Raw genomic sequence first — 43,991 nt, 5'->3', positions numbered from 1 at the left:
GCGGTCGGCTCCTCCGCCGGCGTCGCGGACTCCACCGCCGGCGTCGCCGGCGACGCCTCGCCGCCGCCCTCCGCGCCCTCCTCGCTCTCGGCGCCCTCCTCGTCCTCGGCGGCCGGCGCGCCGGCACGCTGGTCGAGCAGGTAGTAGTCGATCACCTGGCGCGCGATCGGCGCCGCCGACTGGGCGCCGAAGCCGCCGTTCTCGACCAGCACCGCGAGCGCGATCTTCGGATTCTCGGCCGGGGCGTAAGCGACGAACCAGGAGTGGTCGCGCAGGCGCTCGCGCACGCGGCCCTCGACGTAGCGCTGGCCGCGCAGCGAGAACACCTGGGCGGTGCCGGTCTTGCCGCCGACCGTGTAAGGCGCCCCCTTGAACGCGCGCTTGCCGGTGCCCGTGCGGTTGACGTCGACCATCGCGTCGAGCACCGCCCTCAGGTGCGCATCCCGCAGCGGAATCTGGCGCAGGGGCTCCGGTTCGACCGCACGCCGCTCGCCGGTGCGCGAATCGACCACGTACTTGACCACATGCGGGCGGTACAGACGGCCCCGGCTGACCAGCGCGGCGAGCGCGTTGGCGAGTTGCAGCGGCGTGTAGGCGTTGTAGCCCTGGCCGATGCCCACCGAGATCGTCTCGCCGCCGAACCAGCGCTGCTGCTCGGCCTTCTTGAAGCGCTTGCGCTTCCACTCCGGCGAGGGCAGCACGCCGGTGGCCTCCCCGGGCAGGTCGATGCCGGTGCGCTCGCCGAAGCCGAAGGGGGCCATGAAGCCGGCGATGCCCTCGATGCCGAGGTCGTTGGCGAGCTGGTAGTAATAGGTGTTGCACGACACCACGATCGACTTGTGCAGGTCCACCATGCCGTGGCCGCCGATCTTGTCGTCCATGAAACGGTGGCCGCCGGAGTTGAAGTAGCCGACGTCGTGGATCGCCTGCCGCGCGGTGCGCTTGCCGGTCTCGAGGCCGGCGAGCGCCATGAAGGGTTTGAAGGTGGAGCCGGGCGGATAGGTGGAATAGATCGCGCGGTGCAGCATCGGGTGGTCGGGCGAATCGTTGAGCGCCTTCCAGTCCTGGGTCGAGATGCCGTCGACGAAGAGGTTGGGGTCGTAGGTCGGCATCGACGCCAGCGCGAGCACGCCGCCGGTCGAGGGCTCGATCGCCACCAGGGCGCCGCGGCGATCACCGAAGGCCTTCTCGGCCACCTTCTGCAGTTCGATGTCGAGGGTCAGCTCGAGATCGTTGCCCGACGTCGCCGGAGTGTGCGACAGCGCGCGCACCGCGCGCCCGCCGGCGTTGACCTCGACCTGCTCGAAGCCGGTGGTGCCGTGCAACTCGTGCTCGTAGGACTGCTCCAGGCCGGCCTTGCCCATGTGCTGGCTGCCGCGGTAGTTGGCCGCGTTGCCGGCCTCCTCGATGCGCTCGACGTCGCGCTCGGTGATGCGGCCGATGTAGCCGATCACATGCGATGCGGTAGTTCCCTGCGGGTAGTCGCGCAGCAGGCGGGCCTTCACGTCGACGCCGGGCAGGCGGTAGCGCTGCGAGACCACGCGTGCGACCTCCTCGTCGGTGAGCCGGCTGCGCAGCGGCACGCTCTCGAAGTTGCGGCTCTCCTCGTAGAGCTTGCGGAAACGGCGGCGGTCGCGTCCGTCGATCGGCAGCAGGCTGGCGAGCTCGTCGAGCGTGGCGTCGAGGTCGCGCACCTGCGAGGGGGTGATCTCGAGCGTGTAGGTGGCGTAGTTGCGCGCCAGCACCACGCCCTTGCGATCGACGATGGTGCCGCGGTGCGGCACCACCGGCAGCAACGCGATGCGGTTGTCCTCGGCGCGGGTGAGGAAGTAGTCGTGGCGCTTGACCTGCAGGTGGTGGAAGCGCGCCGCGAGCAGACCGAAACAGACGAGCACGAACACCGCCGCCACCACGACGCGAAGCCGGAAGCGGGCCAGTTCGACCGCGGGCGCACGAAACTCGGTCATCGCCCGCCCGCCTCAGATCGGGCGATTGTCATCGCGCTCGTCCGGCTGGTACTGCGGCAGCAGCAGCAGGAAGGACAGCGGCGTCCACAGCAGCGCGCTGCCGAAGCTCGACAGGAAATACGCCCACCCGGGGAACTCCGCCCCCGCCACCAGGCGCACCAGCGCCATGATCGCCTGCGCCAGCAGCAGCAGGGGCAACACGTGCAGCGCCTGCTGCCAGGCGGGGAACCACAGCACGCGGCGGGCGAGCGCGTTGGCCAGATAAGCCAGCACGACATAGGCGAGCGCGTGCTGCCCCATCGCCGCGCCGAGGCCGACGTCCATCAGCAGGCCGAAGGCGAAACCCGCGCCCATGCCGATCGCGAGCGGCTCGCGCACGCACCAGAAGGCCAACGCCAGCGCTACCCAGTCGGGCAGGCCGGGCGTGCGTCCGGTGGGGATGTACTCCAGGCCGAGCGCGACGAACAGGCTCAGGTAGACGAACCACAGCTTGACCGGCTGCAGGATGCGGCTGGAACGGTTGGTGGGGTGCATGGTTCAGCGCCCTCCCGCGGGTTCGGGCGGCGGTGGAGGCGGCGGATACGCGGCGCGCCCGATCACCAGCACCTGCACGCTGCGCTCGATCGCCGCCAGCGGCTCGCATTCGATGCGCGCGAAGGCGTCCTGGTCGCGATCGACCCGGGTCACCGTCGCCACCGGCAGGCCGGGCACGAAGATGCCGTCGAGGCCCGAGGTGACGAGGCGGTCGCCGGGCTGGATATCGACCTCGGCGAGTACGTGGCGCATCTCCAGCATGCCGCGGCCGACGCCGTAGAGCACGCCGCGCACGCCGTTGCGCACCACGCTGACCGGAATCGACTGGTTGCGGTCGGTGAGCAGGGTGACTTCGGACTGGACCGGATGGACGCGGGTGACTTGGCCGATCACGCCGTTGGCGTCGAGCACCGCGAGACCGGCCTCGACACCCTGCTGGGTGCCGCGGTCGAGGATCACCTTGCGCGCGAAGGGGTCGGGCGCGTTGTAGAGGATGTCGGCGGCGATGCTCTTCGTCTGCACGCGCTGCGACATCTGCAGCAGCTCGCGCAGATGCAGGTTCTCCTGCTCGAGCTGCTCGAAGCGCAGCAGGCGTTCGCCGGCGCCGAGCTGGTGGCGGCGCAACTCTGCGTTCTCGAGCTGCACATCGACCAGGGTGCCGAAATAGCGCGAGGCGTTGCGCACCACGTCGGCCGGCGTCGACGCCGCCATCTGCAGCGGGTAGGTGACCACGGACAGCGCGTTGCGCAGCACCTCGAGATAGCGGAAGCGCAGGTCGGCCACGAGCAGCACGAGGCACAGCGCGACGAACACGAACAGGCGCGCCAAGGGTGCCGGGCCGCGCCGGAAGATGGGAGGGGGCTGATGGCCGACGAGAGACATCCGCTACGAACCAGGGCCGTCGGGTGGAGAGGAGAAACGCGCCCCGGCGCGCGCACCGGGGCCGGAGAGCGTCACTCGGACGTGAAGATGGAGGCGAGCTTGTCCATCTTGTCGAGCGCCATGCCGCAGCCGCGCGCGACGCAGGTCAGCGGTTCCTCGGCCACGACCACCGGCAGGCCGGTCTCTTCCATCAGCAGGCGGTCGAGATCGCGCACCAGGGCGCCACCGCCGGTGAGCATCATGCCGCGCTCGGCGATGTCGGCGCCGAGCTCGGGCGGCGTCTGCTCGAGGCCGATCTTGACCGCGGAGACGATCTGGTTGAGCGGCTCGGTGAGCGCCTCGAGGATCTCGTTGGACGAGATCGTGAAGCTGCGCGGGATGCCCTCGGCCAGGTTGCGGCCCTTGACCTCCATTTCGCGCACCTCGGAACCGGGGAAGGCGGAACCGATCTGCTTCTTGATCTTCTCGGCGGTGGTTTCGCCGATCAGCATGCCGTAGTTGCGGCGGATGTAATTGACGATGGACTCGTCGAACTTGTCGCCGCCGACACGGATGCTGCCGGAGTACACGATGCCGCCGAGCGAGATGACACCGACTTCGGTGGTGCCGCCGCCGATGTCGACCACCATCGAGCCGGTCGCGTCCGACACCGGCAGGCCGGCGCCGATCGCCGCGGCCATGGGTTCTTCGATGAGGAAGACCTGCGAGGCGCCGGCCGCCAGGGCCGCATCGCGGATCGCGCGGCGCTCGACCTGGGTCGAGCCGCAAGGCACGCAGATGATGATGCGCGGGGACGGCGAAAGCAGGCGGGAGTCGTGCACCTTCTTGATGAACTGCTTGATCATCTGTTCGGTAACGACGAAGTCGGCGATCACGCCGTCCTTCATCGGCCGGATGGCGGTGATGTTGCCCGGCGTCTTGCCGAGCATCTGCTTGGCCTGGTGGCCGACCGCCTGGATGGAGCGCTTGGCGTTGGGCCCCCCCTCGGTACGGATCGCCACCACCGAGGGTTCGTCCAGCACGATGCCCTTGCCGCGCACGTAGATCAGGGTATTGGCCGTGCCGAGGTCGATCGCGAGATCGTTGGAGAAATAGGAGCGCAGGAAACCGAACATGAAGCCTTCCGAAACCGGTGGAGTGGTCGAGCCGCGCGCAGTCGGCGCCCTGGGCGCGCTGCAACACGAAAACCCCGCCCGCTACCGCGAAGCGGTGTAGCCCCGGGCGGGGCAAAGACGATTATGATAACCTACAAACCTTTGTGGATTCAGCAGGTTTTGTTACGCCATGTCGCTCTCCAATGACCAGGTCGGGCACATCGCCCGCCTCGCGCGCATCGCGCTTTCCGACACCGAACTCGAAGCCACGCGCGCCAAGCTCGACGGAATCTTCGGCCTCATCGAGCAGATGCAGGCGGTCGACACCACCGGCGTGGAGCCGATGAGCCACCCGCAGGAGTTTCCCACCCGCCTGCGTCCCGACGTCGTCACCGAGACCGACCGCCGCGACGCCTTCCAGAAGGTCGCGCCGCAAACCGAGGCCGGCCTCTACCTGGTGCCGAAAGTCATCGAATGATCCGCTCCGCGGCCACCGTTCCCGTCGCTGCGCCCGCGCCCGTCCGCCCGGAGCGCGCCGCTGCGCCAACCTGCCCGACCGTAAAATGATCAACGCTTCCCTCCCGGAACTGCGCCGCGCGCTCGACGCCCGGCAGATCTCCGCCGTCGAACTCGCGGGCCTGTTCCTCGACCGCATCGACGCGCTCAACCCCGCGCTCAACGCCTTCATCACCGTCGACCGCGAAGGCGCGCTCGCCGCCGCGCGCGCGGCCGACGCGCGCATCGCCGCCGGCAGCGCCGGGCCGCTCACCGGCATCCCGCTCGCGCACAAGGACGTGTTCTGCACCGAGGGCGTGCTCACCACCTGCGGCTCGAAGATGCTGGCCAACTTCGTCAGCCCCTACGACGCCCACGTGGTGAGCCTGCTCGAGGCCGCCGGCGCGGTAAGCCTGGGCAAGGCCAACATGGACGAGTTCGCCATGGGCTCGTCGAACGAGAGCTCGTACTTCGGCGCGGTGAAGAACCCGTGGAACCTCGGCCGCATCCCCGGCGGCTCGTCCGGCGGCTCGGCCGCCGCGGTGGCGGCGCGCCTGGCGCCGATCGCCACCGGCACCGACACCGGCGGCTCGGTGCGCCAGCCCGCAGCCTACTGCGGCATCACCGGCATCAAGCCCACCTACGGCCTGGTGAGCCGCTACGGCATGATCGCCTACGCCTCCTCGCTCGACCAGGGCGGCGCCTTCGGCGCCAGCGCCGAGGACTGCGCGCTGCTGCTCGGGGCGATGACCGGCTTCGACGCGCGCGACTCCACCAGCCTGGAGCGCCCGACCGAGGACTACGCCGCCGCGCTCGCCGGCCCCGCTTGCGCCCGCCCGCTCGAAGGCCTGCGCATCGGCCTGCCGCGCGAGTTCTTCGCCGAGGGCATGTCCGACGACGTACGCGCCGCGGTCGAGGCGGCGGTCGAGCAGTACCGCGTGCTCGGCGCCACCACGGTCGAGGTCTCGCTGCCCAACGCGAAGCTGGCGATCCCGGCCTACTACGTGATCGCGCCGGCGGAATGCTCGAGCAACCTCAGTCGCTTCGATGGCGTGCGCTACGGCCACCGCGCCGCCGACTACGGCGACCTCGCCGACATGTACGCGAAGAGCCGCGCCGAGGGCTTCGGCGCCGAAGTCAAGCGCCGCATCCTGGTCGGCACCTACGTGCTCTCGCACGGCTACTACGATGCCTACTACCTGCAGGCGCAGCGCCTGCGCCGCCTGATCGCGCAGGACTTCCAGGCCGCGCTGCAACACTGCGACCTGATCGCCGGACCGACCACGCCGACCACGGCCTGGACGCTCGGCGAGAAGGCCGACGACCCGGTGCAGATGTACCTGTCCGACATCTACACCATCGCGGTGAACCTCGCCGGCCTGCCCGGACTGTCGCACCCGGTGGGCTTCGGCGCCGACGGCCTGCCGGTGGGCCTGCAGCTGATCGGCGACTATTTCGCCGAATCCCGCCTGCTGCACGCCGCACACCGCTTCCAGCACGCCACCGACTGGCACGCGCGCCGGCCGGCGTGCGCCGCGTGAGTTCCACGCAGTGAGCGCCCTGTCCCGCCCGACGCTGCGCCCGCTCCACGGCCGCCTCGCCGCACTGGCGGCGGCGGTGCTGCTGTCGGCCTGCGCGTTGCCGGTGCTGCCGCCTTCCGACGCGCCGATCAGCGACGAGGTGCTGGCCAGTCCGAGCTCGGCCGGCAAGCACCTGCGCCCGATGCCGTGGCGGCCGCTCGACGTGCGCGCCGACTGCCGCTTCCGCGACGAGGCCGGCTACACCACGCGCATCACGCTCGACATCGCGCAGTCCAAGGTCAACGCCTTCAACGCCGACGTCGACATCCCGCGCCGCGGCAGTTGCAGCTTCCACGGCCCATTCACGCAGACGCGCGAGAAGCCGAGCGTGCAGCTGCGCGCGCCCGACGGCTGCACGGTGGACATCTTCGAGCAGGGCAAGGCCGTCACCGTCGGCTTCGCCAACTGCGCCAGCCGCTGCACCCGCGGCGCCTCCGATTACCTGTGGCCGATCCTCGTCGATCGGACCAACGGCCAGTGCCACTGACCCCGGTGGCCGGCTGCACGCAACACGAGAACACACCATGAGCCGATCCGATTGGGAAGTCGTCATCGGGCTGGAAGTCCACGCCCAGCTCGACACCGCCAGCAAGATCTTTTCCGGCGCCAGCACCGCCTTCGGCGCCGAGCCCAACCGCCAGGCGAGCGCGGTGGACATCGCGCTCCCCGGCGTGCTGCCGGTGCTCAACCGCGGCGCGGTCGAGCGCGCGATCCGCTTCGGGCTGGCGATCGGCGCCCACGTGGCGGAAAAGAGCGTGTTCGCGCGCAAGAACTACTTCTACCCCGACCTCCCCAAGGGCTACCAGATCAGCCAGATGGACCTGCCGGTGGTAGTCGGCGGCACGATCACCATCCGCGTCGGCGAGGGCGAGTCGGCGTATGAGAAGACCGTGCGCCTGACCCGCGCCCACCTCGAGGAAGACGCGGGCAAGAGCCTGCACGAGGACTTCCACGGCATGACCGGCATCGACCTCAACCGCGCCGGCACGCCGCTGCTCGAGATCGTCTCCGAGCCCGACATGCGCTCGTCCGCCGAGGCCGTGGCCTATGCGCGCACGCTGCACGCGCTGGTGCGCTGGATCGACATCTGCGACGGCAACATGCAGGAAGGCTCGTTCCGCTGCGACGCCAACGTCTCGGTGCGCAGGAAGGGCGCGACCGAGTTCGGCACCCGGCGCGAGATCAAGAACCTCAACTCCTTCCGCTTCCTGCAGCAGGCGATCGACTACGAGGTGCAGTGGCAGATCGACACCCTCGAGGACGGCGGCCGCATCGAGCAGGCCACCGTGCTGTTCGACCCGGACACGGGCGAGACGCGCATGATGCGCAGCAAGGAAGACGCCCACGACTACCGCTACTTCCCCGACCCCGACCTGCTGCCGCTGATGATCGCGCCGGAGTGGAAGGCGCGCGTGCAGGCGGAGATGCCTGAGCTGCCGGGGGCGATGAAGGGGCGCTTCATGGACGACTGGGGGCTGTCGGCCTACGACGCGACCACGCTCACCGCCTCCAAGGAAGTCGCCGACTTCTACCAGGCCACGGTGTCGGCGGCCGGGGCCGCGCTCGCCAAGCCTTGCGCCAACTGGGTCATGGGCGAACTCGCCGCCCGCCTCAACAAGGCCGAGCTCGACGTCGCCGCCTCGCCGGTGTCGCCGGCGCAGCTCGCCGGCCTGGTGGCGCGCATCGCCGACAACACCATCTCCAACGCCATCGCCAGGAAGGTGTTCGAAGCGCTGTGGAACGGCGAGGGTGCGACGGCGGACGAAGTCATCGACAAGCAAGGCCTCAGGCAGGTGACGGACACCGGCGCGATCGAGGCCATGATCGACGAGGTGCTGGCGGCCAACCAGAAATCGGTGGAGGAATTCCGCGCCGGCAAGGAGAAGGCCTTCAACGCCCTGGTCGGCCAGGTCATGAAGGCGAGCAAGGGCAAGGCCGGCCCTGCCCAGGTCAACGCGCTGCTGAGGAAGAAGCTCGGCGCCTGAGCGGGAAAGCGGCCGCGAACGGAGGGTTTCACGATGTGCCAGTTGCTGGGCATGAACTGCAACGTGCCGACCGACATCTGTTTCTCGTTCGCGGGCTTCCGCGCGCGCGGCGGGCTCACCGACCACCACCGCGACGGCTGGGGGATCGCCTTCTTCGAGGGCCGCGGCGTGCGCGTCTTCCTCGACCCGGCGCCGAGCGCGCATTCGCCGGTGGCGGAGCTGGTGAATCGCTACCCGATCCGCTCGCTCAACGTCATCGCCCACATCCGCAAGGCCACCCAGGGCGAGATCCGGCTCGAGAACACCCACCCCTTCCAGCGCGAGCTGTGGGGACGCTACTGGATCTTCGCCCACAACGGCAACCTGAAGGACTTCGCGCCGCCGCTCTCGGGGCGCTTTCTGCCGGTCGGCAGCACCGACTCGGAGCTCGCCTTCTGCCACATCCTCGACACGCTGGCCGCGCGCTTTCCCGCGGGCAAGCCTGCGCCCGCGGAACTGCACGCGGCGCTGCGCGAGCTCGCGCGCGAGATCGGCAGCCGCGGCGAGTTCAACTTCCTGCTCTCGGACGGCGACTGGCTGTTCGCGCACTGCTCGTCGCGCTTGTGCTACATCGTCCGGCGCGCGCCCTTCGCCGAGGCCCACCTGGCCGACGAGGACCTCACGGTGGATTTCCGCCGCCTCACCGGTCCGCAGGACCGCGTCGCGGTGATCGCCACCACGCCGCTCACCGATAACGAGCACTGGACGCAAATCGCGCCGGGCAACCTGGTCGCCTTCCGCGACGGCGACACGATCGCGCTCGGGGAAACCGCCACCGTGGCGCAGGATTACCCGCGCCGGGGCATCGACAAGGCTCCGAGTGCGTAACAGTTCCTCGCCCGCCCGCAGCGTCGGGCCTAGATTGAAAATCCGTCGAACCCTCCGCAGCCGACCGAGAAACCCTCATGGATTGCCCCCTGTGCGCCCTGCCGTCCGAACTCGTCCTCTGGGAAGACGAGCGCTGCCGCGTCATCCGCGTCGATGACGCCGCCCACCCGGGCTTCTGCCGGGTGGTGTGGGGCGAGCACGTCGGCGAGATGACCGACCTCTCGCCGGCCGATCGCCGTCATCTTCTGGATGTGGTGATGGCCACCGAGGCGGCGCTGCGCAATCTGCTCGACCCGGACAAGATCAACCTGGCCAGCTTCGGCAACATGGTGCCGCACCTGCACTGGCACGTGATCCCGCGCTACCGCGACGACCGCCACTTCCCCGAGTCGGTGTGGGGCGCACCGCAGCGCGACGGCGTGATCCACCCCGCCGCCGACGCGGTCGCCCTCGCACGCGCGATCGACGGCGCGCTGCACCCGAGCGGACCGGACTGAGGACGCGCGAAGCCATGGACTACAGCCAGCCCGCGGTCTGCCTCGCCCTGCTGCAGAAGCTGCACCCGACCGATTTCCGCGCCACGCATGCCAGCCTGGGTCGCATCGTCAACGGCCTGCTGGAGGCCTCCCCGGCGCCCAACCAGCACCTCGAGGTGCTGGAGGCCGCGCGCGAGACGCTCGCCTTCGTGCAGGGCGAGATGGCGCACGCTTATGCGATCCACCCGCAACCTCCGGCGCGCAACCAGGAGGGCGGCGCGCTCGAGCGCGTGGTCTCGCTGTGGAAGGCGGTGGCGCGCTCCTACGCACGCATCGCCGACGCCGACGCGCGCGAAGGCACGCTCGAGGACCAGCGTGCGCTGCTCGCCCAGCGCCGGGTGTTCTACGAGGGCCTCGTGCTGGTCGAGTATTACCGCGCCCACCTCGAGTTGCCGCAAGGGTTGTGGCGGGCGGTGCATGTCGCCTACAACGATGCCGTGCGCAACGGACTCGCACAGGTACGCGTGACCGACCCGCTCAACGAGGTCTGGCGTGCACAGAGTGCCCAGGAAGCCTACGTCGCCACCCTGCTCGCCGAGCTCGCCAACCCCTATGGCCGCGGCGAGCGCGAACTGAACTGGGTCGTGCGCTGGGCGCAGCGCTTTGCGCCCTATTGCACGCTCGACACCGGCATCGAGGGACACAAGCCCAGCACCTACGGCATCGACACCGACGGCGACAGCGGCCTGCGCCCCCTTGGGCTGCTCGCGCGCACGCCTACCGTGCTGCGCTTCGACGGCAGCGGGCTCGCCACCCAGATCCAGGCCGTCCTCGCGCAGTTCAAGCGTGGTGTCACGCCCGCCTCGCTCGGGCTCGGCAACGACTGCTCGGCCAGTTCCAGCGCGCGCCTGCTGCTGTCGCTCTACCGCCCGTGGGGACTGGCGGCTTCCGGGCGGCGCTTCCCGCGCCGGCAGAAAGCCGGAGCGATCGACTTCACCGGCGACTGGCTCGCGATCGGCTACGCGATCAAGGGCGAGCTCTTCCAGCAACCCGTCGGCGAGCAACGGGCGCGCGCCTTCCGCGACGACATCTCCCTGCTCACCTTCGGCGAGCGCGTGGCCACGGTCGATGGCAGCACCTCGGAGAGCCGGCGACGCGAGGCGCAGGCCGCGGACCTGGGCATGGAGTGCGAGCGCTGGGAACTGATGGACCAGTCGGTGGGCGGCTTCCGCCTGCGCCGCAGCGGCAACGGGGCGCGCCTGGACCACCACCAGCTCGTCGGCATCCGCCCGCCCGACGCCGATCAGCTGCTGATCGCCGATCTGAGCTGGCTGATGTACCGCACCGACGGCACGCTGGAAGTCGGCGTCAACGTGCTGCCCGGCGTACCGCGGGTGGTCGGGGTGCGGCGCACGGCTGCACGCACGGGAGCGCGCGAACCCTTCCACCAGGCCTTCGTGCTGCCGCCCTCGCCCGCGCTCAAGACCGCAGGCGCGCTCGTGCTGCCGCCCGCCTGGTTCAAGAAGGACCGCATCGTCGAGGTACGGGACGGCGAGGAGCGTCAGCAGGTGCGCCTGCTCAAGGTGCTGATGCGTGGCGCGAACTTCGACCAGTGCAGCTTCGTGCCGGTCGAGCAGGAAGTCAGGCCGGCCTGACCCGTGCCGGCGTGAAGCGCAGCGTGAAGCGGCTGCCCCGCCCCGGTTCGCTCTCGATGGCGAGTTCGCCCTGGTGGCGCGTGGTGACGTGCTTGACGATCGCCAGCCCCAGCCCTGTGCCCCCGGTCTCGCGCGACCGCCCGCGATCCACCCGGTAAAAGCGTTCGGTCAGGCGCGGGATGTGCGCCGAGTCGATGCCGATGCCGTCGTCCGCGACCCAGAATTCGCCACCACCCGCACCGCTGCGCCAGCCGATCTCGATGTGGCCGCCGGCCGGCGTGTAGCGCACCGCGTTGCTGGCCAGGTTGGAGAAGGCGCTGCGCAATTCCTTGTGGCTGCCGAGGAGTTCGCCGCCACCCTCGAGCACCAGGCGCACCTCGTGACGGCCCGCGGAGAGCAGTTCGCAATCGCGCACGACGTCGCGCACCAGCGCCTGGGCATCCACCTGCTCTTCCGCCGGCGCGGGCGCCCCGGTCTCGAGCGCCGACAAGGTCAGCAACTCCTCGATCAGGCGCTGCATGCGCGAGGACTGTTCGCTGGCGAGGCTCAGGTACTGCAGCACCTCGTCGCGCCCGAAGTCGTCGAGGCCGTCGATCAGGGTCTCGAGGAAGCCGCAGACCACGGTCAGCGGGGTCCGCAGCTCGTGCGACACGTTGGAGACGAAGTCGCGCCGCATGGTCTCCAGGCGCTCGAGCTGGGAGACGTCGCGCGACAGCACCATGCGCCGGTTGCCAGCGAAGCCGATGACCTGCACCTGCAGGCTGCGCTCGCGCCGGCGCAGCGAGCGCATCACCAGCGGTTCGGCATACTCGCGCCCGGCAAGGTAGCGGACGAACTCGGGCTGGCGCACCAGGCCGGGCAAGGCCATGCGCAGGTCCTTGCGGCGGTCGAGGTCGAAGTGCTGCTCGGCCATCGGATTCATCCACTCGATGGTGTCGTCCTCGGCGAGGTAGATCACGCCGTCGGGCATGGCCAGCGCGGCTTGCTGGAAGCGGCCGAGTTCGGCCGAGAGGCGCTCCTTGACCTCGCACTCGCTCTGCATGCGGTCGCCGATCTCGGCGAAGATCCGCCCCCACAGGCCCTCGACCTGCGGCACCGGGGTGCCCACCGGCTGGCGCGCCCAGATGACGAGCTGGCGCAGGTTGTGCACCAGCATGATCGTCCAGCCGACCAGCCCGACCACCAGCAGGGCGAGTGCGGCATCGCTGCCGCGGTAGGCGGCGGCCAGGGCCGCCAGGACCATCAGCGTCCCCAGCGGCAGGACGATGACGAGGGCGACGTAGCTGAGCGGGCGGCGGATCACTGGGAGCGGATCACGGGACGGATCGGGGGTGCGCTCAGGAGGCGGCCGCGGCTTGCGCGGTGTGCACCGAAAAACGATAGCCGCTGCCGCGCACGGTCTGGATCAGCGCGTCGTGCGCGCTGGGTTCGAGCGCGCAGCGCAGGCGGCGGATGTGCACATCCACCGTGCGCTCCTCGACGAAGACATGGTCTCCCCACACCTGGTCGAGCAGCTGCGCACGCGAATGCACGCGCTCGGGATGGGTCATGAGGAAATGCAGCAGGCGGAACTCGGTCGGTCCGAGCGCGAGCGCGGTCTCGCCCGCGCTGACACGGTGGGTGGCGGGGTCCAGGCGCAGGCCGCCGAGCTCGACCACGTCCTCGGTGGTCTGCGGCGCACGCCGGCGCAGCACCGCCTTGATGCGCGCGACCAGCTCGCGCGGGCTGAAGGGCTTGGTGACGTAGTCGTCGGCACCGACCTCGAGCGCGGTGACCTTGTCCTGCTCCTCGCCGCGCGCGGTCAGCATGATGATCGGGATGTCGCGGGTGCGCTCGTCGGCACGCAGCCGGCGGGCGAATTCGACGCCCGAGGCGCCGGGCAGCATCCAGTCCAGCAGCACCAGATCGGGCAGCGCCTCGCGCACGATGCGTTGCGCGCTCTCGGCGTCGTTGGCGCGCACCACGTGGTGGCCGGCGCGGGCGAGGTTGGCCGCGATCAGCTCCTGGATCGCCGGCTCGTCTTCCACGAGCAATATGTTCGCTGGCATGCCTGTGCTCCCTGAAAAATGCCCGTGAAGTGTATTGCAGCTCCTTGAAGCTTTGATGACACGTCATCGAAGCGCAATGCACAATCCCCGCGCGCCTCCGTCCAGGCCGGACAAGAGGCGTGCGGGGCGGGCGAAGCGCGCCATCGTGGGGCGCCACGCGGGCAGGATGCTTGCGGTCGCCCCCTCGCAGAGGGCGCGGCACAGGGCGAACGGAACACCAGGCTACAAGGATTCAGCCTCCCTGCCAGAGCGCGTCGACCGTCCGCGGCGCCAGCGCCAGCAGCACCCGGCGCCGATAGCCGACGCCGGTGACGGTGGTCTTGAGCACGTTCGAGGTCTTGCGCACCAGCTGGGACAGGGTCTCGGCGGCGGCGGCATCCCAGCGCCCTCCCACGAGCTCGTCCGTGGGCACGCGCAGCGGGGCGGAGTTGGTGCCGGTAATCGCTACCTTCAGGCCGGCGACCCGGTCTCCGTCACGGCGCAGGGCGACGGCGACCCCCGCGAGCGGAAAATCGACGGCGTCGCGGATGCGTGCCTTGGCGTAGACGGTCCTCCAGCCGCTGGCGGGGGGAACCTCCACGGCCACGACCAGTTCGCCCCGTCCGAGGCTCAGGTGCCCCGCCCCGTCTTCGCGGAACAATTCCTCCACCGCGAGGCTGCGCCTGCCCGCGGGCCCCGCGATCTCGACACGCGCGCCCAGCACCATCAGCGCCGGGGCGACGTCGCCGTGGTAGGTGGCGTAGCAGCGATCGTTCTTGACGATGACGTGGCACTTGTCGCCCTGGTACTTGAGGCAGTAGCCGTTGCCGGCACGCCACCACTCGCTCTGGTTGTAGAAGATGCAGCGCGTGTCCTGGCACAGGTTGCCGCCCAAAGTGGCCGCGGCGCGGTGGGTCGGACCCGCGACCGCCGCGGCCGCCTCGGCCAGTGCCGGCCAGGCGTTGCGGACGAGCCCGTGCTCGGCGATGGCCTCCAGCGTGGCGCCGGCACCGATGCGCAGGCTGCCGTCGGCGAGGATGGAGATCGTCTCCAGGCCCCCGATTCCGGTCAGATCCACCAGCACGGCGGGCTGTCCCAGGCCGCGACGAAGATTGGGCAGCAGGTCGGTGCCGGCAGCCAGGGGAACGGCCCCGTCGGCGGCCAGCGCACTGACCGCGTCGGCCAGGGTGGCGGGGCGATGGGTGCGGAAATCGGCGAGGATGTTCATGCTGCGGCTTCCTTGGCGTCGAGCAGTTCGGTGATGCGGTCGGGGCTGAGCGGGAATTCGGTGGCGCGCACGCCGACCGCTTCGTATACCGCCTCCTGGACGGCGGGGAGGAAGCCGGCCAGCATGCCTTCCGAGGCTTCCTTGGCGCCGAACGGGCCGTTGGGGTCGAGGCTCTCGACGATGATCACCTCGATGTCGGGGCTCTCCATCATGGTTGGGACGCGGTAATCCAGGATGTTGCCATGCAGCATCCTGCCCTTGTCATAGACGATCTCTTCCGACAGCGCCTGGCCCATGCCCATCCACACGCCGCCTTGCGTCTGCCCTTCCACCGCGAGCGGGTTGAGCGCCTTGCCCACATCGACCGCCACCCACACCTTGTGCGCGGTGACCTTGCCGGTGATCTCGTCCACCGAGGCCTCGACCACCTGGGCGGCGTAGCAGAAGCCCATGGTGGCGCCGATCGCGCTGCCGCGGATGCGCTTGTCGCCCTGGAACTCGGTCGGGCAGGTGAAGGTGCCCTTCACGGTGATGGTGCCGGAGTCGACCATCGCGGCCTTGACCACCTCCTGGAAGGTAAGCCCGGGGTCCTGGCTGCCCGACACCATGAACAGCTCGTCGATGACCTCGATGTCTTCCTCGCGGGCGTCGAGCTTCTTCGCCGCCGCCTTGACCAGGATGCCCTTGAGCTCCTCGGCGGCGGAGATCGACGCGTTGCCGACCATGAAGGTGACGCGCGAGGAATACGAGCCGTTGTCCTTGGGCGTCAGCGCGCTGTCGGCGGAGATCACCCGGATACGGTCGAGGCGCACGCCCAGGACCTCGGCGGCCACCTGCGAGGCCATGGTGTTGGAGCCCTGGCCGATGTCGGCTGCGCCGGTCAGCAGGGTGATGCCGCCGTCGAAGTCGAGCTTGAGGTTGACCGTGGCGTGGGGTTCGCCCGTCCAGTGCTTGGGCGTCGAGGTCCCCGACACGAAATGCGACAGCGCGATGCCGAGGCCGCGCCCCTTGGGCAGCCTGCCCTTGCGTTCCTCCCAGCCCGAGGCGGCCTTGACCTTCTCGAGGCACTCCGGCACGCCATAGCTCATCACCCGCTGGGCGTACATGGTGACGTAGGGGATCTCCGGCAGCATGTTGATCTGGCGGATGCGCAGCGAGTCGATGCCGAGCTCCTCGGCCATCTCGGTCAGCAGCGCCTCGAAGGCGGCGCGGGTGTCCACGGTGCCGTGGCCGCGCATCGCGCCGCTCGGCGGCAGGTTGGTGTACACGCGCCAGGCGTCGTGCTTGATCGCCGGGATGTGGTAGAGCCCGTGCATCAGCGCGCCGCTGTAGAGGATGGTGATGATGCCGTAGCCGGCATACGCACCGCCGGCCTGGGTGGCCTCGAGCACGAGGGCGGCGATCTTGCCGTCCTTCTTGAGGCCGAGCTTCATCTTCACCTCGGTCCACGGTCGCCCGCGATGCGCGATGAAGGTTTCCTCGCGGGTCTGCATCAGGCGCACCGTGCCCCGGGCCTTGCGCGCGAGCAGCGCGGCGATGATCTCGAAGTGCAGGGTCTCGGTGCGGGCGCCGAAGCCCCCGCCCAGGAAGGGCTTGATCACGCGGATGCGGGCCGAGTCCATCTGCAGGCAGGCCGCCACCTTCAGGTGAACGTAGTAGGGCACCTGGGTGGTGGTGTTCAGCGTCAGCATGTCGCGCACCGGGTCGTACTCGGCCAGGGTGGCGTTGAGCTCCATGTGGACGTGGTTGACCCCGGCGAAGGTGTAGGTCTTCTCGCGGATCAGGTCGGCCTCGGCGAAGGCCGCGGCGACGTCGCCGAACTCGGCGTGCACCTCGCGCAGCACGTTGTCGGGCTTGTCGTCGTGGATCGCGACCGCCCCCGCCTTGCGCGCCGCCTTGGGGGTGAAATACGCGGGCAGGACCTCGTAGTCGACCCGGATCAGGCCGAGGGCCTTCTCCGCCGTCGCCTCGTCGATCGCGGCGACCGCTGCGACCGGATCGCCGCGATAGCGCACCTTCTCGCGCGCGAGCGGGTATTCGTTCTCGGCGATCGGCAGCACGCCGTAGGGCACCGGGGTCTCGGCACCGGTGCAGACCGCGAACACCCCCTCCAGCGCCTCGGCCGCCGCGGTGTCGATGGACAGGATGCGGGCGTGGGCGTGCGGCGAGCGCAGGATGCGTCCGACCAAGGCGCCGGGGGCGGCGATGTCCGCCGTGTATTTGGCCTTGCCGGTGACCTTCTCCACCCCGTCGACCAAGGGCGTGCGGGCGCCGACCGTGCCATTCCTGGGGAGCCTCGGGTTCATTTCGCCTCCTCCGCGCACAGCCGGGCCGCCGCCGCGGCCTCCACGGACTCGATGATCTTCACGTACCCGGTGCAGCGGCACAGATTGCCGGCCAGCGCCGTCTTGATCTCCTCGCGCGAGGGATCGGGGTTCTTGCGCAGCAAGGCTTCGGACGCCATCAGCATGCCCGGCGTGCAGAAGCCGCACTGGGTACCCAGCTTCTCGTGGAATGCGGCCTGCAGTTTCGAGAGCGTGCCGTGGGTCGACAGCGACTCGACGGTCTCGACCTTCCGGCCGGCGACCTGGTGGGCCAGGGTGGAACAGGCGAGGCGGGGGCGATCGTCCACCAGGACGGTGCAGGCGCCGCATTCGCCGCCATCGCAGCCCTGCTTGGTCCCGGTGAGGCCGACCGCTTCGCGCAGGTAATCCAGCAGCAGCATGTTGTCGGGGACGAGGTCCTCACGGAGACGCCCGTTGAGGGTCAGGCGAAGGATGTTCTTCAAGATTCGGCTCCTATTCCCGCGCGAGCGGTCGGGGTTTCACTGTCTGGTCGGTAAAGTCGGGTCAGCAGCGCGATCAGCGTGGCGCGCTCGGTGTCGTCGAGGCGCGCCGAGAAGACCCGGTCCTGGCGTATCACGGCGTCCTGGATACGCCGTAGCGCCCGCGCGCCGGTCGCCGTCATGTGCAGCCGGTACCGCCTGCGATCGGTCGGAGAGGCGTCACGGACGATCAAGCCTTTCCCCTCCAGCCGATCGACGACCTTGACGATCGAGGAGCGGTCGACATCCATCGCGACCGCCAGCGCGCTTTGGCTCAGCCCGGGGTTGTTGTCGATCGCCTGGAGCATGCCGTAGAGGCCGGGCGTGATCCCTTCCACCGCACCGACGGCATGGGCGAAGTGCTTGAACGCGGCAAGCTGCGCGCAGCGCAGGTGGAAGCCGAGTTCGTCGGCCATGGGACCATGGGAAACCACTGCCGGCTTGCCTGGGTTCGGATCATCCGGGGGCATGCTATTGGCGCCTCAAATTGTTTGTGTTCCAATTGTTGCTCCAACAAACTTTTTCTGCAACTGGATTGTTTGCCGATTCGCCAGGACCGCCCTTGCCTCCTCCACACCCGGGAGCCCTCGATGACCGAAATCCCGATGACAGCCGCAGGCCCTCTTCCGCCCCTGCCCGATACCGAATGTCCAGTGCGCGAGGCCTTCGGGCTGGACAGCGACATGAGGGTGCCGGCCTTCAGCCGGGGCAGCGAGCATGTGCCGCCACGCGACGACACCTACCGCTTCGATCCCGATACGACCTTGGCCATCCTGGCGGGCTTCGCCTTCAACCGGCGGGTGATGATCCAGGGCTATCACGGCACCGGAAAATCGACCCACATCGAGCAGGTCGCCGCACGCCTGAACTGGCCGTGCGTGCGCATCAACCTCGACAGCCACGTCAGCCGCATCGACCTGATCGGCAAGGACGCCATCGTGCTGCGCGACGGCAAGCAGGTGACCGAGTTCCGCGAGGGCATCCTGCCCTGGGCCCTGCAACATGCCTGCGCACTGGTCTTCGACGAATACGACGCCGGCCGGCCCGACGTGATGTTCGTGATCCAGCGCGTACTGGAGGTCGAGGGCAGGCTCACGCTGCTCGATCAGTCGCGGGTGATCCATCCGCATCCGGCGTTTCGCCTGTTCGCCACCGCCAACACCATCGGCCTGGGCGACACCACCGGGCTCTATCACGGCACCCAACAGATCAACCAGGCCCAGATGGACCGCTGGAACATCGTCGCGACCCTGAACTACCTCGACCACGATGCCGAGGTGGAGATCGTCGTCGCCAAGATGCCCGCATACGACACGAAAGCCGGACGCGCCCGCGTCGGCGCCATGGTGATGCTGGCCGGACTGACCCGCAGCGGCTTCATCGACGGCGACCTGTCGACGGTCATGTCGCCGCGCACGGTGCTGACCTGGGCCGAGAACGCGCTGATCTTCGCGGACCTTCGCTTCGCATTCCGGGTCAGCTTCCTGAACCGGTGCGACGAGATCGAGCGCGCGGTGGTGGCCGAGTACTACCAGCGCTGTTTCGGCGAGGAGCTGATCGATCCGCGCGCCGCCGCGGGCTGATCGCAGCCTCATGACAAGCGAACGCCCCCGCTCCCGGCCCCTGCGCGGAGTCGCGAACACGGCCGTCTTTCTGCGGGCGGTCGACAGCACCCTGCGTGCGATCGCCGGGTGCGCCGGCGGCGCGTCCGCCCCGTCCGGCGTCGACGGCATCGAAACCGCTGCACTGCCGCCCGCCCTGACGACGGCGGAGATCGTCCGCCTGCGCGGCGAGGCCGACGCGCAGGCCCTGCGCCTGCGCCATCACGACGAGCGCCTCCATGCCCTGCACGATCTGCAGGGCGAGCGCGCACGCGCGGCCTACGATGCGATCGCACAGGCACGCGTCGAGGCCTTGGGGGCGGGCCGGATGCCGGGCGTGGCGGCCAACATCGCCGCGCTCATCGAGCAGCGCTGCCGGGACAGGCGGCTCGACCGCGCGACCAGCCGGGAACAGGTTGCGCTCGCAGAGGCCCTGCACGTCCTCGCCCGCGAACGCTTCTGCGGCGCGCCTCCCCCGCCGGCGGCGCGGACCATGGCCGAGCTGTGGCGACCCTACTTCGACGCCCACGTCGGCCCGCGCCTCGACGGCCTACGCGAGCACCTGCGCGACGAACGCACGTTCGCCGCCGGATTGCATGAACTGATCGAGGCGCTCGACCTGGAAAACCCCACCAGCGAAGCCCGCGAGCCGCGCAAGCTGGCCCGCAGCGAGGGCGAATCCGGAGACGAGGACGCTGCGGAGCAGGCGCGGGCGGGCGGCGCGGCTGCGAGGGACGCGCAGCCCTCGCTCCGCCACGCCTCGTCCGGTCGGAACGAGGGCGGACGGGCAGCGCAGGCAGACTTGGCCGCCGCGCCGGCACGGACTGGCGCGGCAGGAGGGGACGCAGTCCGCGACGCCGCGTCTGCGCGGGGGCCCAGCGCGTCGTACCGTGCCTACACCACCGCCTTCGACCAGACCGTGGGCGCGGAAGAGCTCTGCGACGCGTCGGAACTGCACCCGCTGCGCGCCCGCCTGGACCGCGAGCTGATGCGTCTCCCGGAACTCGTCGGGCGACTCGCCAAGCGGTTGCAGCGACGCCTGCTGGCGAGCCAGCTGCGCGACTGGGCCTTCGATCTGGAGGAAGGCTGGCTCGATCCCGGGCGACTCGACCGCATCGTCGTCAGTCCCGATCATGGCCTGTCGTTCAGGATGGAGAAGGCTTCCGGCTTTCGCGATACCGTGGTCGGCGTGCTGATCGACAACTCCAGCTCGATGCGCGGCCGTCCGCTCGCCGTTGCGGCGATGAGCGCCGACATCCTCGCCCGTACGCTGGAGCGCTGCGGCATCAAGGTCGAGATCCTCGGCTTCACCACGCGCACCTGGAAGGGCGGCCGTGCCCGCGAGCAGTGGCGGCGCGAGGGCGAACCCGTCGCTCCGGGGCGGCTCGCCGAGCTGCGTCACATCGTATACAAGGCTGCGGACACGCCCTGGCGGCGTGCGCGCAAGAACCTGGGCCTGATGCTGCGTGACGGCATCCCCAAGGAGAACATCGACGGCGAAGCCCTGCTGTGGGCCCACCGCCGCCTCGTCGCCCGCCCCGAGCAGCGTCGCATCCTGGTCGTCGTGTCGGATGGCGCGCCTGCCGACGAGGCCACGCTTGCGGCCAACCCGGGCGATTATCTGGAACGTCACCTCCACGAGGTGATCGCCTGGATCGAGCGGCGCTCGCCCGTCGAGCTGCTTGCCATCGGCATCGGCCACGACGTGACCCGCCATTACCGCCGCGCGGTCACCCTGCGGGATGCCGACGCGCTCGGCGCAGCCCTGCTCGAGCAGCTCGCGCGGCTGTTCGACGAGCGGCCCCGAGCGCCCGCGGGAGCGAGGATGCGCCCGCGGGCCAGCGAAACGGCTCCCCGATGATTCGGGTATGATTGGGCCCCCTGCACGCGGACCGACGCCATGGCCGGACTCGACGAAAACACCCCGACGCCCACCGACATCATCGTCCATCGCGACCGCAAGACGCTCGAAGTCGCCTTCGACGACGGCAGCCGCTTCGAGCTGCCGTTCGAGTTCCTGCGCGTGTATTCCCCCTCGGCCGAGGTGCGCGGGCACGGCCCGGGACAGGAGACCCTGCAGCAGGGCAAGCGCGACGTCGACATCGTGGACCTCGCGCCGGTCGGCAACTACGCGATCAAGCCTACCTTCTCGGACGGCCACGACAGCGGCCTGTACTCCTGGGACTACCTGTTCGCGATCGGCCGCAACCAGGAAGAACTGTGGAACAACTATCTCGAGGCCCTCGAGCGTGCGGGCGGCACCCGCGACCCGTCCAAGGTCCCGCCCCCGCCGCCCAAGGGCGGCTGCGGCCACCATCACTGAGCAGATCATGAGCGACAAGACGACCCACTTCGGCTTCCAGACCGTGGCCGAGGAACAGAAGGAAAAGAAGGTCGCCGAGGTGTTTTCCTCGGTGGCGCAGAAGTACGACGTGATGAACGACCTCATGTCGTTCGGCCTGCATCGGCTGTGGAAGCACTTCACCATCCAGGTCTCCGATGTGCGCGAGGGCGACCGCGTACTCGACGTGGCAGGCGGCACCGCCGACCTTTCGCTCGCGTTCGCGAAGAAGGTCGGACGCAGCGGCCAGGTCTGGCTTACCGACATCAACCACGCGATGCTCGCTCGTGGCCGCGACCGCATGATCGACCACGGCTTCGCGATGCCGGCCGCGCAGTGCAACGGCGAGAAGCTGCCTTTCCCGGACGATTGGTTCGACTGCGTCACCGTGGCCTTCGGCCTGCGCAACATGACCCACAAGGACGTCGCACTCGCCGAGATGCGGCGCGTGCTGCGTCCGGGCGGACGCCTGCTGGTGCTCGAGTTCTCGCGCGTGTGGAAACCGCTGTCGCCGCTCTATGACCTATATTCCTTCAAGCTGCTGCCGTGGATGGGCCAGAAGGTCGCCAATGACGCGGACAGCTACCGCTACCTGGCCGAATCCATCCGCATGCATCCGGGCCAGGAAGAATTGAAGGCGATGATGGAACAAGCCGGCCTGTCGAGGGTCAATTACTTCAATCTCAGTGCGGGGGTGGTTGCCCTGCACCGCGGTTACAAGATCTGAACCAGGAGACCCCGACAGATGAAGCAGTTCTTCCTCACCCTGATCGTCGCCGTGATGTCTTTCGGCTTCGTCGCCACCGAAGCCGAAGCCAAGCGCCTCGGCGGTGGCAGCAGCTTCGGCATGCAGCGACAAGCCACGCCACCTGCGCAGCGCCAGCCCTCGGCAACCCAGCAGCAGGCGCCCGCCGCCGGTGCAGCCACCGCGGCTGCGCAGCCCAAACGTTCGTGGATGGGTCCGATCGCGGGCTTGGCCGCAGGTCTGGGCCTTGCCGCACTGTTCTCGGCCCTGGGCCTCGGCGAAGGCTTCGCCAACTTCGTCATGATCCTGCTCCTCGCCGCGGCGGCATTCTTCGTCTTCCGCCTGATCTTCCGGCGCGGAGCGAACGCGGCCGCGCAACAGCCCGCGCGCGACCTGCAGTACGCCGGCGCACCTGCAGGCGCCGCGCAACAGGCCCGTCCGCAGCAGTTCGAGGCCGGTCGTCCGCTGGCCGGCGGCAGTGTCTCCGCCCAGAGCGGCCTCGACAAGGCGCTCGCCAGCGGCTTCGATGCCGAAGGCTTCGCCCGCCAGGCCAAGCTCAACTTCATCCGCCTGCAGGCTGCCAACGACGCCGGCAACCTGGACGATCTGCGCGAGTTCACCACCCCCGAAGTGTTCGCCGAGCTGTGCATGCAGGTCAACGAGCGCAAGGGTGCCGGGCAGCGTACGGACGTGGTCGAGTTGAACGCCCAGGTGATCGACGTCGCCGAGGAGAACGATCGCTACGTCGTCAGCGTCCGCTTCAGCGGCCTGCTGCGCGAACAGGCCGAAGCCGCTCCGGAAGCCTTCGACGAGATCTGGCACCTGAGCAAGCCGCTCGCCGGCAGCGGCGGCTGGCTGATCGCGGGAATCCAGCAGTCGCAGTAAGCGATCGGGGTCACGAGCCTCGTGTCCCCCCGCTGCCGCGGGCCTGCCCGTGTCTCCCCGGAGGCATCGGCAGGCCCGCGGCATTTTCGGCGCCCCGCCCGCGACAGGATGCCTCACCGCTGCGTATCCTTGGCGAACCTCCCTCCAGCCCTTCTCCGGAGCCCCGATCATGATTTCGAGCCTGTTCCTCTCGGCCACCAACCATCTGCTGTCCCAGGCCGGCTGGGCTCGCCAGCGCCTGCAGCCGCACGCGGGACGCACGGCGCGGCTGGTCCTCAGCCCTGTGGCCGAGATCGACTTTTCCGTGACCAACGAGGGTCAGCTCGCCGAGTGGAGCGGTGAGGAAGCACCCGAGGTGAGCCTGCGCCTCGCGGTGGCCGACCTGCCGCGGCTGCTGGTGGACGGACTGGAGACGGCGATGCGCCACGTGCGCATCGAAGGCAACGCCGAACTCGCCGAGGCGCTCGGCTTCGTCTTCCGTCATCTGCGCTGGGATGCCGAGGAAGACCTGGCGCGGCTGTTCGGCGACATCGCCGCCCACCGCCTGGTGGAAGGAGGGCGCAAGGTCGTGGACGAGGGCCGCCGCAGCCTGGAGCGCGCAAGCGGGAACGTGGCCGAATACCTTACCGAGGAATCCACCCTGCTCGTCCCGCGCAAGGCCCTGCCCGCATTCGCCGAAGAGGTGGTGGCGTTGCGCGACGCCGTGGCGCGCCTGGACAAGCGCGTAGCGAGGCTGGAAAAGCGGCGCTGAGCAAGCGGTACGCGCCCGGCTCGCATGTAGCCCGCGCCGCGCACCGAGCCCGGAAAACCGGCAAAAAAAAGCAGCTCGAGGTGAGCTGCTTTCGGGATGTCGAACGCGCCGGCGGACCGGCGCGCTCCGGTCTCAGTGACCGCGCTTGCGCAGGCGCTGGATCGCGGCGAGCTGCGCCACCGCTTCCATGAGCTCGGCCTGGGCCTTGGCATAGTCCAGACGCGCGGTCTGGTTCGCCATGGTTTCCTCAGCCTTGCGCTTGGCTTCGAGCGCCTTCGCCTCGTCGAGGTCCTTGCCGCGGATCGCGGTGTCGGCGAGCACCGTCACCAGACCCGGTTGAACCTCCAGCAGGCCTCCCGCGACGAAGATCAGCTCTTCCTCGGTCGCGTTTTGGGCACGCACGCGCACGGCACCCGGCTTGATCCGGGTCATCAGCGGCATGTGACCGGGCAGGATGCCCAGCTCGCCCGCTTCGCCCGGCAATGCGACAAACTCGGCCAGCCCGGAGAAGATCTGCTCTTCCGCGCTGACGATGTCGACATGAACCGTCATAGCCATTGTGTTTCCCCTTGATGTCCCGCACGCCGCTTGCACGACGCGCGGGCGGCCTCGTTACTGGAGCTTCTTCGCCTTCTCGATGGCCTCGTCGATGTTGCCGACCATGTAGAAGGCCTGTTCAGGCAGGCTGTCCAGTTCGCCGGAGACGATCATCTTGAAGCCCTTGATCGTGTCCTTGAGCGAGACGTACTTGCCCGGCGAGCCGGTAAACACTTCCGCAACGTGGAAGGGCTGCGACAGGAAACGCTGGATCTTGCGCGCGCGTGCCACCGACAGCTTGTCTTCCGGCGACAGCTCGTCCATGCCCAGAATCGCGATGATGTCGCGCAGTTCCTTGTACTTCTGCAGCGTCATCTGAACCTGACGCGCCACGTTGTAGTGCTCTTCACCCACGACCAGCGGATCGAGCTGGCGCGAGGTGGAGTCGAGCGGATCGACGGCCGGGTAGATACCCAGGGCAGCGATGTCACGCGACAGCACGACGGTGGAGTCGAGGTGCAGGAAGGTGGTGGCAGGCGACGGGTCGGTCAAGTCGTCCGCAGGCACATACACGGCCTGGATCGAGGTGATCGAACCGACCTTGGTGGAGGTGATGCGCTCCTGCAGGCGGCCCATTTCTTCGGCCAGCGTCGGCTGGTAACCCACCGCGGACGGCATACGCCCCAGGAGCGCGGACACTTCGGTACCGGCCAGGGTGTAGCGGTAGATGTTATCCACGAAGAACAGGATGTCGCGGCCTTCGTCCCGGAAGCGCTCGGCCATGGTCAGGCCGGTCAGCGCCACGCGCAGACGGTTGCCCGGGGGCTCGTTCATCTGACCGAACACCATCGCGACCTTGTCGAGAACGTTGGAGTCCTTCATCTCGTGGTAGAAGTCGTTACCCTCACGAGTACGCTCACCCACGCCAGCGAACACCGACAGACCGGAGTGCTGCTTCGCGATGTTGTTGATCAGCTCCATCATGTTCACGGTCTTGCCGACGCCGGCGCCACCGAACAGACCCACCTTGCCGCCCTTGGCGAACGGGCAGATCAGGTCGATAACCTTGATGCCGGTCTCGAGCAGTTCCACCGACGGCGACAGCTCGTCGAACTTCGGCGCCTTCTGGTGAATGGCACGCAGCTCGTCGGTCTCGATCGGGCCGGCGTCGTCGATCGGGCGACCCAGCACGTCCATGATGCGGCCGAGCGTACCCATGCCGACAGGCACGGAAATCTGCGTGCCCGTGTTCGCAACCTTCATCCCGCGGCGCAGGCCGTCGGAAGAACCCATCGCAATGGTGCGCACCACGCCATCACCGAGCTGCTGCTGAACCTCGAAGGTCAGGTTCGCTTCGGCGAAGGAGTCGGCCACGTCCTCGAGCTTCAGGGCGTCATATACCTTGGGCATCGAATCACGCGGGAACTGGATGTCCACCACGGCGCCGATGCACTGAACGATCGTACCTTGACTCATCGTCATATCCTTAATTCAATAATGCCTTACACCGCGGCGGCGCCGCCGACGATTTCCGACAGCTCCTTGGTGATTGCGGCCTGACGGGTCTTGTTATAGACCAGCTGCAGTTCGCCTATCACGTTCTTGGCATTGTCGGACGCGGCCTTCATCGCCACCATGCGCGCACTCTGTTCGGATGCCATGTTCTCAGCCACAGCCTGGTACACCAGCGCCTCGACGTAGCGCACCAGCAGCTCGTCGATGACGACCTGCGGGTCCGGCTCGTAGAGGTAGTCCCAGGAGCTCTCCGGCGTACCCAGCTGTTCGCCGGTGAGCGGCAGAAGCTGCTCGAGCACCGGCTCCTGCTTCATCGTGTTGATGAAACGGGTGTAAGCCACGTAAACCGCGTCGAGCTCGTCGTTCTGGAACGCATCGAGCATGACCTTGACCGGACCGATCAGCTTTTCCAGGTGCGGCGTGTCACCCAGCTGGGTGACGTTCGACACCACCTTGACGCCCATGCGCTGCATGAAGCCCAGACCCTTGTTGCCGATGGCGCAGGCACGGATCTCGGTCACGCCCGAGGACTCCCAGTCCTTCATGGCGTTGAGCGCAATACGCTGGACGTTGGTGTTGAGGCCACCGCACAAGCCCTTGTCGGTGGTCACCAGGATCAGGCCCACCCGCTTGACCTGGTCCTTGCGGACCAGGAAGGGGTGCTTGTAGTCGGTCACATTGGCCTGGGACAGGTTCGCGGCGAGTCGGCGGATCTTTTCGGCAAAGGGGCGGGCGCTACGCATCCGGTCCTGCGCCTTGCGCATCTTGGATGCAGCCACCATCTCCATGGCCTTGGTGATCTTGCGCGTGTTTTGCACGCTCTTGATCTTGGTACGGATTTCCTTACCGCTAGCCATATTCCGTCTCCCTCGCCGGCCTTAAGCCCAGCTCTTCTTGAACTCGGCGATCGCGGCAGCCAGGGACTTTTCGCCTTCGGCGTCGAGTTCCTTCTTGCTCAGGATCGAGGAGACCAGGGCGGCCTGCTTGGTCTTGACGAACTGGATCATCGCGGACTCGAAAGCCAGCACGCGACCCACGTCGACATCGTCGAAGTAGCCGTTGTTCACCGCGTACAGAACGATGGCCATGTCGGCGATCGACATCGGCGAGTACTGGGCCTGCTTCATCAGCTCGGTGACGCGGCGGCCGCGCTCCAGCTGCTTCCGCGTGGCATCGTCCAGGTCGGAGGCGAACTGGGCGAACGCAGCGAGTTCGCGATACTGTGCGAGGTCGGTACGGATACCGCCGGAGAGCTTCTTGACGACCTTGGTCTGGGCTGCACCACCGACGCGGGACACCGAGATACCGGCGTTGATCGCGGGACGGATACCGGCGTTGAAGAGGTCGGTCTCGAGGAAGATCTGGCCGTCGGTAATCGAGATCACGTTGGTCGGAACGAACGCGGACACGTCGCCGGCCTGGGTCTCGATGACCGGCAGCGCAGTCAGCGAACCGGTCTTGCCCTTGACCTCGCCGTTGGTGAACTTCTCGACGTAGTCGGCGTTGACGCGTGCGGCACGCTCGAGCAGACGGGAGTGCAGGTAGAACACATCGCCCGGGTAGGCTTCACGGCCAGGCGGACGGCGCAGCAGCAGCGAAACCTGGCGATACGCCCAGGCCTGCTTGGTGAGGTCGTCGTAGACGATCAGCGCGTCCATGCCGCGGTCGCGGAAGTACTCGCCCATCGTGCAGCCGGCGTAGGCGGCCAGATACTGCATGGCGGCCGACTCCGACGCGGTGGCGGCGACGACGATGGTGTATTCCATCGCGCCGTTCTCTTCGAGCTTGCGCACGACGTTCGCGACAGTCGAGGCCTTCTGGCCGATGGCCACGTACACGCAGTACATGTCCTGGCCCTTCTGGTTGATGATCGCGTCGACCGCGACGGCGGTCTTGCCGGTCTGGCGGTCGCCGATGATCAGCTCGCGCTGGCCACGACCGATCGGCACCATCGAGTCGACCGACTTCAGACCGGTCTGCACCGGCTGCGAAACGGACTGACGGGCGATGACGCCCGGCGCGACCTTTTCGATCTTGTCGGTAAGCTTGGCGTTGATCGGGCCCTTGCCGTCGATCGGCTGGCCGAGCGCGTTCACGACGCGGCCGATCAGCTCGGGGCCGACCGGAACTTCGAGAATGCGGCCGGTGGCCTTGACGGTGTCGCCTTCGGTGATGTGCTCGTATTCGCCGAGCACCACGGCGCCGACGGAGTCGCGCTCGAGGTTGAGCGCCATGCCGAAGGTGTTGCCGGGGAACTCCAGCATTTCGCCCTGCATGACGTCGGTCAGGCCATGAACGCGGGTGATGCCGTCGGTGACGGAGACCACCGTACCCTCGTTGCGCGACGTGGCGGCGAGCTGCAGGTTCTGGATCCGGCTCTTGATCAGATCGCTGATTTCAGAGGGGTTGAGTTGCATAGACATTTATGCTCCTAGTTCTTTAGCGCAGCGGCCATGTTCGCGAGCTTGCCGCGGACCGAGGCGTCGATGACTTCGTCGCCGACGGCGATGCGGACCCCACCGATCAGTTCGGGGTCGATACTGACGGAGACATTGACGGCGGCCTTGAAGCGGGCTTCGAGGTCGGCCTTCAATGCGGCCAGAGCGGCATCGTCGAGCGGGAAGGCGGAGGCGATTTGCGCCTCCCGGACGCCTTCGTGTTCGTTCTTGAGAGCAACGAACAGGTCACGGATCTCCGGAAGCACCTGCAGACGTTCGCTTTCCACGAGGACGCGGACGAAATTCTGCTGTTCGGCGGTCAGGTCACCCGAGACACCCAACACGAGCTGGCAGAGCTGCTCGGCGGACAGTTTGGGATCGTTGAAGCACGCCTTCATGCCGGAATCGGCCGCCACGAGGGCAAGCCGATCCAGCGCTTCCGACCAAGGCCCCAGCGCACCTGCCCCGCGAGCCAGCTCGAAGGCGGCATCCGCATAGGGGCGCGCGATGGTGACGTTCTCGGCCATGACTTATTGCAGTTCCTGTTTCAGGTTGGCAAGCAGCTTCGCGTGCACCTTGGCGTCGATCTCGCGGCGCAGGATCTTCTCCGCGCCGGCGACGGCCAGATGGGCGACCTGGTCGCGCAGGGCTTCCTTGGCACGCTGCGTGGCGGCACCGGCTTCGTGCTCGGCGGCCTCGCGCGCGGCGGCAATGATGCGACTGGCTTCGGCGCGGGCCTCGTCGATCAGCTGGCTCGCCTGCTTTTCAGCGGAGGTCCGCACATCACCCGCGGATTCGCGGGCCTTGCGCAGTTCCTCGACGACCTTCTTCTCGGCGAGTGCCAGATCGGCCTTGGCCTTGTCCGCAGCTGCCAGCCCGTCTGCGATCTTGTTCGCACGCTCGTCCAGCGCCTTCACGATGGGCGGCCACACGAATTTCATCGTGAACCACGCCAGAATGAAGAACACAACGAGCTGGGCTATCAGGGTTGCGTTCAAATTCACGGTTCTTGGCCCTCAGGTTGGTTCAAAAAAGGATGAACTCGAACCGATCAGAGCTGGAACGGGTTGGCGAAGGCGAACATCATGGCGATACCGACACCGATCAGGAACGCGGCGTCGATCAGACCGGCCAGGAGGAACATCTTGGTCTGCAGGGCGTTCATCAGCTCGGGCTGGCGAGCCGACGCCTCGAGGTACTTGGAACCCATGATGCCGATACCGATACAAGCACCGATCGCACCCAGACCGATGATCAGACCAGCAGCCAGAGCAACAAAACCCAGAACGTTTTCCATGACGACTCCTTAGTGGGGAAGTAAGTTTAAAAACCAGGTACTACGCTGAAGGTGAAACCGAAACTCTTAGTGGCTCTCGTGCGCCTGACCGACATACACCAGAGTCAGCATCATGAAGATGAAGGCCTGGAGGGTGATGATCAGGATATGGAAGATCGCCCAGATCGAACCCGCGATCACGTGACCGAGGAAGCCGAACACGGTGGCGGTGCTGCCCAGCAGCGCGATCAGGATGAAGATCAGCTCGCCGGCGTACATGTTGCCGAACAGTCGCATGCCGTGCGAGACGGTCTTGGCGACGAACTCGATGATCTGCATCGCGAAGTTGATCGGATACAGCAGCGGATGGCTGCCGAAGGGAGCGGTGAAGAGCTCGTGCACCCAGCCACCGACACCCTTGATCTTGATGTTGTAGTAGAGACACAGCAGCAACACGCCGGTGGACATGCCGAGCGTCGCGGAGAGGTCGGCGGTCGCCACCACACGCATGTAGGCGTGGGCGGGGTCGCCACCACCGGCGGCGTACATGCCTTCCCAGATGCGCGGCAGCAGATCGACCGGCAGCAGATCCATCGCGTTCATCAGGAAGATCCACACGAACACGGTCAGCGCGAGCGGCGCGACGAAGCGGCGCGACTCGGCGCTATGGACGATACCCTTGGCTTGGTCGGCCACCATGTCGACTAGGATCTCGACGATTCCCTGGAAGCGCCCCGGAACGCCCGAGGTCGCCTTGCGCGCGGCAAGCCAGAGCAGGAAGACGGTGAGCGCACCGATCACGATCGAATAGAACATCGAATCGAGGTTGATGACGCTCCAGTCGATGATGTTTTCTTGCGCGTGTCCGGTGTTGTTGAGGTGCGTCAGGTGGTGAATGACGTACTCGGATGCGGTGGGGGCGTGCCCTTCTGTAGCCATGGTCAGGTCTTTACCAAAAATGCAAACAAATTCGCCTTAAGCGCCAGGATGAGACCGACCAGCATGCCCCCCCAATGGAGGTCAGGATAGACGGCCCACACCAGCACCAACAATCCCACGATCGAGGCGATCTTGAGGAACTCGCCTGCGACGAAGGCAGTCACACTCGCCGTACCGGACCTGCGCGTGATCGCCGCGAGGCGCAACGCGAACAGACCGCTCGGCAGCACGCATGCCAGTCCTGCTCCTGCGGCGGAGACCGCTCCGCTGACGCCGAAGAGCGCGCCCGATAGGGCCGCTGCGACGAGCGTCGCGATCACCTGCAGTATGACAGCTTTAAGCATCCGGTGTTATCGCGTGCGCGTCTGAGACGCCGGCGACCGCCTGAAATCCCGCGGATGGTAGGGGTTTACCGCAGCAAAGTCAAACCTTGGATGCGCTGCAACAAGGGTAAATGCATTGCTGTTGTATCTTATAGAAGACATAACATAACGAGCCTTCGCCATTGCGGTCACGCGGCCCCGGAGGAAACGCATGGAGGGGCGCGCATCCGCCTCGGCAAACGCGGTGATCAGTGTGAGGAAAGGCCGGCCGCAGGGCGGCGCCGGTCTGCGTCCGGGATGAGTCAGCGCAGCCTGCCGAGCACGCCGTCCAGCTGGTCGAGGCTGCCGAAACGGATCGTGAGCTCGCCAGCACCGTTCTTGTTGGCCTTGATCTTGACCGTCGCGCCGATCGCGTCCGCGATCTCCTCTTCCAGGCGCAGCAGGTCGCGGTCGGGCGGCGGCACAGGCTTCTTCTGGCGCGGGTTCAGGATCTGCTGTACCAGCCGTTCGGTGTCGCGCACGGAAAGCTGGCGCGCGGCGACCTGGTTGCCGAGCTGGATCTGACTGGCGGCGTCGAGCGGCAGCAGCGCGCGCGCATGACCCATGTCGAGGTCACCCGCCATCAACAGCTCCTGCACCGGTTTGGCGAGATTGAGCAGGCGCAGCAGGTTCGACGCCGCGGGGCGTGAGCGGCCGACCGCGTCGGCGGCCTGCTGGTGGGTCATGTCGAACTCGTCGATCAGGCGCTGGATGCCGCCGGCCTCTTCGAGCGGATTGAGGTCCTCGCGCTGGATGTTCTCGATCAGCGACATCGCCAGCGCGGCCTCGTCGGGTATCTCGCGCACCAGGCAGGGGACCTCGGCCAGCCCGGCGATCTGCGAAGCACGCCAGCGCCGTTCGCCGGCGATGATCTCGTAGGCGTCCTCGCCCACCGGACGCACCATGATCGGCTGCATCACGCCCTGGGCCTTGATCGAGGCCGCGAGTTCCTCCAGCGAACCCGGATCCATGCGCGTGCGTGGCTGGTACTTGCCGGGCTGCAAGGCGATCGTGGGCAAGGACTGCAGTTCGCCCTTCTCGGCCTCCTCTTCCTGGTTCGCGGCCAGCAGCGCGTCGAGTCCGCGGCCGAGGCCCTTGAGTCTGGGTTTGTTCATGTCGGCTCCGGAATTCAGAAGATCTTCGCGCGCTCGATCATCTCGTGCGCGAAGGCCATGTAGGCCTGCGCACCCTTGGCGGACTTGTCGAACACCACACCAGGCATGCCGTGGCTGGGCGCCTCGGCCAGGCGCACGTTGCGCGGCACGATGGCGCGGAAGACCTTGTCGCCGAAGTGACCCTCGAGCTGGTTCGAGACCTGCTGCTGCAGGGTCACGCGCGGGTCGAACATCACCCGCAGCAGGCCGATGATCTTGAGGTCGCGGTTGAGGTTGGCATGCACCTTCTTGATCGTGTTGACCAGGTCCGAAAGCCCCTCGAGCGCGTAGTACTCGCACTGCATCGGGATGATCACCCCGGTGGCGCAGCACAGGCCGTTGAGGGTCAGCATCGACAGCGAGGGCGGGCAGTCGATGAGGACGAAGTCGTAGTCGTCGACGAAGGCGGCGAGCGCGTTGCGCAGGCGCTTCTCGCGCTGGTCGAGGTTGACCAGCTCGACCTCGGCGCCGGCGAGGTCCCGATTGGCCGGCAGCACGTCGTAGCCGCCGGTGGGCGAGGCCACCCGCACCCCGGCGAGGTCGACCATGCCCACCAGCAGGTGATACACCGAACTCTTCAGGTCGCGCTTGTCGACCCCGCTGCCCATGGTGGCGTTGCCCTGCGGATCGAGGTCGATCAGCAGCACGCGCTGCCCGGCCTGGTGCAGGGCGGCGGCGAGATTGACGCAGGTGGTGGTCTTGCCCACCCCGCCCTTCTGGTTGGCGACGCAGAATATCTTGGCCATGTCGGTTCAGGCTGTTCCGGTTGGAAGGCTCGCACACACGGTGCAAACCCTGGAGTGTACTTCAATGCGGCGATGCAGCATGCACGACGCTTCTCAGGGCCGCAGTGTCACGCCCGCCGGATGACCAGCAGATGACGCTCGGCGCCCAGCCCCGGCACCGTGAGCGCATGGGTCTCCGCCACCGCCCAGCCCGCAGGCAGCGCGGCGATCTCGTCGACCGGATTCACGCCTTTCATCGCGTACAGCGCGCCGCCCTCGGCGACGAGGTGGCCGGACAGCGCGACGAAATCCGCCAGGCTGGAGAAGGCCCGCGAGATCGCGCCTTCCGGCGCGCCGCCGGGCAGCGACTGCGGCCGAACCTGCTCGACGCGCTGGTTCAGCACGCTGAAGTTGTCCAGCCCGAGCTCGATCTTCGCCTGCTGCTGGAAGCTCGCCTTCTTGCCCACGGTCTCGATCGAGGACACCACCAGCCCGGGGCGCACGATCGCCAGCACCACGCCCGGCAGGCCGCCCCCGGAGCCGATGTCGGCGAGCCGGTTCACCGCCTCCAGCTGCGGCAGCACCGCGAGCGAGTCGAGCAGGTGGTGAGTGATCAGCTCCTGCGGCGAGCGGATCGCCGTGAGGTTGTAGACCTTGTTCCACTTCAGCAGCAGCTCGCCGAAGGCGAGCAGGCGGTCGATGGTCTCCTGCGGGAGGGCGAGGCCGAGCGCGGCGATGCCGTCGGCGAGCCGGGCGGCGTAAGGCTGCAGGCGCCCGCTCACTGCAATTCTCTCCCGTCGCGATGCGAGCTCTTCCCCATGGAAGCTGTGCGCTTGCCTTCCGGCCGCCATACGAGCGCGCTCATGCCGCCGGCCTCCGTGCCACGTCGTCGCCCGCGTCCGCAGGCGCCGCAAGCTCGGGCGCCACAGCGCCCGCGCGCGCCGCCAAGTCGCGGCGCTTGAGCCACACCAGCAGCAGCGAGATCGCCGCCGGGGTCACGCCCTGGATACGGCCGGCCTGGCCGATGGTCTCGGGCTTGTGCTGGTTGAGCTTCTGCTGCACTTCCTTGGACAGGCCGCGCACCTGGGCGTAGTCGAGGCCAACCGGCAAGCGCGTGGCCTCGGCCTGCATCTGCTTCGTGACCTCGTCCTGCTGGCGGTCGATGTAGCCCTGGTACTTGGCGGCGATCTCGATCTGCTCGATCACCTGCGCGTCGGTCTCGCGCTCGTCCGGCGCGCCGGGCAGGCTCATCAGCGAGGCGTAACTGGTCTCCGGCCGGCGCAGCAGCTCGAAGTAGCGCTGCTCGCGCTCGAGCGCCTTGCCGAGCACGCGCTGCTGGTCCTCGGCCGGAATCGCCTCCGGCCGCGCCCACGCCGCCTTCAGCTGCGCCGTGCCACGCTCGATGGCCTCGCGCTTGGCGCAGAAGGCGGCCCAGCGCACGTCGTCGACCAGGCCCAACTCGCGGCCCTTCCCGGTCAGGCGCAGGTCGGCGTTGTCCTCGCGCAAGCTGAGGCGGTACTCGGCGCGCGAGGTGAACATGCGGTAGGGCTCGGACACGCCGCGGGTGATCAGGTCGTCCACCAGCACGCCCAGGTAGGCCTCGTCGCGGCGCGGGCACCAAGGCTCGCGCCCCTGCACCTGCAGCGCGGCGTTGGCGCCGGCGAGCAGGCCCTGAGCGGCGGCCTCCTCGTAGCCGGTGGTGCCGTTGATCTGGCCGGCGAAGAAGAGCCCGCCGATCGACTTGGTCTCCAGGCTGGACTTGAGGTTGCGCGGGTCGAAGTAGTCGTACTCGATGGCGTAGCCGGGGCGCAGGATGTGGGCGTTCTCCAGGCCGCGGATGCTGCGCACGATCTGCAGCTGCACGTCGAAGGGCAGCGAGGTGGAGATGCCGTTAGGGTAGATCTCGTGCGTTTCCAGGCCCTCGGGCTCGAGGAAGATGTTGTGGCTGTCCTTGTCGGCGAAGCGGTGGATCTTGTCCTCGATCGACGGGCAGTAGCGCGGCCCCACGCCCTCGATCACGCCGGAATACATCGGCGAGCGGTCGAGGTTGGCGCGGATCACGTCATGCGTGCGCTCGTTGGTCTGCGTCATCCAGCACGGCAGCTGGCGCGGGTGCTGCGAGGCATGGCCGAGGAAGCTGAACACCGGCACCGGGTCGTCGCCCGGCTGCACCGTCATCACCGAGAAGTCGATCGTGCGCGCGTCCAGCCGCGGCGGCGTGCCGGTCTTCAGGCGCCCCTGCGGCAGCGCCAGCTCCTTGAGCCGCGCACCGAGCGAGATCGCCGGCGGGTCGCCCGCGCGCCCGGCGGAGTAGTTCTGCATCCCCACATGCACCAGGCCGTTGAGGAAGGTGCCCGCGGTCAGAACGACCGTCGGCGCCTCGAAGCACAGGCCGATCTGGGTGACCACGCCGGTGACGCGGTCGCCGACCACCGTGAGGTCGTCCACCGCCTGCTGGAACAGCCACAGGTTCGGCTGGTTCTCCAGCCGCCGGCGGATCGCCGCCTTGTACAGCACGCGGTCGGCCTGGGCGCGGGTGGCGCGCACCGCCGGGCCCTTGGACGCGTTGAGGATGCGGAACTGGATGCCGCCCTCGTCGGTGGCCGCCGCCATCGCGCCGCCGAGCGCATCGACCTCCTTCACCAGGTGGCCCTTGCCGATGCCGCCGATCGAGGGGTTGCAGCTCATCGCCCCGAGCGTCTCGATGTTGTGGGTGAGCAGCAGCGTGGCCGCGCCCATGCGCGCCGCGGCGAGCGCAGCCTCGGTCCCGGCGTGACCGCCGCCGACCACGATGACATCGAAACGGGTGGGATAGAGCATGGCGCGCTCCGTGCTGCAATGCGTGAACAAGGGGCAGGATTCTACGCGCTTCGGACGCGAGCGGCCAGGTTCCGCGCTAATGTTTCACGGAAAATTGCAATTCAAACATCAGCTTATTGCTTTCCTTCGCGAGCGTTTCCACGCCCCCCGAAGCGCCACCACGGCAGCACCCGGCTCATCGACAGCACCTCGCCGCTCTGCATCGGCGCGTAGCCGGGCAGGTCGGCCAGGCGCTGCTGCCATGCGGCGGTGCGCAGCAGCGCGAGCAGGGCGCGGGTGGCGTCGTGCTCCAGGGTGGACTTGAGGCAGGCGAGGAAGTAGGCCTCTTCGACCAGCGGCACGAAGTCCAGTCCGCGGCCGCGCGCGCTCGCCTCGATGCCGAAGCCGGCGTCGGCCTGACCGCTCGCCACCGCCTGCGCGACCGCGGCGTGCGAGGGTTCGTCATTGGCGTAGCCCTCGATCGCGGCGGGCGCGAGGCCGAGCTCGCCGAGCAGCTCGTCGAAAATCACCCGCGTGCCGGTGCCGCGCGCGCGATTGACGAAGCGCACGCCGGGGCGCGCGAGGTCGGCGAGGCCGTGCAGGCCGCGCGGATTGCCGCGTGCCACGATCAGGCCCTGGCTGCGGCGGGCGAAGCCGATCAGCTTGTGCAGGCCGGGGCGCAGCAGCGGCTTGTAGGTGCGCTGCGAGTGTGACGACGACCCCCGCGAGCCCGGCACCGCCGGCAGGCGCACGTGGAAGCCGGCCATGGTGCAGCGGCCCTCGTTCAATGCGCGGATCGCATCGACGCTGCCGGTGAAGCGGATGTCCAGGTGCAGGCCGCGGGTCCGCGCCTCCTCGCCGAGCGCGGCGAGCGCCTCGTCGTGGCTGGCGTGGAAGGACAGCACATGCACCGAATCGTCGAAGGCGATCGCGAAGGCGCGCTCGAGGTCGGCGCGCAGCGCCTCGATCTGCGGCAACAGGCGAGCCTGCACCTGGCGCTCGGCGAGCAGCAGCTTGGCGCCGAACTCGGACAGGCGCGCGGCCTGGCCCTTCTCCCACAGGATCAGCGGCTGGCCGAGCTCGAGCTCCCAGCGCTTGAGCTCGCCCCAAACGTGGCGGTAGGAGAGGTCCAGCACACGCGCGGCGGCGGAGATCGAGCCCTGCTCGCGCACCGCCTGCAGGAGGTCGAGCAGGGGATTGTGGAGCGGCGCCGACCCCGTGTCCGCGCCGAGTACGTAGTTCAGCCTGATCCTGCGCATCTGCCGCCCGCTCTCCGTGTCTGCCGCCATCGTGGCGGCCTCGTGCGAGGTTAGCGCAAGCGCGTCGTCCGCGGCGAGCCCGCGCCCCCGGGGCATAAGGCCTGGCCGAGACGAAACCGGACGTCCCGCTGCTGTGCCTTTCAATTTGCAAGGGCCCGGCACCCTGCTACACTTCGAAGTGTAATTGTTTGAACTCCAATAGTTAGCGTGTCTAACATTTTCCTTTCCCGAGGAACCGACATGGACAGCGTCAATCTCGAGACCTTGCGCCAGGCCGTCGCCTGGCAGGCGGCCGGACTGCCGGTCACGCTCGCGACGGTGGTGCGCACCTGGGGCTCCTCGCCGCGACCCGAAGGCGCGTTGCTGGCGATCTGCGGCGACGGACGCCTGGCCGGCTCGGTCTCCGGCGGCTGCATCGAGGACGACCTGAGTGATCGCCTGCGCACGCAATGGCTCGAGCGCCCGGAGCTCGTCACCTACGGCATCACCGCGGACCAGACCCGGCGCTTCCAGCTACCCTGCGGCGGCTCGCTGAGCCTGGTGCTCGAGCCGCTGCACGCCGGCAGCCGGCTCGCCGAGACGCTCGCGCGCATCGAGCGCGGCGAACTGCTCGCACGCCGGCTGAGCCTCGCCACGGGCGCCGTGGAGCTGCTCGACTCCGTCCCGGACACCGCGGTGGTGTTCGACGGCTCCCGGCTCACCGCGGCCTTCGGGCCGCGCTGGCGCATGCTGATCGTCGGCGCCGGCCAGCTCTCCGCCTATCTCGCCCAGTTCGCGCTCGCCCTCGACTACCGCGTCACGCTCAGCGAGCCGCGCGAGGAATACCGCGCGAGCTGGACGCTGCCCGGCGTGGAGATCACCACCGAGATGCCCGACGACGCGGTCGCCGCGATGCGCCCCGACCGCCGCAGCGTGATCCTCGCCGCCGCCCACGATCCCAAGCTCGACGACCTCGCCCTCATCGACGCGCTGCACAGCGACGCCTTCTACATCGGCGCAGTGGGCTCGCGCGCAACCAGCGCCGCCCGCCGCGAGCGCCTGCGCCTGTTCGACCTCGGCGACGCGCAGATCGCCCGCCTGCATGCACCGGCAGGCCTGCCGCTGGGCAGCCGCACACCGCCCGAGATCGCGCTCGCGATCGTCGCCGACCTCACCGCGCGCCGCAACGGCACGAGCCTGACGGCCGCAGTCGCACGCCCGGCGACGGAGTCCGCCGCATGCCCGCTCGCACGCGCGGCCTGATCGTCGGCATCCTGCTCGCCGCCGGTGCCGGCAGCCGCTTCGGCGGCGGCAAGCTCGTCGCCCGCCTGGCCGACGGCCGCGGCGTGGCCGCGACCACCTGCGCCCGCCTGCTGCCGGCCGTCGACTTGGTGGTGGCGGTCGTTCCCGCCCAGCCCGGCACGCTTGAGGACGAGCTGCGTGCGGCGGGTGCCGAGGTGGTTCGCTGTGGCGCCGAGCACCCCGGCATGGGCGTCAGCATCGCCTGTGGCGTGGCCGCCACCGCCGATGCCGCAGGCTGGCTGGTCGCACTTGGCGACATGCCGCTGGTGCCCACCGCCCAGCACCGCCTGGTCGCCGACGCGCTGCGCGCTGGCGCCGCCATCGCCGCCCCCGTCTGCCGGGGCCGCCGCGGCCATCCGGTGGGCTTCGCCGCGCGCTTCGGTGACGAGCTGCGCGCCCTCGCCGGCGACGAAGGCGCACGCGCACTGCTCGCTCGCCACCGTGGGGCGCTGGTCGAACTCGCTGTCGACAACGACGCCAGCTGGCTGGACATCGACACGCCGTCCGACCTGGCCGCCGTGAATCACCGCCTCGGCAGCCACTGAACGCCCGCCCCTCGCACGGCAAGCACGGACCGCCCGGGCTCCCGCCGCACCCATCCTATGCAAAATCCCCCATAGCGAAGCAACACGAGCAATCTTATTCGTGGATATCTAACTATCTGCAACGTCATGATTTAACTTGACTTTATAATTTTGTGATACGCAGATATTGATTTCTTGATATTTTTTTGTATCATTAAGTCAAGCCGCTGCACGACCCTCTTGCGGCTCCTTCCCGACAGGAGGTCCCCATGCTCGACCACCCTTCCCCCGCAAGCGGCGCGCACCGCAGCTACGGCGTCGAACGCCGGGGCACCGACTCCGCGATCCTCGGCGAGGACGCGGTCGCCGAAGAGGCGCCGGTCGCCCTCGTCTATAACGGCTTCTCCCACGCGGTGATGCTCGCCACCCCGCAGGATCTCGAGGACTTCGCGCTCGGCTTCACGCTCAGCGAGGGCATCGCCGCGAGCGCGCGCGAGCTCCACGACATCGACGTGGTGGAGCACGCCCTCGGCTGCGAGGTGCGCATGGCGCTCGCCAGCGAGCGCTTCGCCGCCATGCGCGAACGCCGCCGCGCGCTCGCCGGGCGCACCGGCTGCGGCCTGTGCGGCATCGAGAGCCTCGCCCAGTTGCAGCGCCCGCTGCCGCCCGCCCGCCTCGCCGACACCGCGATCCAGCCCGGCGCGCTCGAGCGCGCCCAGGCTGAGCTCGCCGCGTTGCAGCCGCTGTTCCAGCTCACCGGCGCGGTGCATGCGGCGGCGTGGTGCCGGCGCGACGGCAGCGTCGCGCTGGTGCGCGAGGACGTCGGCCGCCACAACGCGCTCGACAAGCTCATCGGCGCGATCGCCACGCGCGGCTGCGGCTTCGACGACGGCTTCGTGCTGATGACCAGCCGCGCCAGCTACGAGATCGTGCAGAAGGCCGCCACCGTCGGCATCGCCGCGATCGCCGCGCTCTCGGCGCCGACCGGCATGGCGGTGCGCCTGGCCGAGGCCGCGGGCGTCACCCTGGTCGGCTTCGCGCGCGGCCACCGCCACAGCGTCTACACCCACCCGCAACGCATGCACTGAGCGAGGAGTCCGCGATGACCGCCGCCACCGCCCGCAACGAACGCAAGATTCCGAGCTACTGCTACAACTGCGTCGCCGGCCCCGACTTCATGACCGTCAAGGTGATCGACGGCGTGGCCACCGAGATCGAACCCAATTTCGCCGCCGCCGACGTGCATCCCGCGCGCGGACGCGTATGCGTGAAGGCGCACGGCCTGGTGCAGAAGACCTACAACCCGCACCGCATCCTGCAGCCGATGAAGCGCACCAACCCGAAGAAGGGGCGCAACGAGGATCCGGGCTTCGTACCGATCTCCTGGGACGAGGCGCTCGATACCATCGCCGCCCGCCTCGCCGCGGTGCGCGAGAAGGGCCTCGTCGACGACTCCGGCCTGCCGCGCGTGGCGGCCAGCTTCGGCCATGGCGGCACGCCGGCGATGTACATGGGCACCCTGCCCGCCTTCCTCGCCGCCTGGGGGCCGATCGACTTCAGCTTCGGCTCCGGCCAGGGCGTCAAGTGCGTGCATTCCGAGCACCTCTACGGCGAGTTCTGGCACCGCGCCTTCACCGTCGCCGCGGACACGCCCAACTGCCGCTACGTGATCTCGATCGGCAGCAACGTCGACGCCTCCGGCGGCCCGTGCGCGGTCACCCGCCACGCCGACGCGCGCGTGCGCGGCTACAAGCGCGTGCAGGTCGAGCCCCACCTGTCGATCACCGGCGCCTGTGCGTCCGAGTGGGTGCCGATCCGCCCCAAGACCGACCCCGCCTTCATGTTCGCGCTGATCCACGTGCTGGTGTGCGAGCACGGCCTCGGGCAGCTCGACCTGCCCTTCCTGCGCGACCGCACGTCCTCGCCCTACCTGGTCGGCCCCGACGGTCTCTACCTGCGCGCCCCCGACAGCGCGAAGCCGCTGGTGTGGGATCCCGCCGCCGGCCGCGCCGTGCCCTTCGACACCCCGGGCGTCGAGCCCGCGCTCGAGGGCCGCTTCCGCGTCGCCGCCGCGGTGACCGTGGATGCCGACGACGCCCGCCATGCGCTCGCCGACGTGGAGGGCGCACCCGCCCACACGATGCTGGTCGAGCACATGCGCAAATACACGCCGGAGTGGGCGGAGGGCATCTGCGACGTGCCTGCGGCCACCATCCGCCGCATCGCGGGCGAGTACCTCGAGAACGCGCAGGTCGGCGCCACCATCGAGGTGGACGGCGCCACCCTGCCGCTGCGCCCGGTCGCGGTCACCCTCGGCAAGTCGGTGAATAACGGCTGGGGCGCCTTCGAGTGCTGCTGGGCGCGCACGGTGCTCGCCACCCTGGTGGGCGCGCTCGAGGTGCCGGGCGGTACCCTCGGCACCACGGTGCGGCTGAACCGCCCGCACGACGACCGCCACCTTAGCGTCGCCGCTGGCGAGGACGGCTTCATGGCGCAGAAATTCAACCCCACCGACAAGGAGCACTGGGTCGCCCGGCCCACCGGCCGCAACGCCCACCGCACCCTGGTGCCGATCGTCGGCAACTCGGCATGGAGCCAGGCGCTCGGCCCCACCCAGCTGGCGTGGATGTTCCAGCGCGAGGTGCCGCGCGACTTCAACATGCCCAAGCCGACCCTGCCCGACATCTGGTTCATCTACCGCTCCAACCCGGCGATCTCGTTCTGGGACACGCCCAGCCTGGTGGAGACGATCGCCACCTTCCCCTTCACCGTGTCCTTCGCCTACACGGTGGACGAGACCAACTTCTTCGCCGACCTGCTGCTGCCCGAGGCCACCGACCTCGAATCCCTGCAGATGATCAAGGTCGGCGGCACCAAGTTCGTCGAGCAGTTCTGGACCGCGCGCGGCGTGGTGCTGCGCCAGCCGGCGGTCGAGCCGCAGGGCGAGGCGCGCGACTTCACCTGGATCAGCACCGAGCTGGCGCGCCGCACCGGCCTGCTCGAGCCCTACAACAAGGCGATCAACCGCGGCGCCGGCGGCGTCTCGCCGCTCGCCGGCGAGGGCTACGACTTCAGCCTCGACCCCACGCGCACGCACGACGTGGACACGATCTGGGACGCCATCTGCCGCGCGGCGAGCACCGATCTCTCGCAGGGGCAGGAGACCCACGACCTCGCCTGGTTCAAGGAGCACGGCTTCTACACCGTGCCGATGCCGCAGCGCTCGTGGTACCTCACCCCCACCCTGGCCGAGAAGGGCCTGCGCTACGAGCTGCCCTACCAGGAGCGCCTGCTGCGCATCGGCCGCGAGCTCGGCAACCGCCTGCACGAGCACGACATGCACTGGTGGGACACCCAGCTCTCCGAATACACCGCCCTGCCCGAATGGCACGACGTTCCCGGGCGCTGGGAGCAGGCCCTGGTCGACAGCGGCGCGAAGCCCGAGGACTACCCGCTGTGGCTGCTCGCCACCAAGAGCATGCAGTACCACACCGGCGGCAACGTCAGCATCGCGCTGATGCGCGAGGTGGCGCAGAACGTGCGGGGCCACGCCGGGGTGATCATGAACGCCAACACCGCCAGGCGCCTCGGCATCGCCGACGGCGACCGCGTCGAGATCCGCTCGCACATCGGCGCCACCTACGGCAAGGCGGTGCTCGCCCACGGCATCCGCCCCGACACCCTGGTCATCCCGGGCCAGTTCGACCACTGGGCCACCCCGGTCGCCAAGGATTTCGGCATGCCCAGCCTCAACACCGTGGCGCCGATGTCGCTCGAACTCACCGACGCCACCGGCTCGGGCGCCGACATCGTGCGCGTGGCGATCCGCCGTCTCGAAGGGAGCACCGTGCAATGACCCGCTATGTGATGAGCATCGACCTGCGCCGCTGCGTGGGCTGCCAGACCTGTACCGCGGCGTGCAAGAACGCCAACGCCACCCCGCCCGGCGTGCAGTGGCGCCGCGTGCTCGACCTCGAGACCGGCGAGTTCCCCGACGTGCGCCGCAGCTTCCTGCCGACGGCCTGCATGCACTGCGCCGAGCCGCCGTGCGCGGCGGTCTGCCCCACCGAGGCGACGCAGAAGCGCCGCGACGGCCTGGTCACCATCGACTACGACGTGTGCATCGGCTGCGCCAACTGCGTGATGGCCTGTCCCTACGAGGCGCGCTCGATCGTGCACGAAGCGCGCTTCGCCTACGGCGAGCAGCCGATCGCCTCCGAGGCGATCCGCTTCGACCCGTCGCGCATCTCGGTGGCGACCAAGTGTTCTTTCTGCAAGGAACGCATCGACGCCGCCGCGGCGAGCGGACGCATCCCCGGGCGCGACCCCGAGGTCACCCCGGCCTGCGTCAACTCCTGCATCTCGGGCGCGATGGTCTTCGGCGACATCGACGACCCCGACAGCGCGGTCAGCCGCCTGCTCGCAAAAACCCAGCACTTCCACATGCACGAGGAGCTCGGCACCGGGCCGAGCGTCTATTACATCTGGGATCACGCCTGATGAAACCGAACCGTTCCCCCCTCCCCGGCCAGCCCGCACCCCGCCTGCAGCAGCACTGGGACTGGCGCGCCGCCGGCAACTTCATCTGCGGCGGCAGCGGCGGCGGGCTCGTGCTGTTCGCCGGGCTCGCCGGCCTCGCCGGTGTCGAGGTGCGCCCGCAACTCGCCGCCGGCCTGCTCCTCGTCGCCCTCGGGCTGCTGTGCGTCTGGTTCGAGATCGGCCGACCGTGGCGCGCGCTCAACGTCTTCCGTCACATCCGCAGCTCGTGGATGACGCGCGAGGCCTCGGTCGCACTGGCGCTGTTCGGCGCGGGCGTGCTCGCCCTCTACACCGCCCACCCCGCCGCGCAGGCACTCGCCGGGCTGTGCGGCCTCGCCTTCGTCTACGCCCAGGCGCGCATCCTCGCCGCCGACAAGGGCATCCCCGCCTGGCGCCATGCGCGCTGCGCGCCGCTGGTACTGGGCACCGGACTGGCCGAGGGCGCGGGCCTGATCGCCACCACCCTGGCGGGCGGGCTGCAGATCGCCGCCGCGATGGCCCTCGTGCTCGCCCTGTGCGCCCGCCTGCTGCTGTGGAGACGCTACCTCGACGGCCTGCGCGCCGATCGCGCCCCGGCCCCCAGCGTGCAGGCCTTCGAGGCGATCGCGGCGCGCATGGTGCGCGTCGGCCACCTGCTGCCGGCTGGGCTCGCGCTGCTCGCCGCGGCGGGCATCCTCGCCGGCGTGCCCGGCGCGGGCAGCGCGCT

43 protein-coding genes are annotated in these 43,991 nt (G+C 68.7%); 19 read left to right on the top strand and 24 right to left on the bottom strand.

Annotated elements, in window-relative coordinates; all coding sequences use genetic code 11:
* The 4 genes from mrdA to C665_RS05060 form a co-directional block, all read right to left on the bottom strand.
* Positions 1 to 1,967, bottom strand: a 1,967-nt coding sequence (mrdA, locus tag C665_RS05075) for a penicillin-binding protein 2 (protein WP_004301682.1), incomplete at its 3' end; no start/stop codon positions are given.
* A gap of 12 nt (positions 1,968 to 1,979) precedes the next feature.
* Positions 1,980 to 2,501 carry a rod shape-determining protein MreD gene (gene mreD, locus C665_RS05070; RefSeq protein WP_004301680.1) on the bottom strand — a complete coding sequence of 174 codons (522 nt, stop codon included), beginning with the start codon at positions 2,499 to 2,501 and terminating at the stop codon, positions 1,980 to 1,982.
* Between the two features lie 3 nt (positions 2,502 to 2,504).
* Positions 2,505 to 3,383, bottom strand: a complete 879-nt coding sequence (mreC, locus tag C665_RS05065) for a rod shape-determining protein MreC (protein WP_012584308.1) — start codon at positions 3,381 to 3,383, stop codon at positions 2,505 to 2,507.
* A 71-nt stretch (positions 3,384 to 3,454) separates the two neighbouring features.
* The gene (locus C665_RS05060; protein WP_004301678.1) at positions 3,455 to 4,498 is read right to left on the bottom strand and encodes a rod shape-determining protein; all 1,044 of its coding nucleotides are present in this window, start codon (positions 4,496 to 4,498) and stop codon (positions 3,455 to 3,457) included.
* 169 nt (positions 4,499 to 4,667) lie between these two features.
* Here C665_RS05060 and gatC point away from each other — a divergent pair, with 169 nt between their 5' ends.
* From gatC to C665_RS05025, 7 genes are all read left to right on the top strand, one after another.
* Positions 4,668 to 4,955: an Asp-tRNA(Asn)/Glu-tRNA(Gln) amidotransferase subunit GatC gene (gatC, locus tag C665_RS05055; protein ID WP_004301676.1), complete on the top strand. Its 288-nt coding sequence runs from the start codon at positions 4,668 to 4,670 to the stop codon at positions 4,953 to 4,955.
* A gap of 85 nt (positions 4,956 to 5,040) precedes the next feature.
* The gene (gene gatA / locus C665_RS05050) at positions 5,041 to 6,513 is read left to right on the top strand and encodes an Asp-tRNA(Asn)/Glu-tRNA(Gln) amidotransferase subunit GatA (RefSeq protein ID WP_004301674.1); all 1,473 of its coding nucleotides are present in this window, start codon (positions 5,041 to 5,043) and stop codon (positions 6,511 to 6,513) included.
* 10 nt (positions 6,514 to 6,523) lie between these two features.
* Positions 6,524 to 7,039: a hypothetical protein gene (locus C665_RS05045; RefSeq protein ID WP_004301672.1), complete on the top strand. Its 516-nt coding sequence runs from the start codon at positions 6,524 to 6,526 to the stop codon at positions 7,037 to 7,039.
* Positions 7,040 to 7,076: 37 nt separating this feature from the next.
* Entirely contained in the window at positions 7,077 to 8,537 is a 1,461-nt protein-coding gene (gene gatB / locus C665_RS05040) for an Asp-tRNA(Asn)/Glu-tRNA(Gln) amidotransferase subunit GatB (protein ID WP_004301670.1), read from the top strand.
* Between the two features lie 33 nt (positions 8,538 to 8,570).
* On the top strand, positions 8,571 to 9,404 hold the full coding sequence (locus C665_RS05035) for a class II glutamine amidotransferase (RefSeq protein WP_004301668.1): 834 nt from the start codon (positions 8,571 to 8,573) through the stop codon (positions 9,402 to 9,404).
* Positions 9,405 to 9,481: 77 nt separating this feature from the next.
* A complete protein-coding gene (locus C665_RS05030; RefSeq protein WP_004301666.1) occupies positions 9,482 to 9,901 on the top strand; it encodes an HIT family protein in 420 nt (139 codons plus the stop codon).
* 14 nt (positions 9,902 to 9,915) lie between these two features.
* A complete protein-coding gene (locus C665_RS05025) occupies positions 9,916 to 11,535 on the top strand; it encodes a cyclic-di-GMP receptor FimW-related protein (RefSeq protein WP_004301661.1) in 1,620 nt (539 codons plus the stop codon).
* Here C665_RS05025 and phoR read toward each other — a convergent pair.
* From phoR to C665_RS04995, 6 genes are all read right to left on the bottom strand, one after another.
* On the bottom strand, positions 11,522 to 12,838 hold the full coding sequence (phoR, locus tag C665_RS05020) for a phosphate regulon sensor histidine kinase PhoR (RefSeq protein ID WP_004301655.1): 1,317 nt from the start codon (positions 12,836 to 12,838) through the stop codon (positions 11,522 to 11,524). The genes C665_RS05025 and phoR overlap by 14 nt on opposite strands.
* A gap of 34 nt (positions 12,839 to 12,872) precedes the next feature.
* Positions 12,873 to 13,583 carry a phosphate regulon transcriptional regulator PhoB gene (gene phoB, locus C665_RS05015; RefSeq protein WP_004301653.1) on the bottom strand — a complete coding sequence of 237 codons (711 nt, stop codon included), beginning with the start codon at positions 13,581 to 13,583 and terminating at the stop codon, positions 12,873 to 12,875.
* A gap of 232 nt (positions 13,584 to 13,815) precedes the next feature.
* Complete coding sequence (gene hcrB / locus C665_RS05010; RefSeq protein WP_004301651.1) at positions 13,816 to 14,790, bottom strand: 4-hydroxybenzoyl-CoA reductase subunit beta; 975 nt, start codon at positions 14,788 to 14,790, stop codon at positions 13,816 to 13,818.
* Positions 14,787 to 17,096: a 4-hydroxybenzoyl-CoA reductase subunit alpha gene (hcrA, locus tag C665_RS05005; protein WP_004301650.1), complete on the bottom strand. Its 2,310-nt coding sequence runs from the start codon at positions 17,094 to 17,096 to the stop codon at positions 14,787 to 14,789. The genes hcrB and hcrA overlap by 4 nt, the downstream gene beginning before the upstream one ends.
* On the bottom strand, positions 17,093 to 17,578 hold the full coding sequence (gene hcrC / locus C665_RS05000; protein WP_004301648.1) for a 4-hydroxybenzoyl-CoA reductase subunit gamma: 486 nt from the start codon (positions 17,576 to 17,578) through the stop codon (positions 17,093 to 17,095). The genes hcrA and hcrC overlap by 4 nt, the downstream gene beginning before the upstream one ends.
* Positions 17,575 to 18,030 (bottom strand): MarR family winged helix-turn-helix transcriptional regulator, encoded by a 456-nt coding sequence (locus C665_RS04995; RefSeq protein WP_004301646.1) that lies wholly within the window; start codon positions 18,028 to 18,030, stop codon positions 17,575 to 17,577. The genes hcrC and C665_RS04995 overlap by 4 nt, the downstream gene beginning before the upstream one ends.
* Before the next feature lie 174 nt (positions 18,031 to 18,204).
* Here C665_RS04995 and cobS point away from each other — a divergent pair, with 174 nt between their 5' ends.
* From cobS to C665_RS04965, 6 genes are all read left to right on the top strand, one after another.
* Entirely contained in the window at positions 18,205 to 19,197 is a 993-nt protein-coding gene (gene cobS, locus C665_RS04990; protein WP_012584304.1) for a cobaltochelatase subunit CobS, read from the top strand.
* 10 nt (positions 19,198 to 19,207) lie between these two features.
* Positions 19,208 to 21,076, top strand: coding sequence for a cobaltochelatase CobT-related protein (locus C665_RS04985; protein ID WP_004301642.1), 1,869 nt, complete (start codon positions 19,208 to 19,210; stop codon positions 21,074 to 21,076).
* Between the two features lie 39 nt (positions 21,077 to 21,115).
* On the top strand, positions 21,116 to 21,538 hold the full coding sequence (locus tag C665_RS04980) for a gamma-butyrobetaine hydroxylase family protein (RefSeq protein ID WP_004301640.1): 423 nt from the start codon (positions 21,116 to 21,118) through the stop codon (positions 21,536 to 21,538).
* 7 nt (positions 21,539 to 21,545) lie between these two features.
* Entirely contained in the window at positions 21,546 to 22,283 is a 738-nt protein-coding gene (gene ubiE, locus C665_RS04975) for a bifunctional demethylmenaquinone methyltransferase/2-methoxy-6-polyprenyl-1,4-benzoquinol methylase UbiE (RefSeq protein ID WP_004301638.1), read from the top strand.
* Positions 22,284 to 22,301: 18 nt separating this feature from the next.
* Positions 22,302 to 23,186: a Tim44 domain-containing protein gene (locus tag C665_RS04970; RefSeq protein WP_004301637.1), complete on the top strand. Its 885-nt coding sequence runs from the start codon at positions 22,302 to 22,304 to the stop codon at positions 23,184 to 23,186.
* A gap of 169 nt (positions 23,187 to 23,355) precedes the next feature.
* Positions 23,356 to 23,937 carry a ubiquinone biosynthesis accessory factor UbiJ gene (locus tag C665_RS04965; protein ID WP_004301636.1) on the top strand — a complete coding sequence of 194 codons (582 nt, stop codon included), beginning with the start codon at positions 23,356 to 23,358 and terminating at the stop codon, positions 23,935 to 23,937.
* A 132-nt stretch (positions 23,938 to 24,069) separates the two neighbouring features.
* Here C665_RS04965 and C665_RS04960 read toward each other — a convergent pair whose 3' ends face one another.
* The 14 genes from C665_RS04960 to C665_RS04895 form a co-directional block, all read right to left on the bottom strand.
* Complete coding sequence (locus C665_RS04960) at positions 24,070 to 24,495, bottom strand: F0F1 ATP synthase subunit epsilon (protein ID WP_004301635.1); 426 nt, start codon at positions 24,493 to 24,495, stop codon at positions 24,070 to 24,072.
* Between the two features lie 54 nt (positions 24,496 to 24,549).
* Positions 24,550 to 25,950, bottom strand: coding sequence for a F0F1 ATP synthase subunit beta (atpD, locus tag C665_RS04955; RefSeq protein WP_004301634.1), 1,401 nt, complete (start codon positions 25,948 to 25,950; stop codon positions 24,550 to 24,552).
* A gap of 26 nt (positions 25,951 to 25,976) precedes the next feature.
* Complete coding sequence (gene atpG / locus C665_RS04950; protein WP_004301632.1) at positions 25,977 to 26,846, bottom strand: F0F1 ATP synthase subunit gamma; 870 nt, start codon at positions 26,844 to 26,846, stop codon at positions 25,977 to 25,979.
* Positions 26,847 to 26,867: 21 nt separating this feature from the next.
* The gene (gene atpA, locus C665_RS04945) at positions 26,868 to 28,406 is read right to left on the bottom strand and encodes a F0F1 ATP synthase subunit alpha (protein ID WP_004301630.1); all 1,539 of its coding nucleotides are present in this window, start codon (positions 28,404 to 28,406) and stop codon (positions 26,868 to 26,870) included.
* Positions 28,407 to 28,420: 14 nt separating this feature from the next.
* Complete coding sequence (locus tag C665_RS04940) at positions 28,421 to 28,954, bottom strand: F0F1 ATP synthase subunit delta (RefSeq protein ID WP_004301629.1); 534 nt, start codon at positions 28,952 to 28,954, stop codon at positions 28,421 to 28,423.
* Positions 28,955 to 28,957: 3 nt separating this feature from the next.
* The gene (locus C665_RS04935) at positions 28,958 to 29,431 is read right to left on the bottom strand and encodes a F0F1 ATP synthase subunit B (protein ID WP_012584301.1); all 474 of its coding nucleotides are present in this window, start codon (positions 29,429 to 29,431) and stop codon (positions 28,958 to 28,960) included.
* 47 nt (positions 29,432 to 29,478) lie between these two features.
* Entirely contained in the window at positions 29,479 to 29,724 is a 246-nt protein-coding gene (gene atpE, locus C665_RS04930; RefSeq protein ID WP_002925444.1) for a F0F1 ATP synthase subunit C, read from the bottom strand.
* Positions 29,725 to 29,790: 66 nt separating this feature from the next.
* The gene (gene atpB, locus C665_RS04925; protein WP_004301627.1) at positions 29,791 to 30,642 is read right to left on the bottom strand and encodes a F0F1 ATP synthase subunit A; all 852 of its coding nucleotides are present in this window, start codon (positions 30,640 to 30,642) and stop codon (positions 29,791 to 29,793) included.
* 2 nt (positions 30,643 to 30,644) lie between these two features.
* Positions 30,645 to 30,986, bottom strand: coding sequence for an ATP synthase subunit I (locus tag C665_RS04920; RefSeq protein WP_004301624.1), 342 nt, complete (start codon positions 30,984 to 30,986; stop codon positions 30,645 to 30,647).
* Positions 30,987 to 31,267: 281 nt separating this feature from the next.
* Entirely contained in the window at positions 31,268 to 32,119 is an 852-nt protein-coding gene (locus tag C665_RS04915) for a ParB/RepB/Spo0J family partition protein (protein WP_004301623.1), read from the bottom strand.
* Between the two features lie 14 nt (positions 32,120 to 32,133).
* Positions 32,134 to 32,904 carry a ParA family protein gene (locus C665_RS04910; protein ID WP_004301621.1) on the bottom strand — a complete coding sequence of 257 codons (771 nt, stop codon included), beginning with the start codon at positions 32,902 to 32,904 and terminating at the stop codon, positions 32,134 to 32,136.
* 107 nt (positions 32,905 to 33,011) lie between these two features.
* Positions 33,012 to 33,665 carry a 16S rRNA (guanine(527)-N(7))-methyltransferase RsmG gene (rsmG, locus tag C665_RS04905; protein WP_004301620.1) on the bottom strand — a complete coding sequence of 218 codons (654 nt, stop codon included), beginning with the start codon at positions 33,663 to 33,665 and terminating at the stop codon, positions 33,012 to 33,014.
* A 79-nt stretch (positions 33,666 to 33,744) separates the two neighbouring features.
* Positions 33,745 to 35,703 (bottom strand): tRNA uridine-5-carboxymethylaminomethyl(34) synthesis enzyme MnmG, encoded by a 1,959-nt coding sequence (gene mnmG, locus C665_RS04900; RefSeq protein ID WP_004301618.1) that lies wholly within the window; start codon positions 35,701 to 35,703, stop codon positions 33,745 to 33,747.
* A 113-nt stretch (positions 35,704 to 35,816) separates the two neighbouring features.
* Complete coding sequence (locus C665_RS04895) at positions 35,817 to 36,941, bottom strand: substrate-binding domain-containing protein (RefSeq protein WP_004301616.1); 1,125 nt, start codon at positions 36,939 to 36,941, stop codon at positions 35,817 to 35,819.
* Between the two features lie 240 nt (positions 36,942 to 37,181).
* On the opposite strand from C665_RS04895, the gene C665_RS04890 reads away from it, so the two are divergent.
* From C665_RS04890 to C665_RS04865, 6 genes are all read left to right on the top strand, one after another.
* Positions 37,182 to 38,183: an XdhC family protein gene (locus C665_RS04890; protein ID WP_004301614.1), complete on the top strand. Its 1,002-nt coding sequence runs from the start codon at positions 37,182 to 37,184 to the stop codon at positions 38,181 to 38,183.
* Positions 38,159 to 38,767, top strand: a complete 609-nt coding sequence (locus C665_RS04885; RefSeq protein WP_004301609.1) for a nucleotidyltransferase family protein — start codon at positions 38,159 to 38,161, stop codon at positions 38,765 to 38,767. Before C665_RS04890 ends, C665_RS04885 begins: the two co-directional genes overlap by 25 nt.
* Before the next feature lie 248 nt (positions 38,768 to 39,015).
* Positions 39,016 to 39,834 (top strand): formate dehydrogenase accessory sulfurtransferase FdhD, encoded by an 819-nt coding sequence (fdhD, locus tag C665_RS04880; RefSeq protein WP_004301608.1) that lies wholly within the window; start codon positions 39,016 to 39,018, stop codon positions 39,832 to 39,834.
* 14 nt (positions 39,835 to 39,848) lie between these two features.
* Positions 39,849 to 42,602, top strand: coding sequence for a molybdopterin-dependent oxidoreductase (locus C665_RS04875; RefSeq protein WP_004301606.1), 2,754 nt, complete (start codon positions 39,849 to 39,851; stop codon positions 42,600 to 42,602).
* Positions 42,599 to 43,246: a 4Fe-4S dicluster domain-containing protein gene (locus tag C665_RS04870; protein ID WP_004301603.1), complete on the top strand. Its 648-nt coding sequence runs from the start codon at positions 42,599 to 42,601 to the stop codon at positions 43,244 to 43,246. Before C665_RS04875 ends, C665_RS04870 begins: the two co-directional genes overlap by 4 nt.
* A partial coding sequence (locus C665_RS04865) for a DmsC/YnfH family molybdoenzyme membrane anchor subunit (RefSeq protein ID WP_004301600.1) occupies positions 43,246 to 43,991 on the top strand: 746 nt, incomplete at its 3' end. The genes C665_RS04870 and C665_RS04865, both read left to right, overlap by 1 nt.

The organism is Thauera aminoaromatica S2, from assembly GCF_000310185.1.
Lineage (GTDB): Bacteria > Pseudomonadota > Gammaproteobacteria > Burkholderiales > Rhodocyclaceae > Thauera > Thauera aminoaromatica.
Note: the sequence above shows the minus strand (reverse complement) of the source record. Positions and strands in the feature narration are given on the sequence as shown.

Coding starts and splice junctions, on each gene's coding strand:
- C665_RS05030 (WP_004301666.1), top strand. CDS start 9,482: ATGGATTGCCCCCTGTGCGCCCTGCCGTCCGAACTCGTCCTCTGGGAA.
- mreC (WP_012584308.1), bottom strand. CDS start 3,383: ATGTCTCTCGTCGGCCATCAGCCCCCTCCCATCTTCCGGCGCGGCCCG.
- gatB (WP_004301670.1), top strand. CDS start 7,077: ATGAGCCGATCCGATTGGGAAGTCGTCATCGGGCTGGAAGTCCACGCC.
- mreD (WP_004301680.1), bottom strand. CDS start 2,501: ATGCACCCCACCAACCGTTCCAGCCGCATCCTGCAGCCGGTCAAGCTG.
- C665_RS04940 (WP_004301629.1), bottom strand. CDS start 28,954: ATGGCCGAGAACGTCACCATCGCGCGCCCCTATGCGGATGCCGCCTTC.
- C665_RS04960 (WP_004301635.1), bottom strand. CDS start 24,495: ATGGCTATGACGGTTCATGTCGACATCGTCAGCGCGGAAGAGCAGATC.
- cobS (WP_012584304.1), top strand. CDS start 18,205: ATGACCGAAATCCCGATGACAGCCGCAGGCCCTCTTCCGCCCCTGCCC.
- C665_RS04980 (WP_004301640.1), top strand. CDS start 21,116: ATGGCCGGACTCGACGAAAACACCCCGACGCCCACCGACATCATCGTC.
- C665_RS04875 (WP_004301606.1), top strand. CDS start 39,849: ATGACCGCCGCCACCGCCCGCAACGAACGCAAGATTCCGAGCTACTGC.
- C665_RS04890 (WP_004301614.1), top strand. CDS start 37,182: ATGGACAGCGTCAATCTCGAGACCTTGCGCCAGGCCGTCGCCTGGCAG.
- C665_RS04885 (WP_004301609.1), top strand. CDS start 38,159: ATGCCCGCTCGCACGCGCGGCCTGATCGTCGGCATCCTGCTCGCCGCC.
- atpD (WP_004301634.1), bottom strand. CDS start 25,950: ATGAGTCAAGGTACGATCGTTCAGTGCATCGGCGCCGTGGTGGACATC.
- C665_RS05060 (WP_004301678.1), bottom strand. CDS start 4,498: ATGTTCGGTTTCCTGCGCTCCTATTTCTCCAACGATCTCGCGATCGAC.
- hcrA (WP_004301650.1), bottom strand. CDS start 17,096: ATGAACCCGAGGCTCCCCAGGAATGGCACGGTCGGCGCCCGCACGCCC.
- gatA (WP_004301674.1), top strand. CDS start 5,041: ATGATCAACGCTTCCCTCCCGGAACTGCGCCGCGCGCTCGACGCCCGG.
- C665_RS05035 (WP_004301668.1), top strand. CDS start 8,571: ATGTGCCAGTTGCTGGGCATGAACTGCAACGTGCCGACCGACATCTGT.
- phoB (WP_004301653.1), bottom strand. CDS start 13,583: ATGCCAGCGAACATATTGCTCGTGGAAGACGAGCCGGCGATCCAGGAG.
- C665_RS04985 (WP_004301642.1), top strand. CDS start 19,208: ATGACAAGCGAACGCCCCCGCTCCCGGCCCCTGCGCGGAGTCGCGAAC.
- gatC (WP_004301676.1), top strand. CDS start 4,668: ATGTCGCTCTCCAATGACCAGGTCGGGCACATCGCCCGCCTCGCGCGC.
- C665_RS04965 (WP_004301636.1), top strand. CDS start 23,356: ATGATTTCGAGCCTGTTCCTCTCGGCCACCAACCATCTGCTGTCCCAG.
- hcrB (WP_004301651.1), bottom strand. CDS start 14,790: ATGAACATCCTCGCCGATTTCCGCACCCATCGCCCCGCCACCCTGGCC.
- C665_RS04920 (WP_004301624.1), bottom strand. CDS start 30,986: ATGCTTAAAGCTGTCATACTGCAGGTGATCGCGACGCTCGTCGCAGCG.
- C665_RS04895 (WP_004301616.1), bottom strand. CDS start 36,941: ATGCGCAGGATCAGGCTGAACTACGTACTCGGCGCGGACACGGGGTCG.
- mnmG (WP_004301618.1), bottom strand. CDS start 35,703: ATGCTCTATCCCACCCGTTTCGATGTCATCGTGGTCGGCGGCGGTCAC.
- atpA (WP_004301630.1), bottom strand. CDS start 28,406: ATGCAACTCAACCCCTCTGAAATCAGCGATCTGATCAAGAGCCGGATC.
- C665_RS04915 (WP_004301623.1), bottom strand. CDS start 32,119: ATGAACAAACCCAGACTCAAGGGCCTCGGCCGCGGACTCGACGCGCTG.
- atpB (WP_004301627.1), bottom strand. CDS start 30,642: ATGGCTACAGAAGGGCACGCCCCCACCGCATCCGAGTACGTCATTCAC.
- C665_RS05025 (WP_004301661.1), top strand. CDS start 9,916: ATGGACTACAGCCAGCCCGCGGTCTGCCTCGCCCTGCTGCAGAAGCTG.
- C665_RS04995 (WP_004301646.1), bottom strand. CDS start 18,030: ATGGCCGACGAACTCGGCTTCCACCTGCGCTGCGCGCAGCTTGCCGCG.
- C665_RS04910 (WP_004301621.1), bottom strand. CDS start 32,904: ATGGCCAAGATATTCTGCGTCGCCAACCAGAAGGGCGGGGTGGGCAAG.
- atpG (WP_004301632.1), bottom strand. CDS start 26,846: ATGGCTAGCGGTAAGGAAATCCGTACCAAGATCAAGAGCGTGCAAAAC.
- atpE (WP_002925444.1), bottom strand. CDS start 29,724: ATGGAAAACGTTCTGGGTTTTGTTGCTCTGGCTGCTGGTCTGATCATC.
- ubiE (WP_004301638.1), top strand. CDS start 21,546: ATGAGCGACAAGACGACCCACTTCGGCTTCCAGACCGTGGCCGAGGAA.
- C665_RS04970 (WP_004301637.1), top strand. CDS start 22,302: ATGAAGCAGTTCTTCCTCACCCTGATCGTCGCCGTGATGTCTTTCGGC.
- C665_RS04870 (WP_004301603.1), top strand. CDS start 42,599: ATGACCCGCTATGTGATGAGCATCGACCTGCGCCGCTGCGTGGGCTGC.
- fdhD (WP_004301608.1), top strand. CDS start 39,016: ATGCTCGACCACCCTTCCCCCGCAAGCGGCGCGCACCGCAGCTACGGC.